We start from the raw sequence: 57,671 nt of genomic DNA, 5'->3' as shown, positions 1-57,671 counted from the left end.
GAGCCCGGCTGCAAAAGCGCCCGCGCCAAGCCGAGCCCACGGACCTGATCACCCTGGTGGAGGGCCTGCAACCCCTGCTCGGTCAGATGCTGGCCCCCCTCGGCGTCACCTTCACCCTGCGCTGGCAGGGGCAGCCGCGCCTGCTCCCCCTGGATGGCATAGGGGTGGAACAGTTGCTGATGAACCTCATCAAGAATGGCGCCGAGAGCGCGGCCCGAACGAACGGCCCAGCGGCGCAAAGGGCTGAGCCGGGCCGGGTCGAGCTGCTTGTCTGCTTCGAGGCGGCGCTATTGATCCTGGAGATCCGCGACAACGGCCCCGGCCTGAGGATGCCAGAGGCGCTGCTGCAACAGGCGTTTCACAGCGACAAGGAGGGCGGCATGGGGCTGGGGCTCGCCATCTGCCGGGACGTGGTCGAGTGTCATCGCGGCCAGCTCGCCTTGAGCAACCTGAGCCCCCATGGCTGCCTGGCCCGGGTGACCCTGCCCGCCCCTCAGCAGCGGCTTGAGGTCGCTTCCCATCCCAATCCAAGGAGCTGATATGCAGCCCGTTGACCGCCCTCCCCTCTACCTGGTCGATGACGATCAGGCCGTGCTCGACTCCCTGCGCTTCATGCTGGAGATCTGCGACGAACGCCAGTTGCGCTGCTTTGCCGACGGCGAGCGCTTCCTGGCAGAGGTCGATCTGCACCTGCCCGCCTGCCTCGTCCTGGATTGCCGCATGCCGGGGCTGTCGGGCCCCGAGGTGCAGCAGCGGCTGAAGGCGGCCCAGAGCCCCATCGCCATACTGTTTCTCACCGGCCACGGGGAGGTGCCTCTGGCGGTGGAGTCCCTCAAGCAGGGGGCTGTGGATTTCTTGCAAAAGCCGGTGCAGCTGGCGCCCCTGCTCGCCGCCATCGCGCGGGCCGAACAGGCGACCCTGGCCGCGGCGGCGCGCCTTGCCCATCGACACGCTTTCGAGCGGCTCACCTCCCGCGAGCACCAGCTGTTGCAGCTCATCGCCCAAGGCCACAAGAACCAGCAGATAGCGCAGGATCTCTGCATCTCGGTGCGCACCGTCGAGGTGTGCCGCGCCAGCCTGATGAGGCGGCTCGAGGTGGGCTCACTGGCCGAGCTGATGCTGCGCTATGCGGCGGTCAATGGGCAGCCCTGAATCGCTCACGCCATGGGCAAACCCCAGCCCCGGGAGATAAAACGTGGCGAGATCACACACTTGGCGCCGCCTTGGGGGTAGAGTAGCCCCTTCCCTTTATCAGGGCCGACCTAGGTCCTGCGCATTATTTCGAGGAGACATCATGGAACTGCTGTTACTGAGCAACGGAAAAACCACCGAACACCCGGGCCTGCTCGGCTGGGCCCGCGACCGGGTGCAGACCCTGCTCGCCCGCAAACAGGTCAAGCGCATCCTGCTCATCCCCTATGCGGTGATCCGCAGCGACTGGGATGCCCGCGCCCAGGATCTCAGCGAGAGCCTGGGAGTGGAGACCATCAGCATCCACCAGTTCGACGATCCCGTGGCGGCCATCAACCAGGCAGACGCCATCTTTATCAGCGGCGGCAACACCTGGCGCCTGAACCAGCTGCTGCACGAATACGGTCTGGTGGTGCCCATCCAGCGCGCCGTGCGCGAACGGGGCGTGCCCTATGTGGGCTGGAGCGCAGGTTGCAACGTGGCGACCCCGAGCATCCGCACCACCAACGACATGCCGGTGTGCAGCGCCGCCGTACTGCCGGCCCTGGGCCTGTTCCCGCTGCAGATCAACCCCCACTATCTGGACGCCAGCATCAGCGGCCACATGGGGGAGACCCGGGACGAGCGGCTCGCCGAGTTCTGCGCCATCAACCCGAGCGAATCCGTGGTGGCCCTGCGCGAAGCCAGCCTGTTGCAGATCAGCGGCGAGACCGTCGAGTACTGGAGCGTGCGCGGCGAAGGCTTCAAGATCTTCAAGCACGGCGAGACGATCCAGGAGTATGAGGATGCCGCTCCCCTGGCCGCCCTCACCCCCTTCATCCCCAAGCTCTGAGTCAGGGGCACTGCAATGAAAAGAGGGATGGCCTGGGCCATCCCTCTTTCGTTTGCCCCCTCGCGCCGGGGCGAGATCCTGCAAGGGCACTCACTCCAGGATCGCCATCTCCTCCTTGCCGCCGCCCCGCTGGGGGGCTTTTAGCAGCAACACCAGCGGAATGGCGCACAGGCTCACCCACATCATCAGCCGGAAGTCCTGCAGATAGGCGAGCAGACTGGCCTGGCGGGTCACCTCACCATTTATCGCGCTGAGCCCTTTGGGCGTCATCAGCTCCGCCATGCCTCCCCCATGATGCAGCGCCTGGTTGAAGGGGGTTATGTAGGAGGCAAACACCTCATGATTCATCTGAGTGCGCTGGGCCAGATAGGTGATCACCACAGAGATGCCAATGCTGCTGCCGATGTTGCGCATCAGGCTGAACAAGGCCGTGCCCTCGGTGCGAAAACGGGGCGCCAGGGTCGCGAAGGTGATGGTGGAGAGCGGCACGAAGATGAAACCCAGACCCAGGCCCTGAACGACCCCGGTACGGATGATGTCCCAGTTGCTGATGTCGGTGTTGAACAGTGTCATCTCCCACATGGAGAAGCTGGTGAGCAGCAGCCCCAGCAGGATCAGGATGCGCACATCCACCCGACCCGACAGCCTGCCCACCAGCATCATGGCGAACATGGTACCGACTCCCCGTGGCGCCAGCAGGTAGCCGACATCGATCACCGGGTAGCCCATCAGCCCCTGCATGAAGGGGGGCAGCAGTGTCATGGTCGCCAGCAAGATGATGCCGACGATGAAGATGAACACCAGGCCGACGCTGAAGTTGCGATCCTTGAACAGCGCCGGCTCTATGTAGGGGTGCGAGTGGGTGAAAATGTGCACCACGAACAGGTAGAAGCAGAGCACCACCAGGCCCGTCTCTATGACGATCTCGGCGCTGGCGAACCAGTTCTGGGATTGGCCCCTGTCCAGCGCCATCTGCAACGCGCCTATGCCAATACTGAGCAGGGCAAAGCCGAGCAGATCGAAGCGCCGACTGCTATTGATCTTGGTCTCCTCGATGAAGGCGGCGAGGCCGAACCAGGCCAGCAGGCCGAATGGCAGGTTGATGTAAAACACCCAGCGCCAGTTGTAGTACTCGGTGAGCCAACCCCCGAGCGAGGGGCCCAGGATGGGGCCCACCATGACACCTATGCCCCACATCGCCATGGCAGAACCATGCTTTTCAGGGGGATAGCTATCGAGCAGTACCGCCTGGGAGAGGGGGACCAGGCTGGCGCCGAAGATCCCCTGCAGCAGCCGGAACAGCACTATCTGCTCCAGACTCTGGGCCGCGCCACACAGCATGGAGGCGATGGTGAAACCCGCCACCGACCACATGAACAACCGCTTGCGGCCAATTCGGTCAGAGATGAAGCCGGTCAGCGGCATGAAGATGGCGGCCGCCACTATGTAGGAGGTGAGCACCCAGGAGATCTGATCCTGGGTCGCCCCCATGGCACCCTGCATATGGGGCAGGGCCACATTGGCTATGGTGGTGTCCAGCGCCTGCATGATGGTGGCCAGCATGACCGACAGGGTGATGAAGCCAAGATGTGCCTTGCTGGGTCCTTCCTGAGTCGCTGTTGTCATAGGGTTCACCTCACAACGACCAGCCAAACAGGCTGCGGTGATGGCCGGTATCTATCTCGGCCACGGCACTGAGTCCAGCCCTGAGCGCAGGCGCTGCACTGGCATCGTCCAACCGGATCCTGACCGCGACCCTTTGGGTGATCTTGACCCAGTTGCCGGTCGCATTCTGGGCCGGTATCACCGAGAACTCTGAACCTGTCGCCGGGCTAAGACTCTCGACCACCCCTGTCCAGTGAGCATCCGGATAGGTATCCACACTGATGTTCACCTGCTGGCCAGGCTGGACATGAGTCAGATCCGTCTCGGTGAAGTTTGCCTCTATCCAGGGCTGATCGGTCTCTACCAGCATCATGGCGGTCATGCCCACAATGCTGTACTGGCCAGACTTGGGCAGTTGGCTGACGATGCCATTGACCGGGGCATAGATCTTGGTACGGGCCAAATCCAGTTTTGCCTTGGCCAATTCGGCGGCCGCTTCCATATAGGCGGGTTGCTGTTCGACCGGCAGATTGACGTCACCGTTCAGGGAAGCCTCTATCTTCTTGAGCCCCTCTTCCAGCGCCACCTGTTGCTGCGCCGTCTGTATGGTGAGCTGACGGGCATCATCATAGTTGGCGGTGGAGGTGAAGTGCCTGGCAACCAGATCTGCCTGGCGATGCTCTTCCTTCTGGGCATAAGCGTTGCGGGTATGAGCCACGGCTATCTCGGCCTGCTGACCGCGATAGCTGGTCTGCAATGCCACCAGATCGGTGCGTACCTTGGCAAGCTCAGCCTCGGCCTTGCCCACGGCGAGCTCGAAGGAGGCGGGATCCAATTCGAACATCAGATCCCCGGCCTTGACCTGGGCATTCTCCTTGACCATCACCTTGTCTACCCGGCCCAGCACCTCGGTACTGATCGGCACCTTGTCGGCCTTCACATAGGCGTTGTCGGTCTCCACATAGCGCCCGCCCAGCATATAGATGACGCCACATCCAAACAGGGCAATGAGAGGGACCGCCACCAGCAGTAACAGTCGGGTACGGCGTCGGTCGGAAACCGCCACAGGGGCGGAAGTCGGATCAGTAGTCATGAGAAACACTCCGAAAAATCGAGAAGATCAGCTCTGGGAAAGGTTGTCGTGCATTGTCTTTAGCGCCTGATAGAGGGCGTTCGCCGCCTTCTCATCCAGATCGCCCATGGCACTGCGATGTACGGCGTCGCCAGCCCGCTTGATGCATTGCAGGTGAGGGACGGCCGCTTCGGTCAAAAACAGCTGATGAGCACGCCTGTCATCGGGATCCGGGCGTCGCTCGACCAGACCACTCTGGGCCAGCTGATCGAGCTGGCGAGCCAGGGTGATAGGCTGGATATCCAGCCGCTCGGCCAGCTCAACCTGACGCATCCCTTCATGCCGGGCGATATGGACCAGGGCACGGGCCTGGGCCAGGGTCAGACAACTCCCTTCCAACTGTTGCTGGAAGTGACGACGCATCAGGCGATGCACGTCGCCGATCAGGAAGCCCAGGGTGTCAGGTTGTTTCATCATAGCGAGACCAATAAATTAGTAAGCATTACTTATTATATACGATGTATGTTTAAATTCAATGCTGGCCTCCCTCTCTTGTTGCCAGCATGCTAAGGCTCTACAGCCAACAAAAGGAGAACGACGATGAAGACAAGGATGGAGCGGGACAGCCTGGGAGAGATCGCGGTACCGGCCAACCGGCTGTGGGGGGCTCAGACCCAGCGATCTCTGCACCACTTCGCCATCTCGGTGGAGCGGCAGAGTCCCGAGCTCATTCGTGCCCTGGTGCAAATCAAGAGCGCCAGCGCCCGGGTCAACCAGCGGCTGGGGCTGCTCAAGGATCGCCATGCCGAGGCGATCATTGCCGCCGCCGCTGAGGTGCTGGCGGGTCAGCATGACAATGAGTTCCCCCTGGTGGTCTGGCAGACCGGCTCTGGCACCCAGACCAACATGAACGTCAATGAGGTGCTCGCCAACCGGGCCAGCGAGCTGCTCGGTGGCATGCGCGGCGAGGAGCGTCTGGTGCATCCCAATGACGAGGTCAATCGCAGTCAATCCAGCAATGATGTCTTCCCCACAGCCATGCATCTCGCCGCCGTGACCGCCATAGTGGCGCATCTGCTGCCCGCCCTCGCCAGCTTGCGCCAGACCCTGGAGCACAAGGCCAAGGCATTTGACCATATCGTCAAGATAGGCCGCACCCACCTGCAAGATGCCACCCCCCTTACCCTGGGTCAGGAGATCTCCGGCTGGGCCGCTCAGCTCGCCCATGGAGAACGCCATCTTCGAGCCGCCCTGCCCCATCTGTGCGAACTGGCGCTGGGCGGCACCGCGGTCGGCACTGGCCTCAATGCGCCAGCCGGTTATGCCGAGGCGGTTGCCGGGGAGCTCGCCAGCCAGACCGGCTTGCCCCTGGTCACAGCGCCGAACAAGTTCGAGGCTCTGGCGAGCTGCGATGCCCTGGTCCACGGCCATGGCGCCCTCAAGACCCTGGCCGCCAGCCTGATGAAGATCGCCAACGATGTGCGCTGGCTCGCCAGCGGCCCGCGCAGTGGCATAGGGGAGATCAACATTCCGGAGAACGAGCCAGGCTCCTCCATCATGCCGGGCAAGGTCAATCCGACCCAGTGCGAGGCGCTGACCATGGTGGCGGCGCAGGTGATGGGCAACGACGTGGCCATCAACATCGGCGGGGCCAGCGGCAACTTCGAGCTCAATGTGTTCAGGCCCATGATTGCCCACAATTTCTTGCAGAGTGTGCGCCTGCTCAGCGACGCCATGACCAGCTTCGAACATCACTGTGCCCGCGGCATAACCCCGAACCAGGCCCGCATCGACGAGCTGGTGACCAACTCCCTGATGCTGGTCACGGCGCTGAACCCCCACATCGGTTACGACAAATCCGCCGAGATAGCGAAGAAGGCACACCATCAGGGGATCAGTCTGCGGGAAGCGGCCATCGCCTCCGGCCACCTGAGTGCCGAGCAATTCGATCTCTGGGTGGTGCCTGCCGAGATGGTGGGCCGAAACAAATAGCCACGAGTAAAAACCGAAAGGGCGCCATGGCGCCCTTTTCATTAGCAAAGCCGTCTCAGCTCTTGCTCTGACAGTTGAACATCCAGTGGGTACCGAACTTGTCCACCAGGCTGCCGAAATAGTCACCCCAGAACATCTCCTGTAACTCCATCTCTACGCTGCCGCCTTCGGCAAGGGCAGCAAACAGGCAGTCGGTCTCGGCCCGGCTGTCCGGCTCCAGATTGAGGTAACTGTTGTTGCCCTGCACCAGGGTGAACCCCATGCTGGCCGGCGCATCCGTGCCCATCAACACATGGCCGCCGAGAATGGCCAGCTCCACATGCATCACCAAGTTCCCATCTTCCGGGGAGACGGGATCCTGACCCGGACAGCCCGGTGAATCGCTGAACCTGTGGATGGGGCCATTGAATTCGCCACCAAACACCTCCCGGTAGAAGAGGAACGCCGCCTCCGTCTCCCGGGCAAAGTTGAGATAGGTACTGACACGCGCCATGGTGAACTCCTTGTCATTGATTACGGGTTACGAGACCAGCTATCAGCATAGAAGAGCGCGGCTCCATCGCCTCAATGGCCTCCTCTCACCGAGCGGACAGCGCCAGCCCATTGCACTGTGTCAGCCATACCAACCTAGGCAGCATGCCCATTGGCGCAGGACTTCCCCTGGGCTGGCATCGCCAATCAACGGATATGCCGTCTGCGGCGCCCTGTGACAGATCCTGACCCCTGGCACAAGGCCGACAAACCTCCATTTGCACCCACACCATGGGTTGCACCCACACCACGGCGCGACTGAAAAAAGGTGCAACCCTCCGTTTATGCGTCCGTAGCGAGTGCACATTTTTGAGACATATTTTTAACTTCATTATCTTGTCGCAACACACTGACACTGCATCGTTTTTCACCGCCAGCCCCCGCCAGCGCGCTTATCCAAACGCAACCATGTAACGGAGACATTAAAATTTCTAACTTGAAGGTTGCACCTGGTTGCGCCATCCTCATCGGAATTTAACCATACGGCAATATTCTCGCCGGCACAGATACAGGAAGTCCCATGGCTACTACCACCCTTGGCGTTAAACTCGATGAAGCGACCCGCGACCGGCTCAAGCAGGCAGCGCAGACCATCGACCGCACCCCGCACTGGTTGATCAAGCAGGCGATCTTCACCTATCTGGAGCAGCTGGAGCGTGGCCTGACCCCCACGGAACTCTCTGGTCTGGCCGCCGCCGCGGGAGAAGAGTCGGTGGAAACCCTGACCGAACAGGGTCTGCAACTGTTCCTCGAATTTGCCGAGAGCATCTTGCCGCAGTCCGTGCTGCGCGCCGCCATCACCTCCGCCTATCGCCGCCCCGAGACCGAGGCGGTGCCCATGCTGCTGGAGCAGGCCCGCCTGCCCAAAGAGAAGGCAGAGGCCACCCAGAAGCTGGCCACCAGCATCGCCGAGAAGCTGCGCAACCAGAAGGGTGCCAGCGGTCGTCAAGGGCTGGTGCAGGGTCTGCTGCAGGAGTTCTCCCTCTCCTCTCAGGAAGGGGTCGCGCTGATGTGCCTGGCCGAGGCGCTGCTGCGCATCCCCGACAAGGCGACCCGCGATGCCCTCATTCGCGACAAGATCAGCGGCGGCAACTGGAGCCAGCATCTGGGCAACAGCACCTCCTTGTTCGTCAACGCCGCCTCCTGGGGCCTGCTCATCACCGGTAAACTGGTCTCGACCCATAACGAGGCTGGCCTCAACAGCTCCCTCAAAGGCTTGATCGGCAGGGGCGGCGAGCCGCTGATCCGCAAGGGTGTCGACATGGCAATGCGGCTGATGGGGGAGCAGTTCGTCACCGGCGAGACCATAGCCGAGGCGCTGGCCAACGCGGGCACCACCGAGAGCAAGGGCTTCCGCTACTCCTACGACATGCTGGGGGAAGCGGCCCTCACCGAGGAGGACGCCAAGCGCTATCTGGCCTCCTACGAGCAGGCCATCCACGCCATCGGCAAGGCCTCCCACGGCCGTGGCATCTACGAGGGCCCGGGCATCTCCATCAAGCTCTCCGCCCTGCACCCGCGCTACAGCCGCGCCCAGTACGATCGGGTGATGGAAGAGCTCTATCCCACATTGCTCTCTCTGACCCAGCTCGCCAAACAGTACGACATCGGCATCAACATCGACGCCGAGGAGGCCGATCGGCTGGAGATCTCCCTCGATCTATTGGAAAGGCTCTGCTTCGACCCGAGCCTCGCCGACTGGAACGGCATCGGCTTCGTCATCCAGGCCTACCAGAAGCGTTGCCCCTATGTGATCGACTATGTGATCGATCTCGCCAAGCGCAGCCGTCACCGCCTGATGATCCGGCTGGTGAAGGGCGCCTACTGGGACAGCGAAATCAAGCTGGCCCAGGTCAACGGCCTGGAGGGCTATCCGGTCTATACCCGCAAGCCCTATACCGATGTCTCCTACCTCGCCTGTGCCCGCAAGCTGCTGGCGGTGCCGGAAGCCATCTACCCGCAGTTCGCCACCCACAACGCCCACTCACTCGCCGCGATTTACCAGCTGGCGGGGCAGAACTACTACCCCGGTCAGTACGAGTTCCAGTGCCTGCACGGCATGGGTGAGCCGCTCTATGAGCAGGTAGTCGGCAAGGTTGCCGATGGCAAGCTGGGCCGCCCCTGCCGCATCTATGCGCCGGTCGGCAGCCACGAGACCCTGCTCGCCTATCTGGTGCGCCGCCTGCTGGAGAACGGGGCCAACACCTCCTTCGTCAACCGCATCGCGGACAACAACATCTCCCTCTCGGATCTGGTACAGGATCCGGTGCAGCAGATCGAACAGATGGCCGCCCGTGAAGGGGCGCTGGGTCTGCCTCATCCACGCATTCCGCTGCCGCGGGAGTTGTACGGCGAGGCCCGTCCCAACTCGGAAGGGCTGGACTTGGCCAACGAACACCGCCTGGGGTCGCTCTCCGCCGCCCTGCTCGCCAGCACCAACAACCGCTATCAGGCGCTGCCCATGTTGGGTAATGAACAGCCGGGCTGTGACACTGAGGCACCGACCGAGTTCCTGAATGTGCTCAACCCGGCGGATCACCGCGATGTTGTCGGTCAGGTGAGCGAAGCCACCCCCGAGCTGGTCGATTCTGCCCTCGGCTGCGCCCTGGCCAGCGGCCAGATCTGGCAGTCGACCCCGCCCGCCGAGCGCGCCGCCGTGCTGGACAGAGCCGCCAGCCTGATGGAGTCCGAACTGCAACCCCTGATGGGCCTGCTGGTGCGCGAGTCCGGCAAGACCTTCAGCAACGCCATCGCCGAGGTACGCGAGGCGGTGGACTTCCTGCGCTACTACGCCGCCCAGGCCCGCAACCACTTCGCCAACGACAGCCATAGACCGCTCGGCCCCGTGGTCTGCATCAGCCCCTGGAACTTCCCGCTGGCCATCTTCGCAGGCCAGGTCTGCGCGGCGCTCGCCGCCGGCAATACGGTGCTCGCCAAACCGGCGGAGCAGACCCCGCTCATCGCCGCCCAGGCGGTGCGCATCCTGCTGGAAGCCGGGGTGCCCGCCGGCGCGGTGCAACTGCTGCCGGGCCGCGGTGAGACCGTGGGTGCCGCCCTTATCGCCGACGAGCGGGTGCGTGGCGTCATGTTCACCGGCTCCACCGAAGTGGCGGGTATCATCTCCCGCAACCTGGCCGGTCGCCTAGACGCCCAGGGTCGCACCATACCGCTCATCGCCGAGACCGGCGGTCAGAACGCCATGATCGTCGACTCCTCCGCCCTGACCGAACAGGTGGTGATGGACGTCATCTCCTCGGCGTTCGACAGCGCTGGCCAGCGCTGCTCCGCCCTGCGGGTGCTCTGCGTACAGGAAGATGTGGCGGATCGGGTGATCCGCATGCTCAAGGGCGCCATGGCCGAGTACAAGGTCGGCAACCCGGAGCACCTCTCCACCGACATAGGCCCGGTCATCGACGCCGAGGCCAAGGCCAATATCGAGCAGCACATCAAGGCCATGACCGACAAGGGTCGCAAGGTACATCAAATTGCCCGTGTCCCTCTGTGTGCAGACAAGGGCGCCGATTACAGCCGCGGCACCTTCGTGCTGCCGACCCTGATCGAGCTCGACAGCCTGGACGAACTCGGCCGCGAGGTGTTCGGCCCCGTGCTGCACCTGGTGCGTTACCCCCGCGCCAAGCTCGGCGAGCTGCTCAGCCAGATCAATGACAGCGGCTACGGCCTGACCCTGGGGGTCCATACCCGGATTGACGAGACCATCGCCCAGGTGGTCAACACCGCCAAGGTGGGCAACCTCTATGTGAACCGCAACATAGTGGGCGCCGTGGTCGGGGTGCAGCCATTCGGCGGCGAGGGCCTCTCCGGCACAGGTCCCAAGGCGGGCGGTCCGCTCTACATGTACCGCCTGCTGGCCACCCGTCCGCAGGATGCGGTGGCCAGTCAGCTGCGCCAGGAGTCCGGTGCATCTCAACAGACCGAGGCGACCAAACCGGCCCTGCAGGCCCTGCGCAACTGGGCAACCAAACAGGCTCCGGCCCTCGTCACCCTCTGCGACCAGTATGCCAAGCTGGCCCAGAGCGGCCTGACCCAGGTGCTGGTCGGCCCCACCGGTGAGCGCAACACATACAGCCTGCTGCCCCGGGAACGGGTGCTCTGTCTGGCTGCCGACGATAACGAGGCCAAGGCGGATCTGCTGGCCCAGCTGGCGGCCTGTCTGGCGGTCGGAACCGAGGTGCTGTGGCAGGACAATGCCGAGCGTCGCACCCTGCTCGCCAGCCTGCCAACGGAGGTGCAACAGCGCATCCAGCTGGTCGGGGACTGGGCAAACAGCGACATCGGCTTCGATGCCCTGCTGCACCATGGTGACTCGGATCAGTTGATCGAGGTGAGCAAGCTCGCCGCCGCCCGTCCCGGCGCCATCGTCGGCGTGCACGGCCTGCACCGTGGCGAGACCGACATCCCGCTGGAGCGGCTGCTGATCGAGCACGCCCTCTCGGTCAACACCGCCGCCGCCGGTGGCAACGCCAGTCTGATGACCATCGGCTAAGCGCCCCAGACAGAGACTCAAGCCCCGCTTATGCGGGGCTTTTTATGATCATTCACCGATCAAAAAGGCCGCTCGCGATATCACGCGAGCGGCCATTTCATTGATTAATCCCTCTCCCAGCAGAGAGAGAACGGTGGTCGTCACTCCCTTCTCCCCTCGCGGGAGAAGGGTCGGGGATGAGGGGGGTTAAACGTACTCCATAAAGACTCTGGAGGTGAGCTTGGTGATCAACTCATAAGGAATGGTGCCTATCTCCTCGGCGACTCGCTCCACCGGCAAGCCCTCGCCCCAGAGTACGGCCTCGTCGCCGGCCTGGTCGGTGGCGCCGGGGCCGAGATCCACCGTGGTCATGTCCATGGAGACGCGGCCCACCAGGGGCACTATGCGGCCATTGACCAGCACCGAGGTGCCGTTGGGCGCCATGCGCGGATAGCCATCACCGTAGCCGATGGCGATGACCCCGAGCCGGGTATCGCGGTCCGACACCCAGTTGGCGCCATAGCCCACCGGCTCGCCGGCCTTGTGATCCCGCACCGCGATAAGCTGGGTCTTGAGGGTCATCACCGGCTTGAGGTCATAATCCGCCGCCACCGTGTCCGGGAAGGGGGAGACGCCGTAGAGGATGACGCCGGGGCGCACCCAGTCGCAATGGGAATCGGGCCAGGCCAGGATCCCCGCCGAGTTCGCCATGGCGCGCTCGCCCTTGAGCGGCGCAGTCAGGCGGCTGAACAGATCGATCTGCTCGCGGGTGGTCGATTGTTCGAGCTCATCGGAGCGGCTGAAGTGGGTCATGATGTTGAACGGCTGCACCACGTTCTTGCACTTGGCGAGGCGCGCGATAAAGGCGGGCATCTCCTCGGCCCGCACCCCGAGCCGGTGCATGCCGGTGTCGAGCTTGAGCCAGGTCACCACCGGGGCGGGCAGCTCGGCCTGCTCCAGGGCCTCGAGTTGCTCCCAGGTGTGCACCGCCGTCTGCAGGTTGTTGGCCGCCAGCACCGGCAAGTCTGCCCGGGAGAAGAACCCCTCCAGCAGCACTATGGGTTTGACCACGGCGCAGGAGCGCAGCATCAGCGCCTCTTCGATGCGGGCCACCGCATAGGCGTCCGCGTCCACCAGGGTACGGGCGACCGGCAGCAGGCCATGGCCATAGGCGTTGGCCTTGACCACGGCGATGATCTTGCAGGAAGGGGCGTGGCGCTTGACCACGGCGAGGTTGTGGCGCAGGGCCGAGGTATCAATTTGGGCAATAGCCGCTTTCATCTATTTTCCCTATGCGAGGGCGTGATGGCGCGTGAATGCGCCAGGCACCTTGTGGTGTCAACCCTGAGTCATCATCGTCGAAGGCCGGACCGGCATAATTGTCGAACCGGGAAAACTGGCTCTGACGGGAGCGACGAGCACCGACTCGGCCATCCCCTGTCAGGGCGAACATGGTGATACCTAAACCAATATCACCTTAGTAATCATCGTCAAACGCCGGGCCGGCATAGTTGTCGAACCGGGAGAACTGACCCTGGAAGGTGAGTCGTATACGCCCTATCGGGCCGTTACGCTGCTTGCCGATGATGATCTCGGCCACCCCCTTGTCGGGGCTGTCATCGTGATAGACCTCGTCGCGATAGATGAACATGATCAAATCCGCATCCTGCTCGATGGAGCCCGATTCCCGCAGATCCGAGTTGACCGGCCGCTTGTCGGCGCGCTGCTCCAGGCTTCGGTTGAGCTGGGAGAGCGCCACCACCGGCACTTGCAGCTCTTTTGCCAGCGCCTTGAGGGAGCGGGAGATTTCACCGATCTCCAGGGTTCGGTTGTCAGACAGCGCCGGAACCCGCATCAGCTGCAGGTAGTCGATCATGATCATGGAGAGGCCGCCGTGCTCACGGGCGATGCGCCGGGCACGGGAGCGCACGTCGGTCGGGGTCAGGCCGGAGGCGTCATCTATGTACATCTTGCCCTTCTCGAGCAGCAGCCCCATGGTGGAGGAGAGCCGCGCCCAATCCTCGTCGTCGAGCTGGCCGGTTCGCACCTTGGTCTGATCGATGCGCCCGACCGAGGCGAGCATACGCATGATGATCTGCTCGGAGGGCATCTCCAGGGAGAAAATGAGCACCGGCTTGTCGGCGGTGAGGGCCGCGTGCTCACACAGGTTCATGGCGAAGGTGGTCTTGCCCATGGAGGGACGGGCCGCCACGATCACCAGATCCGAGCGCTGCAGACCGGCGGTCATCTTGTCCAGATCCCCATAACCGCTGGAGACCCCGGTCACCCCGTTGTGAGGGGTCTTGAACAGCTCCTCAATCTTGTCGACCGTCTGCTCCAGAATGAGCTTGAGCGGCTGTGGCCCCTCATTGGCGCTGGTGCGCTGCTCGGCAATCTTGAATACCTTGCTCTCGGCCAGATCGAGCAGATCGCCGGAGGTGCGGCCCTGGGGCTCGTAACCCGCTTCGACTATCTCGTTGGCAACCGAGATCATCTCCCGCACCACGGCGCGCTCGCGCACTATTTCGGCGTAGGCGCTGATGTTGGCGGCGCTCGGGGTATTCTTGGCAATCTCCACCAGATAGGCAAAACCTCCCGACTCTTCCAGCTGCTCGGAGCGCTCCAGCTCCTCCTGCAGGGTGATGAGATCGATGGGGTTGCCGGTATTGGAGAGGCGCGCCATGGCCTGGAAGATCAGCCGATGGGGACGGCTGTAGAAATCCTTGTCGATCACCCGCTCGGCGACCCTGTCCCAGGCCTCGTTATCCAGCATCAGGCCGCCCAGTACGGACTGCTCTGCCTCAAAAGAGTGGGGGGGGACTTTCAGCTGTTGTGTCTTGGCGTCTTTTTTCGCCGTCACTTGCTCTGCCATACACCTAAAAAACCGCAGCGGGAAGGGGACGAGAATTTTACAAAAGAAAGCCCGCCACCGCGAGCGCTAATCTGGCCGCGGGCCGGATAAGCGACCAGGGCCGCCGCGATTTGCCAAGAGATCGCCGTTCGGGCAGGCTGGCACCTTGATAAATTCGTTCATGAATAATTCATGCCGGGGGTGTTACTCCTAGTGACAAGCTGCGACACATAGCGGGACTGGCAGCTTGCCATGCGCCTTGCCACTAACGGGGCATGCCCCATCCATTGCTGAGAGTGAAAGCGTCAAAATGAAAAAAATGCTGACCTTGTTTGCCTTGATCCTGGCCGTTGGCCTGGGGGCACCCATCGCCGAAGCCAAGAAATTTGGCGGCGGTAAATCTTTTGGCAAGAGCTACAAGACGGCACCGGCCCAGCCTGCCGCCAAGCCCGTTGACAGCAAGAACCCGACAGTGGGCGCCCAAGGGGCTCCCAAGAAGAGCGGCATGATGGGCGGCCTGCTCGGCGGCCTGCTAGCCGGTGGCCTGTTTGCAGCCCTGCTCGGTGGCGGTGCCTTCGAAGGCCTGCAAGGCATGGACATGTTGCTGATAGCGGCTCTGGCCCTCGGTGCCTTCTTCCTGATCCGTGCCCTGCGCCGTAGCAAGGCGGCCCAGATGCCACAGCAGCAGCGAACGGCCTATGCCGGAGCAGGTTATCAGCCCCAGGCACCACAGCAGTTCGAGCAGAGCAGCAGCGCCCCCCAGGCGACCGGCTTTGCCGACAGCGATGTGCCTTTCCGTCTGCCGCCGGGCTTTGACATGAACGGTTTCCTGTCCGGTGCCCGCGATCACTACCGCACCCTGCAAGAGGCCTGGAACCAGAACGATCTGGAGAAGATGCGCGAGTATCTGAGCCCGGAGTTGTTCGAACAGCTCATCACAGAGCGTGCCGAACTGACCGGTGAGCAGCATACCGAAGTGATGTATGTGGACACCCAACTGGTCCGCGCCGACCACGGCAGTGACTGGGCTCAGGTCAGCGTGCGCTTCAGCGGCCGCTACATGGACCGCCAGGAGCAGGTTGAGGAAGATATCAAAGAGGTATGGCACCTGGAGCGCAACCTGGCCAAGGCCGGTGCCCCCTGGCATATCACTGGTATCGAACAGCTCTGATTCCTGCCTTGTTTGTTGAAAAAGCGACCTTATGGTCGCTTTTATCATTTGTAGAATGTGAAATGCACTAGTCTATCCCTCTCCCCCTCAGTAAACTCAGCGGCCATTTTCCACCAAGGTCAGGCTATGCCCCTCTCTTTCATGCGCAGCAACAAGCCTCGCCTGCTGAACAGCCTGTTGTCTCTCCTGTTGGTCGCACTCACCGCACTCACCGCGCTTTATTGGCAAACCCGATCCGACCTGCGTCAACAGGCTCACAACGCAGCTCTTGATGCCGTGGAACAGATCGATCAGGTATTGGAAGACAGTAAAGAAATAACCATGCAGGCCACACCCCTGGCGGGCAGCGCCTGCACGACGGCCGCGCGAGAACTGCGCATGCTGGCCGCCTCCTCTCCCTATATTCGCGCCATCAATCTCACTCGCAATGGCCACCTTTATTGCTCTTCTATTTTCGAAGAGGTCGATGTGCCTGAACACAGGGACAGCTACATAGGGGGTCAGTTGCGCCTACTCCCCAGCTCGCCCCTGGGCCGCCATTCTCAACTCTTTCTCTATCATCTGGACCTCGGCGGTACAGGTGTCCAGGTCGCTATCGACCCTTATAACCTGTTCCGCAATCTAGACTGGACTCTTACTGGTCCCCAGACCTTGATCAAGGTCGGCGATCGCTGGATTGGCACCCATGGCGTCATACATCTGGAGCCGCCGCCGCCGCTGATGGGGGATAACGTCCAGCTCGACTCCACTCTTTATCCCTATAGCGTGCGCTTTGGTTTCAGCCAGGCGCAGTTCCATCAATATCTGCTCGAACAGCAAAGGCCCGCCCTGCTGCTCTGCCTGGTGCTGGCACTCATGACGGGGCTCAGCGTCTACCGCTGGTGGTGGCACATATCCACCCCGACCCAGGAGCTCAGACGCGCCCTAGGCAACGGGGAGTTCATCCCCTATCTGCAACCCATCATAGATAGCCAGAGCAAGGCCATCCGTGGCTGCGAGGTACTGATGCGCTGGCAGCACAGGCATCAGGGGCTGATCCGCCCGGATCTCTTCATTCCCCTGGCCGAGGAGAGCGGCCTTATCGTCCCCATGACCCGCAGCCTGATGCAGCAGGTGAGCCAGGCACTTGCCCCTAAGGTTCACCTCCTTCCCCCTGACTTTTACTTCGGCTTCAACATCTGCGCCCGCCACTGCCAGGATCTCAGCCTGCTCGATGATTGCAGGGCCTTCCTGGCCGCCTTCAAGCGCCGAGACTTGGTACTGGTACTGGAGTTGACCGAGCGTGAGCTCATCACCCCCACCCTCATCACCGAGCAGCTGTTTGGCGCCCTCCATGAGTTAGGGGTCAAGATAGCGCTGGATGACTTTGGCACAGGCAATTCAAGCCTGAGTTATCTGCAAAAATTCCAGATAGACCTGCTCAAGATCGACAAGAGCTTCGTCGACATGATCGGTACAGACGCGCTCTCTCACCACATACTCGACAACACCATCAATCTGGCGACCCGCCTCGGTCTGGATACGGTTGCCGAAGGGGTCGAGACCCAGGAGCAGGCCGACTTTCTGCGCCAGCGTCAGGTGCACTTCCAGCAGGGTTACCTCTACGCCAAACCCCAGCCCCAGCAGCAGTTCCTGCTGCAGCTGAGCAAGCCGTCTCCATCGGCTGTCGCCCCGGACGAAACGGAGTTGCTGACCCCCTCCTTCGACTAAGGCCCGACGCCATCTCATTTCGTGGTGGGGACCCAGCACTGCACCGGCTTGCAGAGCGGCTGACGCCCAGATAAGAAAAGAGCCCGAATGGGCTCTTTTTCATGGCACTGGCGACAGGGGTCAGCTCACTGGACCAACCCTGCCTCGCTACAGGATAAAGGTCGACACCTGTTTGCTCAGATCCGTGGCCCGACCCTTGAGGCCATGGGCCTGATCCAGGTCGCGCATGGCGGAGGCGGTGATCTCGTCACTCACATCCTTGATGGCCGTGGTGTTCTGGGTGATTTCGCCAGTCACCTGAGTCTGCTCCTCGGCGGCGGTGGCGATCTGGCCCGCCATGTCGGAGATGAGGGAGACCGCCTGGGTGATCTCCTCCAGGGCGGCGGCGGCGGCATCGGCATCCTGCACGCTGTTGTCCGCCAGCCCCTGGCTGGTCTGCATCAGGCTCACCGCACGGGCCGTGGTCTTTTGCAGGGTCTCGATGGTGGACTGGATCTCCTGGGTGGAGTCCTGGGTGCGGCGGGACAACACCCGCACCTCGTCCGCCACCACGGCGAAACCACGACCCTGTTCACCGGCACGGGCCGCTTCGATGGCGGCATTGAGCGCCAGCAGGTTGGTCTGCTCGGCAATGCCCTGGATGGTGGAGAGAATGCCGGAGATGGCCTGAGCGTGGCGGCTCAGCTCGCCAATCACTTCGGTCGCCTGCCCCACTTCACTGGCCAGGCTGTTGATGGATTGACGGGTCTGGTTCACGAGCTGCTTGCCCTGTTCACTGCTCTGGGCCGACTGCTGGGCCGCAGAGGCGGTGTTCTCGGCGTTGCCGGCGATCTCCATGGTGGCGCTCGCCATCTCGGTGACGGCGGTGGCGACCATGGTCACCTCCTGCTGTTGACGCTGCAGCTCTTCCACCGCGGCCTGGCTGGTCACCAGACTGCGCTCGGCGTCGGCATTCAGCTCATGGGCCAGATTGCGGATATGGCCGATCAGCTGATGCTGGCTGCCGACGAAGCGGTTGAAGCTGTTGGCCAGCTGACCCACCTCATCATTGGCATCTATCTTGATGCGCTGGGTCAGATCGCCATTACCGTCGGCGATGCGGGCCAGGGCCTGGGAGACCTTGGCCAGGGGGCCAAGCAGCAGACTGACCAGCCAGGAGATGGCGAGGATGCTGCCCACCAGCACCACCAGCGCCATGGCGAGCTGGGTCATCAGCAAGGAGGAGAGCGGCGCCTCCAGGGTGGCCTTGTCCAGCACCAGCACCAGCTCCCAATCGGTATCGGGCACGTCCACCGCCAGCAGCAACTTGTCGCGCCCCTCGTTATCGAAGTAGGCAGGCACCAGGCTCTGGCTCGACTTGCTCTGATCGATCAGGGCATTGGTCAAGTCGTTGTCGATCTCGGTGGCCGGCTTCATCGCCTTGGCGGCATCCTTGTAGGCGATGACGGTGCCGTCCTTGTGCATCATGATGGCAAAACCGTCTGCCGGCAGGGTCATCTTGGTGACGTCATCGACCAGCGCGGCGATGGAGAGATCGCCGCCGACCACCCCGCCCAGGGCGGGTTGTGCCAGGGTGACCACCAGAATGTTGTAAGCCACGTCCAGATAAGGCTTGGTGACGATGAGGCCGCCCTTGCTCATGGCCTCCTGATACCAGCCACGGGAGCGAGGGTCATAGCCGTCGCGGTTGATGGAGGGATCCGAGTCATTCATCTTGCCACTGCCCTCACCAAAATAGGTGAGCTGGAAACGGCCGGAGACCTGGGCCTGCTGCAGGGCATTGAGGGGCTCGCTGCTTGCCTTGTTGCCCAGTGCCTGGATCACGTCGCGGCGGGCACTCAGCCAGTCGCTGACACTCTGTGCTTGCTGGTTACCCAAGCGCTGCACCTGTTCCTGACTGCCTTGCAGCAACAGGGACTTCTGGCTGGTATAGCTCTGCCAGGAGAGCAGCAGGATCACCAGGGAGAGAGCGATCACCACAGATAACAGTATCTTCTGCTTGAGTGAGAGGTTTTTCATCATGTGTGCTTCTTATGTCAGGAAGAGAGAGTGCCCATTAATGCCGTCGACATCTTTGTCTTGCAGACGTTAATAGCGGCGCGCTGGGGAAAATCTGAACCTTTATCTGCCTGTACCGCTAAATTTTTCACCCCCATGGGCAAAAATGCACCACTAATTGCCCCATCAAGTCCCACGAGGGGCGGGCAACCCTGTTTATTCCTTCCACAATTGGCTAGAATATCCCGTTTTTAAATCACATCGACCCCGAGAGTTTTCACGATGTTTGAAGTCAATCCTGTATTAAACAAGCTTAAGGAGCTGTCTGAGAGGACCGAGCTTCTTAGGGGGTACCTTTGACTATGACGCCAAGAAAGAGCGTCTAGAAGAGGTCAACGCCGAGCTGGAACAGCCCGACGTCTGGAATGAACCAGAGCGCGCACAGGCGCTGGGCAAGGAGCGCGTGTCGCTCGAAAACGTGGTCACTACCATAGACGTCTTGACACAAGGTGCTGAGGACGTCGAGATGCTGGTCAGCCTGGCCGTCGAAGGGGAAGATGAAGAGACCTTCAACGAAGCCGTGGCCGAAGCGGATGTGCTGGAAGCCAAGCTGGTGGATCTCGAGTTCCGCCGCATGTTCTCCGGTCAGCACGACGGCTCCGACTGCTACATCGACATCCAGTCCGGCTCGGGCGGTACCGAGGCCCAGGACTGGGCCAACATGGTGCTGCGCATGTACCTGCGCTGGGGCGACGCCCACGGCTACAAGCCGGAGCTGATCGAGCTCTCTGACGGCGACGTGGCCGGCATCAAGTCCGCCACCGTCAAGTTCACCGGCGAGTACGCCTTCGGCTGGCTGCGCACCGAGACCGGCGTGCACCGTCTGGTCCGTAAATCGCCGTTCGACTCCGGTGGCCGCCGCCACACCTCCTTCTGTTCGGTGTTCGTCTACCCGGAGATCGATGACGACATCGAGATCGACATCAACCCGGCCGACCTGCGCATCGACGTCTATCGCGCCTCGGGCGCCGGTGGTCAGCACGTCAACCGGACCGAGTCTGCGGTGCGGATCACCCACATCCCGACCGGGGTGGTGGTGCAGTGCCAGAACGACCGTTCCCAGCACAAGAACAAAGATCAGTGTATGAAGCAGCTGAAGGCCAAGCTCTACGAGCTGGAAATTCAGAAGCAGAATGCCGAGAAACAAGCCCTGGAAGAGACCAAGTCCGACATCGGCTGGGGCAGCCAGATCCGCTCTTACGTGCTCGATGATGCTCGTATCAAGGATCTGCGCACCGGCGTCGAGACCCGTAACACCCAAGCGGTGCTCGACGGCGACCTGGACAAGTTTATCGAAGCCAGCCTGAAATCAGGTCTGTAACACGCAGCAGGAATCACCATGTCTGAACAAAGCACCACTCCGGCAGTCGAGAACCAGCTCGAACTGAACAACGAGATGACCGAGCGTCGCTCCAAGCTGGCCGCCCTGCGCGCCCAGGGCAACCCCTTCCCCAACGATTTTCGTCGTGACAGCCTCTCCGGTGATCTGCACGCCGAATTCGACGACAAGAGCAGCGATGAGCTGACTGCCCTGGGTAAACGGGTATCGATCGCCGGTCGCATCATGACCCGCCGCATCATGGGCAAGGCCTCCTTCGCCACCCTGCAAGATATGGCGGGCAAGATCCAGATCTACGTGACCCGTGACGATCTGCCGGAAGGCTTCTACAACGAACAGTTCAAGAAGTGGGATCTGGGCGACATCGTCGGCGTGGAAGGCACCCTGTTCAAGACCCAGACTGGCGAGTTGTCGGTGCATGTCTCCACCATCCGTCTGCTGACCAAGGCACTGCGTCCGCTGCCAGAGAAGCACAAGGGCCTGACCGATCAGGAGGCGCGCTGCCGCCAGCGTTATCTGGATCTGATCGCCAACGAAGAGTCCCGCAAGACCTTCATGATCCGCACCCAGGTGGTCTCCGGCATCCGCAAGTTCTTCAATGAGAAGCGCTTCATGGAAGTGGAAACCCCCATGATGCAGGTCATCCCGGGTGGTGCCTCCGCGCGTCCGTTCGTCACCCACCACAACGCGCTGGACATCGACATGTACCTGCGTATCGCCCCCGAGCTCTATCTGAAGCGGCTGGTGGTCGGTGGTTTCGAGCGCGTCTACGAGATCAACCGCAACTTCCGTAACGAAGGGATCTCGGTGCGTCACAACCCCGAGTTCACCATGATCGAGTTCTACATGGCCTATGCCGACTACATCGATCTGATGGACCTGACCGAGGAGCTGCTGCGCACCCTGGCCCAGGACATCCTGGGTGACACCCAGATCCGTTACGCCAAAGAGGGTGAAGAGGGCCTGACCATCGATTTCGGTCAGCCGTTCCAGCGCCTCACCATGGTGGACTCCATCCTGAAGTACGCCGAGGGCGTCACCCTGGAAGATCTCGCCACCCTGGAGAGCGCCAAGGCCGTCGCCAAGCGTCTGCACATCGAGCTGATGAAGGGCTGGGAGCTGGGCCACGTGATCACCGCCATCTTCGAAGAGACGGTGGAACACATGCTGCTGCAACCGACCTTCATCACCGAATACCCGGCGGCTGTCTCCCCGCTGGCCCGTCGCAACGACGCCAACCCGGACGTGACCGACCGCTTCGAGTTCTTCATCGGTGGCCGCGAGCTGGCCAACGGCTTCTCCGAGCTCAACGATGCGGAAGATCAAGCCAAGCGCTTCCAGGATCAGGTGAACCAGAAAGAAGCGGGTGATGACGAAGCCATGTTCTACGACGCCGACTTCGTGACCGCGCTGGAACACGGCCTGCCGCCCACCGCCGGTCAGGGCATAGGTATCGACCGCCTGGTAATGCTGTTCACCAACAGCCACACCATCCGCGACGTCATCCTGTTCCCGGCCCTGCGCCCGCAACAGAAATAAGCACTCTGGCAGGCTTGACCTGCCCCTTGAGCGCAACGAAACGCCCCGCAACTGCGGGGCGTTTTTTATGGGTTGGATCAGCCTATCTCTTGCTCAGCCTATCTCTTGCTCAGCCACTGAGGCTTGTCACACTGGCAGCAACCACTCACCCCGGCTCAGGATCAGCGCCCGCCCCGTCATCTGCACCCTGTCACCTGCCAGCCGCAGTAACAACTCACCACCCCGCCCTGAAGCCTGATAGGCCCTGAGCTCCGTTTTGCCCAGACGCTTGCCCCAGAAGGGCGCCAGGGCGCAGTGGTTGGAGCCGGTGACCGGATCTTCCTCCACCCCGACCCAGGGGGCAAAGTAGCGAGACACGAAATCTATCGCCGGATCCTCCCCGGGGGCGGTGACGATGAGTCCCCGTCCCGGCAGGGCGCGCAGGGCCTGAAAATCGGCTTTGATGGCACGCACCTCGGCCTCACTATCCAACTCCAGTACAAATTTGGCCCCTGCGGCCAGGCAGTGACGAGGGTTGACCCCGAGCGCCTGACCGTAAGCGGCGTCCAGCGTCAGCGGCGCCATCGCGATGGCAGGGAAATCGAGCCGGATCCCCCCCTCCGCCTGCACCGCCGTCAGCAAGCCACTGCGGGTATCGAAGCGCAGTGACTGGGCAGGGAGAGCCAAACCCAGCGCCCAGATCACATGAGCCGCCGCCAGGGTGCCGTGGCCGCACAAATCCACTTCAAGCTGCGGCGTGAACCAGCGCAGTCGATAGTGATCCCCTGTGATGGCCTCCAGGAAGGCGGTCTCGGAGAGGCAGAACTCGGCGGCCATGCGCTGCATGGTGGCTTCATCGAGTCCCTGACTCAGCACCACCATGGCGGGGTTGCCGGTGAAAGGGGCATGGGCGAAAGCATTGACGTGAAACAGACGGATCATCGGGGCTCCAGGCAGACAGATGGAAGGCACTGACTCTAACAAAGATCGCCCTCCCCCAGACATGCCTTCCTGTGGGCAGGGATCTGCAAGGGAGATTTCACACTTTTTAATGCCTCAATCGAATAAAAAAGACATTTTTATTCTTTGTTGTTATTCATGCCAACCCTTAATCTGACCAAAATTCAGACCATGGAAGACCTGTGTGATGCAATTGACGGACTCTTTGACCAACATAACTCCCCTCTCCGATGAGCAGCAGCGCCAGCTAACCCAGGCCCTGGGCACGCTCAACAGCCAGCAGCTGACCTGGGTCAGCGGTTATCTCTATGGTCTGGTCCAGGCCGGTGGCGCTGTCAGTGCGGCGCCTGTCCTGCCCGCCAGCGCCGGTGGCAGCCTGACTATCTTGTACGGCTCCCAGACCGGCAATGCCAAAGGGGTGGCCAGTGCCATCGAGAAACAGGCCCAGGCACAGGGATTACCCACCACGCTGATCTCCATGGCCGACTACAAGCCCAAGCAGCTCAAGAAAGAGAGCCACCTGCTGATCGTCGTCAGCACCTATGGCGAGGGCGAGCCGCCCGAGCCCGCGGTCGATCTCCACGAGCAGCTCAAGAAGGGCAAGCTCGGCAAGCTCGATGGCGTCAAGTTTGCCGTACTGGGGCTGGGAGACAGCTCCTATGAGTTCTTCTGCAAGACCGGCCAGGATTTCGATGGCTGGCTGGCTCAAGCCGGGGCTGAACGTATCGCGCCCCTGGCCGGTCTGGATGTGGACTACGAAGCGGGTGCCAAGGCCTGGACAGAACAGGCGCTGGCGGCCGTCGCCGCGACCCTGAATGCGGGGCCGGTCGGCTCGGTGGCCGGTGCCGTCAAGAGCGCAGTCGGTCACAGTCAATATGATAAAGCCAACCCCTTCCCGGCCCGGCTGTCTGTGAATCAGAAGGTCACCGGCCGTGATTCGACCAAGGATATCCGCCACATCGAGATAAGCCTCGAAGAGTCCGGCATCACTTATCAACCCGGTGATGCCCTCGGCGTCTGGTTCGATAACGAGGCCGCGCTGGTGGACGAACTGCTGGCCCTGGCCAGCCTGTCCGGCGAGGAGTCGACCGAGCAGGGCAGCCTGCGTGCGGCCCTCACTCGCCACTTCGAGCTGACCCGCTTGCATGGCGGCTTTATCACGGGTCTGGCCGCCATCTCCAACGATGCGGCACTGCACGACATCGCCGGTGACAAGACTCAGCTCAACGCCCTGGTCGCCAGCGCCCAGGTCGTCGATGTGCTCAAGCGCTTCCCGACGCCCTTGAGCGTGGAACAGCTGGTCGGCCTGCTGCGTCCGCTGACCCCTCGCCTCTACTCCATCGCCTCCGCCATGAGCGAAGTCGAGGAGGAGGTGCACCTCACCGTCGCCGTGGTCCGTTATCCCCAGCAAGATGGCACCCTGCGCAGTGGCGCCGCCTCCTCCTATCTGGCCGATCGGCTGGATGAGGATGCCGAGGTGCGGGTCTTCGTTGAGCACAACGACAACTTCCGCCTGCCAGCCAACCCCGCCACCCCCGTCATCATGGTGGGCCCGGGCACCGGCATAGCGCCGTTCCGCGCCTTCTTGCAAGAGCGTGATGCCATCGGAGCCTCGGGTAAAAACTGGCTCTTCTTCGGCAACCCCCACTTCACCCAGGATTTCCTCTATCAGCTGGAGTGGCAGCGTTATGTGAAGAGCGGCCTGCTGTCGAACATCTCCCTGGCTTTCAGCCGGGATCAGGCCAGCAAGATTTATGTGCAAGACAGATTGCGTGAACAGGGTGCAGAGTTGTTCTCCTGGCTTGAGGCGGGTGCCCACTTCTATGTGTGTGGCGACGCCAACCACATGGCCAAGGATGTGCAGGAAGCCCTGCTGGATGTGATTGCCCAACATGGCCACAAGAGCCGTGAAGAAGCAGAAGAGTATTTGAGCGAATTGCGTCGTGCCAAACGTTACCAAAGGGATGTCTACTGATGAGCAAGCAAACAATCTCAACACAAGAAGCGGGGCCGGTTGCAGGGCCGCTGTCCGACAACGAGCGGCTCAAGCGCGAGAGCAACTTCCTGCGCGGCACCATAGAGCAGGATTTGCAGGATCCCCTGACCGGCGGCTTCAACGGCGACAACTTCCAGCTGATCCGCTTCCATGGCATGTACCAGCAAGATGACCGCGACATTCGTCCGGAACGCACCGCCCAGAAGCTTGAGCCCCTGCACAACGTCATGCTGCGCGCCCGTCTGCCCGGTGGCATCATCACCCCGGCCCAGTGGCAGGTGATCGACAAGTTCGCCGAAGATCACAGCCTGTATGGCAGCATTCGCCTCACCACCCGTCAGACCTTCCAGTTCCACGGGGTGCTCAAGCGCGACATCAAGCTGATGCACCAGACCCTCAACAGCACCGGCATCGACTCCATCGCCACCGCCGGGGATGTGAACCGCAACGTGCTCTGCACCAGCAACCCGGTCGAATCCGAGCTGCACCAGGAGGCCTACGAGTGGGCCAAGCAGATCTCCGAGCACCTGCTGCCCAAGACCCGCGCCTATGTGGAGATCTGGCTCGATGGCGAGAAGCTCGGCGACGATGAGGAACCCATCCTCGGCTCCAACTATCTGCCGCGCAAGTTCAAGACCACAGTGGTGATCCCGCCCCACAACGACATCGATGTGCACGCCAACGATCTCAACTTCGTGGCCATTGCCGAAGGCGGCAAGCTGGTGGGCTTCAACGTGCTGGTCGGTGGCGGACTGGCCATGACCCACGGCGACACCAGCACCTATCCACGCAAGGCGAGCGACTTCGGCTTTATCCCGCTCTCCCACGTGCTGGAGGTGGCGGCCGCCGTGGTCAGCACCCAGCGCGACTGGGGCAACAGAGTCAACCGCAAGAACGCCAAGACCAAATACACCCTCGAACGAGTGGGCGTGGCGGCGTTCAAGGCCGAGGTGGAGCGCCGCGCCGGCATCACCTTCGCCGACAGTCGCCCCTATGAGTTCACCAGCCGTGGGGATCGCTTCGGTTGGGTTGAGGGCATAGACGGCAAGCACCACCTGACCCTCTTTATCGAGAATGGCCGCCTGCTGGACTTCCCAGGCAAGCCGCTCAAGACCGGGATGCTGGAGATTTCCCGCGTGCATCAGGGGGATTTCCGCCTGACCGCCAACCAGAACCTGATCATCGCCGGCGTACCTGCCAGCGAGAAGTCACGGATCGAAGCCCTGGCTCGCCAATACGGCCTGCTGGACGATGGGGTGAGCGAGCAGCGCAAGCAATCCATGGCCTGTGTGGCCCTGCCCACCTGCCCGCTGGCGATGGCGGAAGCCGAACGCATGCTGCCCGCCTTCGTCACCGACATCGAAGCCTTGCTCGGCAAGCACGGCCTGGCCGATGACGCCATCATCTTCCGGGTCACCGGCTGCCCGAATGGTTGCGGGCGCGCCATGCTGGCGGAGGTGGGACTGGTGGGCAAGGCCCCCGGTCGCTACAACCTCTACCTGGGCGGCAATCTGGAAGGGACCCGGATCCCGCGCATGTATCAGGAGAACATCACTGAGCCGCAGATCCTGGCCGAACTGGATGCCCTGATCGGCCGCTGGGCCAAGGAGCGCAACCCGGGTGAATGCTTCGGTGACTTCGTGATCCGCGCCGCCATCGTCGCCCCCGTGGTCAACTCGGCCGTGGACTTCTACGCAGCCTGACCCCAAGGGCGCCCCGCATTGCCGCGGCGCCCGCTTTTCTTCACAGAGCGAGACACTGAGATGACACTGGATCTGACCCTATTGCTCAACCTCTCCAAAGAGGAGCAGGTCGCCGCCCTCGCCCCCCACAACCGTGAGCTGGAGGCCATGAGCGCCCCCGAGCGGGTGCGCTGGGCCCTGGCCAATCTGCCAGGACAGCACATCCTCTCTTCCAGCTTCGGCATTCAGGCCGCATTGATGCTGCACCTGGTGAGTCGCGAGCAAGGTGACGTGCCCGTGGTGCTGACCGATACCGGCTACCTCTTCCCCGAGACCTATCGCTTCATCGACGAACTGAGCGAACGGCTCAAGCTCAATCTCAAGATCTACCGCTCCGAGCTGTCCCCTGCCTGGCAGGAGGCCCGTTTCGGCCTGCTGTGGGAGCAAGGGGTCGAGGGGATCACCCGCTACAACCAGCTCAACAAGGTCGAGCCCATGGACAGGGCGCTGCGGGATCTCGGCGCGCAAACCTGGTTCTCCGGTCTGCGCCGGGAGCAGTCCGACAGCCGTGGCAACTTGCCGGTGCTGGCCATCCAGCGCGGCCGTTTCAAGTTCCTGCCGGTGATCGACTGGAGCAACAAGGACGTCTTCTATTACTTCAAGGAGTTCGACCTGCCCTACCACCCCCTGTGGGAGCAGGGCTATCTCTCGGTGGGCGATGTCCACACCACCGCCAAGTGGGAGCCGGGCATGAGCGAGGAGCAGACCCGCTTCTTCGGACTCAAGCGAGAATGCGGCCTGCACGAAGAGAGCGGCGAGAACGACGGCTCCGGGATCTGAGCACCGGTTTACCCCATGAAAAAAGGCCCGGATCATACCGGGCCTCTTCATATTCGGCTCACAACTTGCGGCCGAGTCGCTTCTCTATCTGGCGCCGCTCCCAGTCGGGGCCGAGCCACTTGGGCAGCTTGAACAGATTGAAGGCGTGAGCCGTCAGACCTATGCCCCAGCCCAGCATGGGCCACCAGGCCCAGATATGCCCCGGGCTGGTCACCAGATTGATGACCCACAGCAGGCTGATCACCAGCCCATAGCTGATGAGGTGGCCGTAGAATCCCTTGAGATCCTCGACAAACTTCATCGCCTCGCGCTCTTCCAGCGACACCCCGGATCCCGTCTCCATGCTTGTTTCCCTCATCTCGCTCTCCTGCAGTTGACTGATATCGAGTTCGAAGACGGCGGCCAGGGCCTTGAGGGATTCGAGGCCGGGGGCCTGCCCCCGCTCTATCCGTTGCACTGTGCGGACACTCAGCCCCGACATGGTAGCCAATTGATCCTGTGACCAGCCGCGCTGCAATCTCAACTTCCTGACAATCATCGATGAACTCCTTGTGGTATTGACGAGAGCAAGCGTACCCGGCCTGGCAGTAATCCTTGACGACAGCGACCCGACATCTGCGCGACAGCCTTTTTAGATCAACATCTTATAGAATAAGCTGCACAAATAAAAACGCCCGGCTCAAGAGCCGGGCGTGATCGGATGACAGACTGCTGACACCTATTTGGCGGCGCGAGCCTCCGTCAGCCACTGCTTGACCAGGCTATCATGCCCCTTGATCCAGGCATCGGCGTGCCGCTCTATGTCGGCGGGCTTGTTCTGACCCTGCTTCATCAGGCTGTTCTGGACGTTGATGTCGTTGATGGGCAACTTCATCTCGTCAAACAGTTTGGCTGCCGACGGATTGGCCTCGGCGAAGACGCGGTTGGCCACTATGTGCATGGTGTTCATCTCGAAACCATAGTTCTTGCCATTGGCCAGCTTGGTGTCGCCATCGCGGCCATCCGGCAGCGCGGTGAAGGGCACTTCCAGCCAGACCACATCCTTGCCCGGGATCAGATCGCCACTGACCCAGTATGGGGTCCAGGTGTAATAGAACACCGGCTTGTGCTCCTTGTAGCGGGTAATGGTGTCGGCAATGATGGCCGCATAGTTGCCCTGCTGGTGAGTCACCGTCTTGTCCAGGTCAAACGCCTTGAGTTGATGATTGATCACCCCCTCACAGCCCCAACCCGGATTGCAACCGGCCAAGTCGGCCTTGCCATCGCCGTCACTGTCAAACAGGGCCGCCAGCTTGGGATCCTTCAGTTGCGCGATATTGGTGATGCCGTACTTGTCGGCGGTCAACTTGTCGATGAGGTAGCCCTGGGCCGCCCCCGTCACATAGGTGCCTTCACGATAGAACTTGGTGTCACCGCCCGCTTTTTCGTATTTGTCCTTGTGCAGCGGATCCCAGTTGAACGCGAGGAAGGTCGCATCGCCGCTGGCGACCGAGGCATAGCCCACGTTGTAATCCGCCTCTTTGGCGGGTTTGACGTCATAGCCAAGCTCGCCGAGCAGCTTGCTCACCAGCAGGGTCTGAAATGCCTCCTCCGGTACGCTGCTCTGAATGGGTTGCACCGGGACGCTGGCCATGGCGGTGGTGCTCAGTAACAGGCTTGCCAGGGTCAATCCCTTGGTGATGGCTCTCATAGTATTTCTCCTTTGGTGTGATTCTGATGATGGCGCCCGAACGGGGCGAGCAGCAGGCCGACGGGGCCTCGCTGATACCAGCGACCGGTACGCTCGGCGCTGGATTGGCCCATGGCCTGGGTGAGACGGTCGAGCACTATGGCCAGCAGCACTATGCCGAGCCCGCCGACCGAGGCCATGCCCATGTCGAGACGGCCTATGCCGCGCAGGACCATCTGGCCCAGCCCGCCCACCGCAATCATGGAGGCGATCACCACCATGGAGAGGGAGAGCATCAGCGACTGGTTGACCCCGGCCATGATGGTCGGCATGGCCAGCGGCAGTTGTACCTTGAACAGCAGTTGCCGTGGGCTGGCACCAAATGAGTGACCCGCCTCGATGAGATCCGCCGGTACCTGGCGAATGCCGAGTATGGTCAGCCGGATCATGGGTGGCAGGGCGAAAATGATGGTCACCACCACCCCTGGCACGTTGCCTATGCCAAACAGCATGACGATGGGGATCAGGTAGACGAAGGCTGGCGTGGTCTGCATGGCATCGAGCAGGGGCCGGGTCCAGGCGGTGGCCCGCTCGCTACGGGCCAGCAAGATGCCGGCAGGCAGACCGATCAACATGCAAAACAGCAGGGAGGTCATCACCAGGGCCAGGGTGACCATGGCATCGGACCAGGCCCCGATGAGGCCAATCCCGATGAGGGAACCCAGGGTGCCAAGTGCCATGCGCCCACTGACCAGCTGCCAGGCGATCAGGGTCAAGAGGCCCACCATCAGGGCGGAAGGCACGCTCTGCAGCGCCTGGGTCAAGGCGTTGAGGGTCACCTCGACCGGTGCACGAATCACCTGGAACAGGGGTCTGAAGTGGGTCACCAGGACACCGATCCCCTCTTCAACCCAGACATCGAGGGGCAACCAGGCCTGCTGGAAAGGATCCAGCAGATCCAGCGCCGGTTTTTCATCCGCCACGGTTATCTGGTTCTGCCAGTCGTTGCTGGCGACCGCGGTCTGGGTAGTGCTGCCCCAGGGATCCGCCTCGGCTTGCGTCGTCGGGGTTTCGGCCCAGGGGTCCGGAGCAGCGCCAGGGGCTTCGTCGGCCCAGGCTGGGTGTGCGGCCAGCAACAGGGTCGCCAGGCAGAGGGATAACAGATGCTTCATGCCGGGGTACTCCTGTCCAGGGTATTGAGCAGATTGGCCTTGGAGATAAGCCCCAGATAAGTACCATCCTCTTCGATCACCGGCACCTGACAGGGTGCGGCTGCCACCTGACTGATCAGTTCATGCAAGGGGGTATCCGCCAGCAAGGGGCTCACCTCCTCGAGCAGGGCCTGATCCAGGCTACCCTTGCTCGCCACGGCACAGGCCAGAGAATCGAGAGAGACGACACCGACGAAGTGTCGGCTGCGATCGATCACATAACCAAATTCCCGCTCCTGCTCCTTGAGCTGACGCAGGGCGTTGGCCGGGCCATCCGTGATGTGTTTCTTGATGAGCGGGGTCTGTTTGCGGCTGGCGATGTCACGGGCGCTGAACACATTGGCGAGATCCACGCCGCGAAAGAAGGCACGCACATAATCGTTGGCTGGCTGACTCAGGATCTCATCCGGGGTGCCGACCTGGATCACCTGGCCATCCTGCATGATGGCGATGCGATCGCCGATGCGCATCGCCTCGTCCAGATCGTGGGAGATGAAGACGATGGTGCGCTGGTGATTGGCTTGCAGCTTGAGCAACTCGTCCTGCATCTCGGTGCGAATGAGGGGGTCTAGCGCGGAAAACGCCTCATCCATCAACAGGATATCGGGGTCATTGGCCAGGGCGCGGGCCAGGCCGACCCGCTGCTTCATGCCACCGGACAGAGCGTCAGGATAGGCGTCCGCCCACTTGTCCAAACCTACCTGAGCCAGCGCCTGACGGGCACTGCGATGACGATCGTCCTGGGATACCCCAGCCAGCTCCAGACCAAAAGCGGCGTTGTCCAATACCGTCAGGTGCGGCATCAAGGCGAAGGATTGGAACACCATGCTGATCTTCTTTCGGCGCACCTGACGCAACGCCTCATCCGAGATGACGGCGATGTCTTCACCATCGATCAACACCTGTCCTCGGGTCGGCTCTATCAGCCGGTTGAGCAGGCGTACCAGGGTGGATTTGCCAGATCCCGACAACCCCATCACCACGAAGATCTCTCCTTCATGGATCTGCAGATTCACATCATGCACACCGAGGGTCTGCCCAGTCTTTTGCAAGATACCGGCACGATCATCACCCTCTTCCAATAACTTGAACGCCTTGTCAGGTTGCTCTCCAAAGATTTTATACAGGGTCTTTACTTCCAGTTTGACTGTCATGTTGCCCTTTTCTAATTGATTAAAACTCCATCGCCATGGCATGGCCATGGTGAAATTCACTTTATACACTAAACAATTTTTGAGTGAATTTAAAGGCTAAATAACACCCACAAACCCACAACAACCAACTAAACCACTGACTTTAAACTACAAAATACGATAACAACAATTTCCATTGTCAGGTTGATGCACCAAACCAGAAGCTTTTGACCATAAAATTATTTAATGTTCTAAACGAAATTTAATGCTTGAGCCTCAGAGCATCAAATTCCTGGAACAGATGCCTCTTTTCCACCACTGCAACAGGAGGGCCTGATCAGCCGCCCCGAAGCAGGCAGAGCCAGCAATGGGCAGAAAAAATCAGGAGGAAAAAGGGATGAAAATCAGGATAAATTGATAAAAATCGGCAAAGTTGCCGCTAAATGCCAGAAACGTCGAACATATGAATGATTGCCGAAACCAATGGGATGACGTGCCGTGGATGGCAAGAATGAGACCTAAGGTCAGAAGGTCAGAAGGTCAGAAGGTCAGAAGGGAATAAAAAGGGTGGGGAGGTCTGTCAATCGCGAGTGAAAACCCGGTGTATATACACCGGGTTTGCGGGCCATCAGAGCGAGCGCATTACCTCGGCACCCAGGGCGAAGGAGTGCAAGCGGGCCTGATGATCGAAAATGGGGCCATTGAACATGAGTTCATCGGCCCGAGTTTCGGCCAGCAATGCCTGAATACCATGACGAATGGCCGCTTTATCACCCACCAGGGAGCGAGACAGCGTCTTCTCCATGGCCACCAGCTCATGGGGTGCCCAACCGGTCAGCTCCTCGACCGGCGCCGGCAATTCCCCGGCATCTCCCCGATAGAGCCGCAAAAACTGCTGCTGTACTGTGCTCAGCAGAAAGCGGGCCTCGGCCGTGCTCTCGGCGGCAATCAGATTGACGCAGACCACGGCATAGGGCTTGGGCCAACGCACCGAGGGGCGGTACTGGCTGCGATAGATCTCCAGCGCTTGCGACAACAGCGCCGGGGCAAAATGGGAAGCAAAGCCGAACGGCAACCCCATGGCCGCCGCCAACTGGGCGCTGTAAAGGCTGGATCCGAGCAGCCAGACCGGCAGTTTGAGCCCCAGCCCCGGCACGGCACGTACCGGGCCCGGCTCATCACCGAAATAGGCCATCAACTCTGCCACATCGGCGGGGAAATCATCCACCTCACCGATCCGCTGACGGCGCAGGGCCTGCATGGTGCGCTGATCCGAACCTGGTGCCCGGCCAAGACCCAGATCGATCCTGCCCGGATAGAGGGATTCCAGGGTGCCAAACTGCTCGGCGATCACCAGAGGAGAGTGATTGGACAACATGATGCCACCGGCGCCCAGGCGCAGGGTATGGGTACCCGCAGCCAGATGACCAATCAGCACCGAGGTGGCCGCACTGGCGATCCCCGGCATGTTGTGATGTTCGGCCAGCCAATAGCGGTGATAACCCCAAGCCTCGGCCTGCTGGGCCAACTCAAGGGAGCGACGGAAAGAATCGGCGGGGCGGGAACCGACGGGGACAGGCACCAGATCCAGTACCGAATAGGGAACACCCATGACTCACTCCTGTGGATGAGAAAACCCCCACTCTATCACTAGCTCTGAATGAGACACAATCATCCATCACTGGCGATCTCGATGCCATGAGCCACACTCATTGCTGGCCAACCATGGATGAGTGGCCATCACAAGGATCTGGACCATGAGGCAATCCGGCTCACAACGCCGCCCTTTCTATGTGCATATAGCCACTCTGTTTATCGGCCTGTTCTGTCTGTTCGGTGCCCTCTTGATACTGCAGCAATTCGCACAGCATCGTGCTCAGGGCATGGCACACGAATATCAAAATTTTCAGCAATATAGGGAGCGGTTGGCCCTCGCATTGCAGCTCAACGAACGTCCCGCCCGAACCAGTCTCAAGCTACTCAGGGCCGGTTCACTGATGCAGGCAGACGATCTGGAGGCCCGACTGACATTTTTGCCCCAGCTCATCGAAGTACTGGCCAGCAACCACGGTTATGGCGCCATCTATGTCGGCTATGACAACGGTGACTTCTTTCTGGTGCGAACCCTGACCGAGCGAGTCAAGGCGCAGCTGGGTTCACTGCCAGAAGGCAGCAACATTCTGGTGCAGAGCCTCGCCAGAGGCCAAGGCGACTACCTCTACTATGATGCCCGCCAGCAGTTGATTGCCCGCCAGCCCATCCCCGACTACCAGTTCGATCCCCGCGCCAGGCTCTGGTATCAGCAGGCGCTTCACCACAATGGCATCACCAGCACAGCCCCCTATCTCTTTTTCACCACCAAGGAGCCAGGCATCACACTGGCGATGGCCAGCCAGGATCGCAAAGCGGTGATCGGCATCGATGCCAGTGTCGAGCGCATCTCGGCACTCATCGGCAAGATGCAGCAGGAGGGAACCCAACTGGTACTGTTCGATCGTCATGCCACCCTGCTGGCCACGGATCCGGCCCAACTACCCGGCTACGACAGACTGCGAGTTCTCCCCAAGATCTCGACCCTGAGCGATCCCGTCTTTACCCTGTTGCAGCGCCGGCTGAGCGCCGAACCCGAACTGCTCAAGGGCCGCCACGCCCTGACCCTCGACGATCCAGAACGGGGGGAGTGGCAGGTCAACCTCTCTCCAGTTGGAGAGGGATCGTCCTACTACCTCGGGCTGCTCATCAGTAGCGAACGCCTGTTTGCGGATGCCAAGCGTCAGGCCTTGCACAATCTCGGCAATGCCCTGCTGGCCTTGTTGCTCATGCTGCCTATCATCTGGTTTGCGGCCAGACGCACGGCCACCCCTCTGCTCGCCCTGACCCGAGAGGCCGAACGTATTCAGCATTTCGACTTTAGCGAAGGGGAACATACCCACTCCTCCATTCAGGAGATAGAGGATCTCTCCCGCACCATGTCAGGCATGCGCCTGACCCTGGGCAATTTCATGAACATGGGCAGAGCCCTTGGCGCCGAGCACGACATGGATACACTGTTCAAATTGGTGCTCAGTGAGACCATATCCGCAGCGGGTGCCATCGGGGGAGCCCTCTATCTGGTCGAGTCCGGGCAGTTGCGGCCCGTCAGGGCCTTCTGGCAGGGTCAACTTCTGCAGCGGTTCGATGGTGCTCCCCTGCTGCGCCCCGTCTTGCAGGGCGAGCGGGTGAGTCTGGCCCTGGAGAGCGGGATATGGCATCGCCATCTGAGTGGCTGGGGGGATTATCCGGGCCCAGGACAGCTGGTAGCCGAACCCTTGCTCAGTCACAACCAGGAAGTGACCGGGTGTCTGCAGATCTTGTTACCCCCCTGCTCCCCTGATGAACTGGCGGCTCGCATCAGTCTGATCGAGGCACTGGCCGGCACCTCGGCCTCGGCCATCGAAAATCAGCGCCTGCTCGCGGAGCAAAAGCAGTTATTGGAGTCCTTCATCGAGCTCATCGCCGGCGCCATCGATGCCAAGAGCCCTTACACGGGCGGCCACTGCCAGCGCGTCCCCGAGCTGACCCGGCTGCTGGCCGAAGCCGCGAGCGCAGAGCGCCATGGCCCCTTTGCCGATTTCCGTCCCAATGCCCAGGAGTGGGAAGCCATCCACATCGCCAGCTGGCTGCACGACTGTGGCAAGGTGACCACCCCCGAGTTCGTGGTCGACAAGGCAACCAAGCTGGAGACCCTCTACGACCGCATCCACGAGATCCGCACCCGCTTCGAGGTGCTCAAGCGCGATGCCCACATCGCAGCCCTGAGTGAACAGCTGTCAGAGCAGCAGTGCAACCTCGCCCGCACGGCCGTGGCCCCGGCCTGGGCAGAGCTCGATGCCGAGTTTGCCTTCGTGGCCGAGTGCAATCAGGGCGGTGAGTGGATGGCACCCGAGCGGCTCGAGCAGTTGCAACGGATTGCCAGTCGCAGCTGGCTACGCACTCTGGATGACCGGCTTGGCATTGGCGTCGAGGAGTTCAAACGCCATGGCAGGGCCCCACTTCCCCTGCCCTGCCGCGAATCCTTGCTGGCCGACAAGCCCGAGCACAGGATCCCCCGCCCCGACCACGATAGACTGGAGGCTGACAATCCCTGGGGCTTCAAGGTGAAGGTACCCGAGTGCCTCTATGATCGCGGCGAGCTCCACAATCTCGGCATTCGACGGGGCACCCTGAGCGAGGAGGAGCGCTACAAGATAAATGAACACATCATCCAGACCATCAGGATGCTGGAGCGGTTGCCCTTCCCCCGCCACCTGAAACAGGTGCCAGAGATAGCGGGTGGCCATCACGAAAAGATCGATGGCAGCGGCTATCCGAGGGGGCTGAACCGGGCGCAGATGAGCATACCGGCCCGCATCATGGCCATCGCCGACATCTTCGAGGCGCTGACCGCGAGCGATCGTCCCTACAAGTCAGGCAAGAGTCTCAGCCAGTCCCTCGCCATCATGAGCCAGATGGCCAATGAGGGTCACATTGACCCGGATCTCTTCTCCCTCTTTCTGCGCAGCCGTATCTGGCAACAATATGGCCAGCGCTTCCTGGACGAGGCGCAATGCGATCAGGTCAATCTGGCCGCCTTCTCCAATCCGGGGCCGAGTGAGCCGGCCTCGCTCCTCAGGTCCCGGGATCTCAAGCCTTCCCGGCAGACCAGCAAGCGCCCTCCCCCTGGCTGACACAACAGGTCGCCGGGCTATCCGCCCTGGGACGGCCCCCCGTGACTAATGAGGGGCAAGTTCGACACTCATCAACTCCTTCATGCGAAACTTCTGCAGTTTGCCGGTGACCGTCATGGGATACTCATCCACGAAACGGATATAACGTGGCACCTTGAAGTAGGCGATGCGGGCCGACAGGAAGTGTTTAATCTCCTCTTCATCGGCATCACAACCGGGCCTGAGCTTGATCCAGGCACAGACCTCCTCGCCATAGCGATCGCTGTCGATGCCAAACACGGCGGCATCCTGTACCGCAGGGTGATCGTAGAGCCGCTCCTCGACTTCCCGGGGATAGATGTTCTCGCCACCCCGAATGATCAGCTCCTTGCTGCGCCCCACGATCTGCACATAGCCTTCGCTATCCATGACCCCTATGTCGCCGGAGTGCAGCCAGCCCTCACCATCTATCGTGGCGGCCGTCTTGGCCGGATCCTGCCAATAACCGCTCATGACGTTGTAGCCACGGCAGCAGATCTCCCCCTTCTCCCCTATGGGCACCGTCTCACCGCTGGGGTCGACCAACTTTATCTCGGTATGGCCGATAGCCCGTCCGACCGTGGTGACTCGCTTGTCGAGGGGACAATCCACCGCCGTCATGTGATTGATGGGGCTGCACTCTGTCTGACCATAGGCGATGGTCACCTCGGTCATGTGCATCAGGGTCTGCACCCGTAACATCAATGGCTCCGGGCAGATGGCCCCGGCCATGATGCCGGTACGCAGGGAGCCGAGATCGAACTCGGCGAAGTTCGCAAGCTCCAGCTCGGCGATGAACATGGTTGGCACCCCATGCAAGGCGGTACAACGCTCCTCACTGACCATCTGCAAGGTGATGGCGGGGTCGAACGCCTCACTGGGGAAGAGGGCGCAGGCCCCCACACTCAGACAGACCAGGTTGCCGAGCACCATGCCGAAGCAGTGATAGAGGGGCACAGGGATGCAGAGCCTGTCGTGCTCGGTCAGTCCCATGCCGGCGGCAACCAGCAGACCATTGTTGAGTATGTTGTTGTGACTCAGGGTCGCGCCTTTCGGGCTGCCCGTGGTGCCCGAGGTGAACTGGATATTGATGGGATCCGAGGCCTTGAGCCCGGCAGATACCCTTTGCAGGGCGCAAGCATCCTGTTCATCGCCCAGGGTGAGCAGGGTGTCGAAGTTGAGCATGCCCGGGCTCTTATCCTCCCCCAGGCGCACCACCCAGGCCAGACTCGGCAAGGCGGCCGCCTTGAGAGAGCCGGGCGCTGAACTGTCCAACTCAGGGGCCAGCTCGGCCAGGATGGCAAGATAGTCGCTGCCCTTGAATCGGCTGGCGCAGATCAATGCCTTGCAGCCCACATTGTTGATGGCAAAGGCCAGCTCCTCACGGCGATAGGCTGGATTGATACAGACCATGATGGCGCCGATGCGCGCGGTAGCAAACTGCACCAGGCACCACTCGATGTTATTGGGAGACCAGATACCGACCCTGTCACCGGGCTGTATGCCGATGGCCAGCAACCCCTTGGCCAGGCGATCTATCTGCTGCGCGTATTCACGCCAGTTCCAGCGGATCTGTTGATGGCGCACCACCACGGCGGGCCGGTCCGGGAAGCGTTCGACTATCCCTAGCAGGTAGTCACCTATGGTCTGATCAAGCAGGGGGGCATCGGTCGGGCCGACGCGATAGCTGAGCGGTGCGGGCATGGGGGGCTCCTTGCCATAAGGGGAACGACTGGCCTACGGCTCGGCTGGCAACATCGCGATGACGAATGTTACGTTAATGTAAAGTCATGGGATTGCAAAGCCCACTTTGGTCGAACAGCTGCCTGAGCGGCCGCTGCGGTTGCAAAAGACCAGTTCGATCACAGATCGGCAGAAAATATATATAAAAAACGGACAGCCAAGGGACTGTCCGTTTTTTTAGCCGTTTTTACCAACACGCTGGTTCAGAACAACAGATGAGCCATGGCGGCAATGACCGGCAGGGTCACCAGGGTACGCAGCAGGAAGACCACAAACAGCTCCCACAGCTTGACCGGGATCTTGCTGCCAAGCAGCAGAGCACCCACTTCCGACATATAGATAAGCTGAGTCACCGACATGGCGGCGATGACGAAGCGGGTCATCTCGCTCTCTATGCTGGACGCCAGGATCGCCGGGATGAACATGTCCGCGAAACCGACCACTATGGTCTTGGAAGCGGCTTCGGCCTCCGGCAGTTGCAACAGCTCAAGCAGCGGTATGAAGGGAGCACCCAGCCAGTTAAACACGGGCGTATGCTCGGCCAGCAACAGGGCACAGGTACCGATCGCCATCACCACCGGCAGCACGCCAAACACCATGTCCAGGGCGTTCTTAACTCCTTCCCGCGCCACGGCACCAAGGTCAGTCACGCTATCGGCTTTCTTGAGGGCACGCTCGAAGCCATAGCTCACCAGACTGTGGTCGTGGGGCACCGCCTCCTGCTTGCGGCACAGCGGAGTGCCATCGGCATAGACATCCTTCTTCCAGGAGAGCGGCGGCAGACGCGGCACTATGATGGCAGCCACCACACCCGCCAGACAGACGGTCAGATAGAAGGGCACGAACATATGCTCGAGCCTGACTTGCGAGATGACCACCAGGCAGAAGGTAATGGAAACGGCCGAGAAGGTGGTGCCGATGACGGCGGCTTCTCGCTGGGTGTAGAACTTGCCTTCATACTGCTTGCTGGTCAGCAGGATGCCCACGCTGCCATCGCCGAGCCAGGAGGCGAAGCAGTCGACTGCGGAGCGCCCCGGCAGACGGAATACCGGACGCATGATGCGGGTCATCAGGGTGCCGACAAATTCCAGCAGACCAAAATCCAGCAGCAGCGGCAACAGCAGGCCGGCGAAGATAAACACCGAGAACAGCACGGGCAACAGGTCATGCAGCACCAGACCACCGGTCGCATCGGAACGCAGTGCCTCTGGGCCCACTCCGAAGAAGGTCAGCAACGCGAAGAGGCCGCCCAGTACTCGCACCATGGCCCAGAAAGGGGACACGTTAAACAGGGCATTGAGAAAGGGGCGACGTACCAGGATCGCAGGCTTGAACAGCCAGGCAACCAGGGTCAATAGCATGGTCGTGGTGATCAAGGCGCACACCACGGCCACCAGGGAGTCGGCGAACACCGCTTGTACCGTCTTGGCCAGCACAGCCACGGGGATGGTGATATTGCCGTCATAGAGCACAGGCGTCATGAACAGCAGGATCCCGATAAGTGACGGGATCAAGAACATCAGCAAGTTACGGCGCGTATTTACCGCAGGAGCTTCGAGGGTCTTTTCCAACATGAGATTACAGCCTTAATGTTACTTTTCCTTAGCCAGGTCGCCTGCATACTCATGCCCCGCCCAGCAAAACGGGCGAAAGAATACTCTAAAAAAATGCACAAACAAGCTTTTAATGCATAATTTTAAGCATAAGTATTTTTCAGACGAAGCTTCCATAAGAACATCCCCAAACAGATATGCATATCAATTCATGACACAGTGTTAGCATATTGTTTCAAGCAGGTTACGTTCAGGTGCGCAGTATAACCAGCTGGCGAGGACAGGCAAGAACAGGCATCACAAATACATCTACTGGTACGCTTCGGATCCATGAAAACCACAGTAGCGCCCATAAAAAAACCGGAGTCCGTTGCCGGACTCCGGTATTCATCTCAACCATCTGAAGAGTGATCAGTCACGCACGTAGATGACTTCTACGCCGTCATCATCGTCTTCATCCCAGTCATCATCACCGAGGGATTCATCGAAGGCGCGGGAAGCCGCTGCGGCCTCTGCTTCGGCCTGGGCCAGCTGGTTCTTGTGGTAGTCATCCCACTTGAACTCCACCTTCTCGATGGCGTCCTTGGCATCCTGTTCCAGCTGACGAGGCATGGTATCGAGCAGATCCAGAATGTCGTAGCAGACCTTCTTGGTACCTTGCTTGCTGATAGCGGAGATCTCGTAGACGGGGCCTTCGTAGGCCAACGCACTCTTGACGCGCTCCATCACCTCGGCCGCTTCTTCTTCCAGGATCAAGTCCATCTTGTTGAACACCAACCAACGCGGCTTGCTCGCCAGCTCAGGGCTGTACTTCTCCAGCTCCTTGACGATAGTGACCGCGTTTTCGGCAGGATCGGACTCATCAACCGGACAGATATCAACCAGGTGGATCAACACGCGGCAGCGCTCAAGGTGCTTGAGGAAGCGAATACCCAGACCGGCGCCCTCGGCGGCACCTTCGATCAGGCCCGGAATATCGGCGATCACGAAGGAGCGGGAGTTTTCACCACGTACCACACCCAGATTCGGCACCAGGGTGGTGAAGGGGTAATCGGCAACCTTGGGTTTGGCGGCAGAGACGGCACGAATGAAGGTAGATTTACCGGCATTGGGCAAGCCCAGCATACCGACGTCAGCCAGCAGCAGCAGTTCCAGCTTCAGGGTACGCACTTCACCCTCGGTGCCGTTGCTCTTCTGATAGGGGGCACGGTTGACCGAGCTCTTGAAGCGCGTGTTGCCCAGACCATGGAAACCGCCCTTGGCGACCAGCAGCTTTTGGCCATGCTGGGTCAGGTCACCGAGCCGCTCGCCGGTATCTTCATCGCTGGCACGGGTACCGACCGGCACCTTCAGGGTCAGATCCTTGCCACGGCGACCGGTACAGTTGGCGCTCTGGCCATTCTCACCACGCTCGGCGGCGTGGAAACGCTCGAAACGGTAGTCGATCAGGGTATTCAGGTTTTCATCGGCAAGCAGATAAACGTCGCCGCCATCACCACCGTCGCCACCATCAGGGCCACCGTTGGGGATGAATTTCTCACGGCGAAAGCTCACACAACCGTTACCACCGTCACCGGCATCGACTCGAATTTGGACTTCATCAACAAACTTCATAGGTAACCGTCACCTTAATTCGAAAAACCGATACGCAATTATAGTGGTACAGACCCCTGCGGGCGAGACGCATCTTGGCGATGAGGCCTGTCAGCGCCAGCTCATCCGCGTGCCGTTTTTTCGTCAAACTTTTCAGAAAAACAAAAGCCCCGCCAGGTTGGCGGGGCTTCGGATCCTTGCGGTCCGTAATTACTCAGCAACGATGCTGACGTACTTACGATTCTGCGGACCTTTAACTTCGAACAACACTTTACCAGTCGCAGTAGCGAACAAAGTGTGGTCGGTACCCAGACCAACGTTGGTGCCAGGGTGGAACTTGGTGCCACGCTGACGAACGATGATGCTACCAGCCAGTACAGTTTCGCCGCCGAAGCGCTTGACGCCGAGACGTTTGGCTTCTGAGTCGCGACCGTTACGGGATGAACCGCCAGCTTTTTTATGTGCCATTTTTCAGATTCCTCTCGAATTAAGCGCTGATGCCAGTGATTTTGACTTCAGTGAACCACTGACGGTGGCCCGCTTGCTTACGATGGTGCTTACGACGACGGAACTTGACGATAGTCACTTTCTCGCCACGGCCGTGAGCCACAACTTCAGCTACAACCTTGCCACCTTCAACGAAAGGAGCACCTACTTTAAAAGTGTCGCCTGCAGCAACCATCAGAACTTCATTGAAGTCGATAGTAGCGCCAGTCTCAACGTTCAGCTTTTCAAGACGAACGATTTGACCTTCGGCCACACGGTGTTGTTTTCCGCCGCTTTGGAATACCGCGTACATTTGATTAACTCCGTAAAGGCGAGTCTTTTGCTCAAGGCCAGACCCGCACAAAAACCTATAACAATGGGCCGGCATTCTACGCACATCGATCTGTTCAGGCAAGACCAATTTAGCAAAAAGTTTATTTTGTGCGCACGTGCCGAGCCGTGAATAAACGCTTCACTGTAACCCATTGTGAAATCGTGTAGAATCCCCGCCATTACTAAAACTGCAGACATTGCTGCCCGTCACGTTACGAGATCTATGGACCAACAGACTATTCGAGCGCTCTGTGCCGCCGACATGACGGCGGTCAATGAGCTGATCCTGGCCCGACTTCAGTCCGAGGTCAGTCTGATCAATCAGCTGGGCTTCTATATCGTCAGTGCAGGCGGCAAACGGATGCGTCCCATGCTGACCGTCATGGCTGCAAGAGCACTGGGTTATGAGGGAGAAGATCACCTCAAGCTGGCTGCCATCATAGAGTTCATCCATACCTCGACCCTGCTGCACGACGACGTGGTCGATGAATCCGACCTGCGCCGTGGCCGGGAGACCGCCAATGCCATGTTCGGCAATGCGGCCAGCGTGTTGGTCGGTGACTATCTCTACAGCCGCTCCTTCCAGATGATGGCCGAACTCGCCGACCTGCGCGTGATGGAGATCCTGTCCGACGCCACCAACACCATCGCCGAGGGCGAGGTGCTGCAGTTGATGAACTGCAACGATCCCGACACCACAGAACAGAGCTATATGACGGTCATCTATTGCAAGACCGCCAAGCTGTTTGAGGCCGCGACCCGACTCGCTGCCGTGCTGACCCAGCAAGATGCCCGCATAGAGGCGGCCATGACCGATTACGGCAAGTATCTGGGTACCGCCTTCCAGATCATCGATGACGTCATGGACTACTGCTCTCAGAGTGATGAGATGGGCAAGAATGTCGGCGACGATCTCGCTGAAGGCAAACCGACCCTGCCGCTGCTGCGTGCCATGGAAGTGGGGACGCCGGCCCAGCGTCAGCGCATCCGTGATGCGATAGAACACCGTAACGGCATGGAGCATCTGGACGAGATCCTCACCATTCTGGATGGCACAGGGGCGCTCGACTACTCCCGCCAACGCGCCCGCGAGGAGGCCGACAAGGCCATAGCGGCACTCATGGTGCTGCCGGACTCACAACATCGTCAGGCCCTGATCCAGCTGGCCCAGATGGCAGTACAGCGCAGCGCCTGAATGCTGGCGCCGTGACCAATAAAAGAGAGGCCTGATGGCCTCTTTTTTATTGGTTGATATGCACCAGGGTGGAGAAGAGACAGACCCTGTCTTCATCGCTCAGCCCACCCTCTGCTCAAGAGCGTCCTTGGCCTTTGTTCTACCGCAGCTGCTGCCCAAGCACGTCATCCCCTGGCCCTACTTGTCCCCTCCATTTACCAGCGCCTTTACGAACACGTCATAGGTCAGTGGCAGTGGCCTCCCCCAGCTGAGCATCATCACATCTGTCGGCCTAAACCGGCGTTAAATCCCAGCCATAGAAAAGGGCCCTCACGGGCCCTTTTACATAACGACATGGGACTAACAAGCTTACTGCTTGTTGCCTTCCGGCGACTTGAGGTAGCGGAAGAACTCGCTGTCCGGCTTCAGGACCATCAGGTCGTTGCCACCGGCGAAGCTCTTGCGATAGGCCTCCATGCTACGCACGAAGCTGAAAAACTCGGGGTCTTTCTTGTAGCTGTCGGCATAGATCTTGGCGGCTTCCGCATCCCCTTCACCACGCAGCTGACGCGCATTACTGTCGGCGTCGGCGATCATGACGGTCACCTTGCGGTCGATGTCAGCACGCAGGATTTCAGCCTGCTCGCGACCCTGGGAGCGATGCTCACGGGCCACGGCAGTCCGCTCGGCACGCATCCGCTGATAGATGGAGTTGGAGACTTCCACCGGCAGGTTGATCTGCTTGATGCGCACATCCACCACCTTGATACCGAGCTCGGAAGAGCGCGCCATCTTCATCAGGGCATCTTCCATCACGGTGCTGCGTTCACCGGAGACGATGTCCTTGATGGTGCGATTACCTATCTCGGAACGCAGGCCGTTGTTGATCTTGCGCTTGAGCAGGTCTTCGGCCTGGATCTTGTTGCCACCACCCGTTGCCAGGTAGTACTTGGAGAAGTCCTCGATCTTCCACTTCACGTAGGAGTCGATGATGAGATCTTTCTTCTCCGAGGTGACGAAGCGATCCGCCTGGCCTTCCAGAGTCTGGATGCGAGCATCCATCTTGCGAACCTGGTCGATCACCGGCACCTTGAAGTGCAAGCCTGGCTCGAAGAGACGAGGCTCACCGGAGTCAACTCGCTTCACCTTGCCAAACTGCACCACTATCCCTTTCTGCCCTTCATCGACGATGAAGACGGAAGAGAAGCAGACCATGGCAGCCACAGCGATGACACCAATAGCTATCTTATTCATCTATCAGTTTCTCCCTGTGCTGAAACGGTCACCGCTACGCAGCGGCGTCGGAGTGGAGTTGGCCCCTTCGTTGGACGGCTGAGCCGGTTCCACCGCAGGAGTGCCAGCCGGACGGGCCGGTTGCACCGCATTCGCCTTGCCAGACAGCTTGTCGAGGGGCAGATAGATCATGCTGTTGTTGCCAGCAGGCATGTCGACCAGCACCTTGTTGGTCTGCTGATAGAGCTCTTCCATGGTTTCCAGGTAGATACGCTCACGAGTCAACTCGGGGGCGGCCTGATACTGGGGCAGCAGCTCATTGAAGCGGGCAACTTCACCCTTGGCCTTCAGCACAATCTGGGACTTGTAGCCTTCGGCTTCCTGTTCCAGACGTTTGACCGAGCCGCGAGCCTTTGGCTCCACTTCACGGGCATAGGCTTCGGCTTCACGGATGAAGCGCTGCTCATCTTCCTGAGCGGAGATGGCATCATCGAAGGCATCTTTCACTTCTTCTGGCGGACGCGCCGGCAGGAAGTTGACGTCGACGATTTGCAGACCCATCTGGTAGGGCTCGATGATACCATCGATCACCTGCCAGGTTTCCTGACGAACCTTTTCCCGACCCGTGGTCAGGACATCATCCATCCGGGTGTGGCCAACGACGTAGCGCAGGGCACTGTCGGTGGCCTGACTCAGACTCTCGTCGGCATTGGTCACGCTAAACAGATAGGCTTGGGGATCGACGATGCGATACTGCACGTCCATCTCGACCCGGACCACGTTCTCGTCCTGAGTCAGCATGAAACCAGAGGCTGGCAGGGAGCGTACCGATTCCACATCCACCGGGATGACCCTGTCGATGAAGGTCGGTTTCCAGCGCAGACCCGGATCCACGTTATGGGAGTACTCCCCAAAACGCAGCACCACGCCACGCTCGGCCTCGCGAATGGTATAGAAGCCGCTGACGACCCACACCACCACGGCGACCAGCAGGGCGATGGAGAGGCCGAACTTGCCTATCTCTCCACCGGATTTACCACCGCCGCCAAACAGACCGCCGAAGCGACGGCTGACCTTGCGCAGCATCTCGTCCAGATCAGGGGGTCCCTGAGTCTTGCCGTTATTCCCCCAAGGGTCACGGTCTTTGCCGTTGTTACCAGGCTCATTCCAAGCCATCAGCATCTCCATTTAAATACTTGCGAATGGATGTCATCTCTATCGGCAATCAGTCCACCAGGCTCAGTAGCCCATGTGATGGATCAATGCATGATAAAGCGTTGTAAAACTTCACCTTCTTGCTTCACGAGGCGGTTCCAGTCGGCCACTTGCAAGCGGACTTCCAGCACGAAATCCCCCTCCTCGCTAAAACCTTCCTGCTCTATCCCTTTGAGGCGATAGAGGGTACTGCGCAACCGGGCGGCCGAGGGTGGCAACTGCAACCTGTGGTGCACCATGGTGCCAGCCAACAACTCGGTCAGGGCCTGGAACAAGAGTTCGCGGCCTTCACCCGTCTGGGCGGAGAGCCAAACCCGTACCGGTCGGCCCTCATCGTCACGCTCCAGCATGGCGGGGCGATCGCTCAGCTTGTCAATCTTGTTACAGATCATCAGCTGGGGGCGATCATCGGACTCGATCTCGACCAAGACCCGCTGCACGGCGTCAATATTCTCCTGCATCTGCTCGTCGGCGCAATCCACCACATGCAGTAGCAGGTCAGCCTCCCGGGTCTCTTGCAGGGTCGCCTTGAAGGCCGCGACCAGATCATGAGGAAGGTGTCGAATAAAGCCTACCGTGTCCGCCAGTATCACATCTCCTACGTCCCGGATCTCCACTTTACGCAGCGTCGGGTCCAGAGTTGCGAACAACTGATCGGCAGCATACACGCTGGCATCTGTAAGTTGGTTGAACAAAGTGGATTTTCCGGCGTTGGTATAACCCACCAGAGAAACGGTTGGTACTTCATTGCGATTGCGGGCACGACGGCCCTGTTCCCGCTGCTTGGCGACCTTGTCGAGCCGACGCAAGATGGCCTTGATGCGTTCACGCAACAGACGACGATCGGTTTCAAGCTGGGTTTCACCCGGGCCACGCAGGCCGATACCGCCCTTCTGGCGCTCAAGGTGAGTCCAGCCACGGATCAGTCGGGTAGAGAGGTGGCGCAACTGGGCCAGTTCGACTTGCAGCTTGCCTTCATGGGTACGGGCGCGCTGGGCGAAGATATCGAGAATGAGGCCGGTTCTGTCGACGACCCGGCACTGGAACAAGCGCTCCAGGTTGCGCTCCTGGGCAGGGGTCAGGGCATGGTTGAAGATCACCACATCCGCCCCCAGGGCTTGCACCTCGGAGGCGATCTCTTCCGCCTTGCCGCTGCCGACAAAGAACTTGGCGCTGGGCGCACTGCGACTGGTGGTGACGACGCCCAACATGTTGACCCCGGCAGAGCTCACCAACAGCTTGAGCTCTTCGAGATCCTCACGTTCCCCTTCATCACTGAAGTTGACATGCACCAGCACAGCCTGTTCGCCTGCTTCATAACGGTCAAACAAGCGCTTGCTCCTTAACTGGACTCATGAGGCATGGCGAGCTGGCTCGCCGCTTGGACTCACTCCTCACTGTCACCTGACGGCTCATCACCCTGACCAGTGACGGTATGCTGATGATGGTTGACGGCGCGAGCCGGCACCACGGTGGAGATGGCATGCTTGTAGACCATCTGGCTGACGGTGTTCTTGAGCAAAATGACGAATTGGTCGAAAGATTCGATTTGACCCTGCAGTTTGATGCCGTTCACCAAATAGATAGAAACAGGAATCCGCTCACGGCGCAGCGCATTCAAAAACGGGTCTTGGAGTGATTGCCCCTTAGCCATCTTCTTTTTTCCTTATAGTTTGTTGTTTTTAAACACCGGATATCACTATAACAACCTGATTATACAGGGAGTGTCAAGCCGCACCAGCGCAGGCAATGACCCTGGCGAGGTTGTCAGACTCACCAGATCCCAACCAGGTGACCTCAGGCCATCCCCTCAACCAGGTCATTTGCCGTTTAGCAAGCTGACGAGTGGCAACGATGCCACGATAACGCATCTCATCATACCCCAGTTCCCCGGCCAGGTAGTCCCACATTTGGCGGTAGCCAACGCAGCGAATTGAGGGTAGGTCCGGCGTCAGATCCCCCCGTGCGCGCAGGGCCCTGACCTCGTTCTCGAACCCTCGGGCCAGCATGAGATCGAAACGCTGTTCGATCCGCTCATGCAGCTGAGCCCTCTCGGTCGGGGCAATGGCAAATTGATGCACCCGATAGGGCAACCCCTCCCCCTGCACCTGAGTCAGCTCGGTGAGGGTCTTGCCGCTGATGCGATAGACCTCGAGGGCCCGGCTCAGCCGCTGGGGATCATTGGGATGAATACGCGCCCCGGCCACAGGATCGATGCGCACCAGCTCGTCGTGCAGGGCCTGCCAGCCCAGCCGGGCCGCATCGGCCTCAATGCTGGCGCGAATGACGGGCTCGGCCGAGGGCAGCGGAGAGAGCCCCTCCAGCAGTGCCTTGAAATAGAGCATGGTGCCGCCGACCAGCAAGGGAATGCGGCCGCGACTGGCAATCTCGTCCATTTCGCGCAAGGCATCACGGCAAAAATCCGCCGCCGAGTAACTCAGCGCCGGATCCAGAATATCGATCAATCGATGGGGGGCGAGCCTGAGCTCGTCGACACTCGGTTTGGCGGTGCCGATGTCCATGCCGCGATAGATGAGCGCGGAATCCACGCTGATGATGTCGCAGGGCAGGGTCTGGCACAGTTCGATGGCGAGATCCGTCTTGCCGGAGGCGGTAGGCCCCATCAGAAAAATGGCAGTCGGCAAGTCAGTCACGGTCAATTCCTTTCACAAAACGCTAAAAATGGGGGGCTGCCCCATGCAAGTCAGCTGCGAGTGGCTTCACTCTTCCTCAAACTCGGCCAGGGCCGCGGCCAGGGAGAGGGGGCGCAGCAGCCCCTTGTCACCACGCGGATCACCCAGTTGGCTCACCAGCTCACCAAGCAGGCGAGTGGCCGTGGCAAAGTCATATTGTTTGTCACTGGCCAAGCCTTGTTCGACCAGCCACTGACAGAGCACCTGAGCCTGCTCCTCGTTGCTGGCAGCACTCAACCCTTCGAGGAGTTGCAGCAGCTCGGGCAGCAAACGGGCCAGATCAGTCTGGCGCAGCAGCGCCGGCACCCGAGTCAGGATCATGGTGTCGCGACCACCGCTTTTCAACTCGAGTCCCATGCGTTTGAGCAGCTTTTCCTGTTCGGCGGCCACCCCATGGAGGGATTTGGGCAATTTAAAGGCGACGGGCAGCAGCAGCGGCTGGGCGGCCAGCCCCTGCCCCCAACCTTCGAGCAGCCAGTGGCGCAGCAGGCGCCGTTCGGCCACAACCAACCGTAGCAGAGCGAGCCCGCCTCCCTGCTCGAGCAGCAGATAACGTCCCTCCACCAACGTCAGGGCCCGAGCGGTGCCCTCGATGTGCGCTTCATCCCGGGACGCCGTGCTGGTCGGAGGTGGCGCCTGGAGAGCGGGCAAGGTCGTCAACAGGGCCTCCATGCCACGCAGCGCCTCCCGAGTGGGGGCCTGCGGCAGATCCCCACCATGAGAGCTCTGCCCCCTGGCCAAGGTCGTGCGCGGCTGACTAGCGGGACGGTCGCTGCCCATGATGCCATCAGATCCGCCCTGACGGGCCCCCTCCCGCACCTCGGTGGGGGCACGATAGCCGTGTTCTGCCCCATACCAGTCGGTGCGCGCCGCTTGCCCCGGATAGTCGGGAGCCGTGGTCGGCAGGCTCACCTCACTCATCGCCAGAGGCTCCTGACGGTCGGCCTGGTGCAGGGCGCTAAACAGCGCCTGATAAATGAAGTCGTGGATGAGCCGCGCCTGATGAAAACGCACCTCGTGCTTGGCGGGGTGCACATTGACGTCCACCTGACGGGGATCCAGCTCGATATAGAGCACGTAGGCGGCAAAGCGATCCGGTCCCAGCAGCTCGTCATAGGCCTGGCGGATGGCATGATTGATCAGCTTGTCGCGCATCATGCGGCCGTTGACATAGGTGTATTGCAGATCATTCTGCGGCCTGGCCCCGGCCGGGGTCGCCAACCAGCCGCGCAGTCGCACGTCGCTGTGCTCGCTCTCGATGGCGAGGGCATGGTGCATGAAGGGGGTGCCGCACACGGCGGCGAGGCGGCGCTCCTGCTCTTGCACCGAACTGGCGGCGCGATACTGGCGCACCAGCTTGTCATTGTGGCGCAGCAGCAGGGTGATATCGAAGCGCGACAGGGCGATGCGGCGCACCAGCTCATCGATGTGGGCAAACTCGGTCTTTTCGCTGCGCATGAACTTGCGCCGCGCCGGGGTATTGAAGAAGAGATCCACCACCTCGACCGTGGTGCCGACGGGATGGGCGGCGGGTCTAATGGTGACATTCATCTCCCGTCCCTCTGCCTCGGCCTGCCAGGCTTCGGACTGTTCCTGAGTACGCGACGTGAAACTGAGCCGGGAGACAGAACTGATGGAGGCGAGCGCCTCTCCCCGAAATCCGAGGCTGTTGATCCCTTCCAGATCATCCAGGGTCGCCACCTTGGAGGTCGCGTGCCGTGACAAGGCCAGCACCAGCTCATCCTTGGGCACGCCGCAGCCGTTGTCACGGATGCGGATCAGCTTGGTACCCCCTTTGTCTATGTCGATCTCTATCCGGTTCGCCCCCGCATCCAGGCTGTTCTCGACCAGCTCCTTGACGACGGAGGAGGGGCGTTCCACTACCTCACCCGCTGCTATCTGGTTGGCGAGAATAGGAGGCAAAATACGGATCTGCATCGCTTACTCCTGATTGTTGAACCTGGGGAATACAGGTACCTGCACCACGACGGAGGGACGCTCAACCACCTCGCCAGCGGCTACCTGGTTGGCGAGAATAGGAGGCAAAACACGGATCTGCATCGCTTATCCTTTGGGTATGTAGAGCACCTGCCCAATCTGGATCTCGTTGGATTTCAGATTGTTGTATTTAGCAAGCCGGGACATGGAGATGCCGTGGCGCTCGGCAAGCCGTGACAGGCTCTCGCCGCGGGTTACCACGTGTCTGATGCTGCGCTGCTTGTCGATGGTATTCGCGCCGCTGAGGCTGGTCATCGGCTTGATAACACCCGCCCCGGATGCGCTGACCACGGGGGCGCCGCTGCGAGCAGACTGGCTAACAGGCGCCACCTGACTGACGGCTGGCTGGGTGCTGCGCGTCGACGCGCTGCTCACCTTGCCCGACATGATGTGGCCCTTGACGGGATGCGCCTTGTAGTAGTTGCGGATCCCGTGGAAGATCGCCTGGGCCAGCTTGTTCTGATAAGCATTGCTGGCCAGCAGCTTCTCCTCTTCGTGGTTGGAGATAAAACCCGTCTCCACCAGCACGGAAGGGATATCCGGCGCCTTGAGCACTGCCAGACTGGCATGCTCTGGGGCGGACTTGTGCAGGCGGGCGACTCGCCCCATCTCTTTCAAGATCATGCGGCTGACGTCATAGCCCTCGGCGCGGGACTTGTCCATGGAGAGATCCAGGAAGGTGCGCGCCAAGTAGGGGTTGGGGTCAGACTCGGCAATCACCTTGCCCACACCACCCAGCAGCTCGCCCTGCTTCTCCTGCTTCTCCAGCCAGCTGCCCATCTCGCGATTGGCCCTGTTGGTCGAGAGTACCCAGACCGAGGCACCGCGCGGACGCGGGTTGGTGAAGCTGTCCGCATGCACCGAGACCAGCAGATCCGCCTTGGACTTGCGCGCAATCTCGGAACGTTTATTGAGATCGACGAAGTAGTCCCCGCGGCGGGTCATCACCGCCTGCATGCCGGGTTCACGATTGATGAGCGCGGCCAGCTTCTGGGAAACCGCCAGGGTGACTCGCTTCTCGTAGGTGCGACGCGGACCTATGGAGCCAGGATCCTCACCGCCGTGACCGGGATCGATGGCGATGATCACCTTGCTGCCCGGGGTCGCGGGGGCCGGCGTGGCATGACGGGCCGAACTCTCCTCATAGGGGAGATCGATCACCAGCCGGTGGCCATAGGGACCGGCTGGCGCCAATGGAAATACCACCGGCTTGATGGTCGACTTGAGATCCAGCACCAGACGCAGGCCTCCCTTGTCCACCGGCGTGCTCTCGCGGATCTTGCGTACCAGCTCGCTCTTGTTCTCGACCCGGGCCAGATTGGCGCCATTGCTGGCCCCCTTGAGGTCGATGACCAGCCGATCCGGCCCGGTCAGGGTGAAATAGTTGAATTGGGGCGAACTGGAGAGATCCAGCACCACCCGAGTGTTGTCGGGCGAGGGCCAGATCCGCACACTCTTGAGCTGATTGGCCCAGGTCGGTGAGGCAAGCAGAATAAAACACAGGGAAATTATCAGACGCACTTGGGTTGCAACCGTTCCAGAATAGCTTCGCCGATCGCAGTACGGGCCACCAGCAGGGCCTCGCGCTGCATGTCTACATATGTCAGGGTAATCTCGAGATCCGGGGCGGCTAGCCAACCTTCTCCCTTCTCAGGCCACTCAACCAGACAGAGGGTGTTGGGGCCGAAATAGTCACGGATCCCCATGAACTCCAGCTCCTCGGGATCTGCCAATCGATACAAATCAAAGTGATAGACCTGCCAGGCTCCGAGCTCATAGGGCTCGACCAGTGTATAAGTCGGACTCTTTACCTTGCCTGAATGGCCGAGTCCCTGGATCCAGCCACGGGTGAGCGTCGTCTTGCCCGCCCCCAGGGTGCCGTGCATAAAGACGGTGGTCGCTACTTGGCTGGCGCGCGCCAACTGACCACCCAGATTTACGGTCGCTGCCTCATCCGGCAACGCTATCATCAACTGTTTTGCCATCGTCTTCTTAACTTGTCAGGAGTGTCGGGATTGGCCAGAAAGCGGATCCATGGCAACAGGTCAGATGCCAGCATGCCTCTCTCCCCTTCTGACGCCGCCAGATCGGCAGCCTCCCCATGGAGCACTGCGCCCAGGCAGGTTGCATCACGCGCCCCTAGCCCCTGGGCCAAAAGGGCGGCGATTATACCAGATAACAGGTCACCCATGCCGCCGCTGGCCATGCCGGGATTCCCCTCATGGCAGAGCCAGACCTGTTTACCATCCGCGATGAGTGTACCTGCCCCCTTGAGCAGCACGACGCCGCCATAGGTGCCCTGCAGGGTCTGTACGGCGGCGAAGCGATCGGCCTCCACCTCGGCGGTGCTGCAACCCAACAGGCGGGCTGCCTCGGCGGGATGGGGCGTGAGCACCCAATTATCCTGATGGCGGGGCTGTAGCGCCAGCCAATTCAATCCATCTGCATCCAATACCAGTGGCAGCTCCCGGCACAAAGCCTGCTTGAACAGGGCCCCGCCCCAGGCATCGAGGCCCAGTCCTGGCCCCAGCACCCGTACTGATCCCCAGGGATTGACTCCGCCCGCCCGGAGCCTCTCTCCAGGCAGGGTCTCTGCCGCCGATAAAGAGCCGACCAGCGCGTCGCGCGCTAATGTCATGATCTCGGGCTGGGCCTGGCTGGCGGGAGCATTCATCGGATGCTGGCACACCTTGACCAGCCCGGCCCCGGTACGCAAGCAGGCCATGGCTGCCAGCAAGATGGCCCCCGCCATGCCCTGATTGCCGCCAATCAGCAGCACACGGCCTTGCTCTCCCTTGTGGGCGCAGCGTGCACGGGGGACTAACAGATGAGCCAGGGCGGGATAATCGATACGTCGGGCGGCGGGCGCTTGCCAATGACTCAGATCCAGACCGAGAGGGTCCAGATCCAGCTCCCCACACCAGCTCGGTCCCTGGCCGGTGAGCAGCCCCTGCTTGAGCCCGACCAGGCAGAGAGTACGAGTCGCCCGCACCGGGCTGGCCATGATGTGGCCGGTATCGGCATCCAGCCCTGAGGGGAGATCCACGGCCAGCAGCGGCACGGGCAAACGATTGATGGTTGCGACAATCTTTGTCATCGCCGGCGTGAGTGGCAGGCGGACGCCGCTGCCAAGCAGCGCATCTATCAGCAGATCCGGAAGGGAAACCGGCTCGGCAAGGGTCAGATGGACATCCTCGAAGCGTTCAACCTGACCCCCCGCCGCCAGGAAAGCGGCCGCGGCCCGATGAGCATCCCCCTTGAGCTGCGCCGGGGCTCGCGCGGCGATGACTCTCACTCTGAAGCCAGCAGCCTGCGCCAACCGGGCCAATACATAGCCATCGCCGCCATTATTGCCGGGGCCGGTAAAGATCCACCAGTGATGGGCAGCTGGCCAATGCCCCTTGGCATAATCAAACAGCGCGGTGCCGGCGCGCTCCATCAACTCATAGAGCGACACCCCCGCAGCGGCGGCCAGTTCCGCCTCGGCACGGCGAATTTGTTCGCTACGCCATAGCGCGCTGGGGAGCCGTGGGCCATGACTGCGCGGTTCGTTGAGGAGCTGTGGTAAACTGCCCCCTCCTTCCCTGTTGATCTGCATCATGACGGCTCCCGATTTCGACAAACTGGCCCAAGATATCAAGCTCTGGGCACGCGAGCTAGGATTTGACCAGGCTGGCATCACGGACACTGACCTGCACCAGGAAGAGCCCAGGTTGCAGGCCTGGCTCGATGCCGGCTATCACGGCACCATGGACTACATGGCCCGTCACGGCATGATGCGCGCCCGCCCCCATGAGCTGCTGCCGGGCACCCTGCGGGTGCTGTCGGTACGGATGAATTATCTCCCCTTCGAGGCGGGTTTCGCCGCGACCCTGCGCGATCCCAGCCTCGGCTATATCAGCCGTTATGCCCTGGGCCGCGACTACCACAAGCTGCTGCGCGCCAGGCTCAAACAGCTCGGTGAGCGGATTGAGGCGCGCTGCGAGACCCTGGGCTGGCGTCCCTTCGTCGACTCGGCCCCCGTGCTGGAGCGGCCACTCGCCGCCAAGGCTGGGCTCGGCTGGGTTGGCAAACACTCACTTTTGCTCAATGAGTCCGCCGGTTCCTTCTTCTTCCTCGGCGAACTCCTGCTGAGCCTGCCGCTGCCCATCGACCAGCCGGTGGAGAAAGAGCAGTGCGGCAAGTGCGTGGCCTGCATCAACATCTGTCCCACCGGTGCCATCATCGCGCCCTATGTGGTGGATGGGCGGCGCTGCATCTCCTACCTCACCATAGAGAGTGACGAGCCTATTCCTGTCGAGCTCAGGCCCCTGCTCGGTAACCGTATCTATGGCTGTGATGACTGCCAGCTCATCTGCCCCTGGAACCGTTACGCCGATGCCAGCCCCGAGCCTGACTTCAGTCCGCGCGCCAATCTGCACAGCCCCAAGCTGCTGGATCTCTGGGCCTGGTCCGAGGCTCTCTTCCTGAAAAATACCGAGGGGAGCCCGATCCGCCGCATCGGTTATCAACGCTGGCGCCGCAACCTGGCAGTGGCGCTCGGCAACGGCCCGGCCGATGAAGCCGTCTTCACCGCCCTGCACGCAGCCCTGCCAAGCGCCGATCCCATGGTGGCCGAGCACATCAGCTGGGCAGTGGCGAGCCTGACCGCCCGTCAGCAGGGTGAGAACCGCAAGACCAAGCTGCTCATCCGCTGCATCGAAAAGGGTCTGCCGGATCACGCTTAATCTCACTGTCACCTCTGCTAACTCGCGATCAGAGCCAGTAGCCATGCCCTTGATCGACAAGAGATCAGCGACAGATCACGCTTGAGGATCGGCCTCCTTGCTGTTTCCTCGCACATTTCCCATGCTTTAGCGCACCAGTGTGGCGTCATCATCATAAGGATCGGAGCAGATGCAGATATTGGGTGTGGACATAGGAGGCTCGGGCATCAAGGGGGCCCTGGTCGATACAAAGCGCGGCGAACTCATCGGCGAACGCCATCGCATCCCGACCCCGCAGCCCGCCACCCCGGCCGCCATCGCCCATGCCCTCAAGCAACTGGTCGAACACTTCCAGTGGCAGGGCCCCATCGGCTGCGGTTTCCCGGCCACCATACACCACGGGGTCGCGAAGAATGCCTCCAATATCGACAAGAGCTGGATCGAGACGGACGCGGCCAGGCTGTTTGGCGAAGTGACAGGTCAGCCCTGCTTCGTGCTCAATGACGCCGATGCCGCAGGCCTGGCCGAGATGCGGTTTGGCGCAGGCCAGGGCCATGATGGGGTCGTCATCCTGATCACCGTCGGTACCGGCATAGGCACGGCCCTGTTTGTGGGTGGCCATCTGCTGCCCAATACCGAACTGGGTCACCTGATGCTGGAGGGCATGATAGCCGAACACTACTGCTCGGATGCGGCGCGCAAGCGGGAGGAGATCTCCTGGAGCAAGTGGGGCAAGCGTTTCAACCAATATCTGGCCCGGCTCGAGTTCCTCTTCTCGCCGGATCTCTTCATCCTGGGCGGGGGCACTGCCGCCAAACTCGACAAGTTTGTCGACAAGATAGCCACCCGGGCGCCGCTTATCGCCGCCGCCAGCCTCAACCAGGCAGGGATCATCGGGGCCGCGCTCTATGCCGCCGAACAGGCAGCCACTCGTTCGAAACCGACAAAAAAGGCCCCGTAAGGGGCCTTGGATTTACCGGGACCAAGCACTTCCTATCGGGGCAGGCTTGCGATGTAGCGCTCTACCACACCCTTCACGAAAAGCTGACAGGCCTCCCCCGTTTTCGGATCATAGTGGCCGCCATTGGTCAGGTTGTTGGAGAGGATACGGATCGAGAGGAAAGGGATCTGGAAGGCATCGGCTATCTGCGCCGCTGCCGCCCCTTCCATCTCTTCCACGCTGGTGCCGAACTCCCGGTGGAACCAGTTGATGCGATCTACCTCGCTGTTCCAGAAGTTGGCAGACCCCACCGTCCCTTCGACGACCTTCCCCCTGGCATAGGCTACCTGCCGGGCGATGTCGATGAGCGGCTGGCTTCCCTCGTAGTAACGGATCTTGTTGGCATCGTCGCCACCCGCACTGCCGGCAGATGCCATGATATCCATCGGCAGCCACGCCAGCGCATCGACCCCCTGCCCTTCTGCTCGCTGGGGTGTCTTCAGATTGCCAATGTTGACGGTCCGCTTGCCCAGCACAATGTCACCCACCTTGAGCTGCTTGTCATGGCCCCCGGCCGTGCCCTGGTTGATGATGGCCAGGGGGTGATAGCGACCAATGGCGATGGCCGTCGCCGCGGCCGTGTTCTCCAGCCCCTTGCCGGTCTGGCTGACGATCACCGGGTAACCGTTCAGAGTCCCCCGGTAGAAGAGGTAGGGACCAACCTGCTCCATCACCACCCCTTGCAACAAGGAGGCAAAGTGCTCGGCTTCGATGGGCATGGGTCCCTGGATCAGGATGGGAGACGAAGGAGGATGATCGTGGCCGGCCACAGTGACACTGCTGAGTGACTGGGCCTGGGTCGTCATGCTCATGGCCATCATCAAGGCCATGAACCACTGTGTGAGATTACGCATTGCCAAACTACTCCTCTGCTCGTGTACTCGGGTCATGGGCAGCAGGCCCATCAACCATATAGGGCGCGGATTATCGCACAAAACAGCAAACGTTTTCATGGCAAAGCGAAGTGATAAATAGCTGAAAAATGTGGGTAATAATACTCAAGGTAACTGAATGTCGGAGATGAAAGAGGGTACTTCGAGGAGAGATTGGAGCGGGAAACGAGACTCGAACTCGCGACCCCGACCTTGGCAAGGTCGTGCTCTACCAACTGAGCTATTCCCGCAACAGGTACTGCTGGTATGACGGTGTTTATGGATGCTTGGAGCGGGAAACGAGACTCGAACTCGCGACCCCGACCTTGGCAAGGTCGTGCTCTACCAACTGAGCTATTCCCGCATCGATTCGACTGGCGTCGATGCATCTGCAAACACGGCTTTCTTCGATTGGAGCGGGAAACGAGACTCGAACTCGCGACCCCGACCTTGGCAAGGTCGTGCTCTACCAACTGAGCTATTCCCGCAACAGGTACTGCTGGT

At 60.8% G+C, this 57,671-nt stretch carries 44 protein-coding genes and 3 tRNA genes (1 of these 47 running past the window's edge); 16 read left to right on the top strand and 31 right to left on the bottom strand.

Annotated elements, in window-relative coordinates:
• The 3 genes from M2367_RS00235 to pepE form a co-directional block, all read left to right on the top strand.
• Positions 1–539, top strand: the 3' portion of a protein-coding gene (locus tag M2367_RS00235; RefSeq protein WP_404972843.1) for a PhnD/SsuA/transferrin family substrate-binding protein. 1,288 nt of this gene lie to the left of the window's left edge; the window shows 539 of its 1,827 coding nt (coding positions 1,289–1,827); the start codon falls outside the window, past its left edge; the stop codon is at positions 537–539.
• Position 540: 1 nt separating this feature from the next.
• Positions 541–1,152 (top strand): response regulator transcription factor, encoded by a 612-nt coding sequence (locus M2367_RS00230; protein WP_224431155.1) that lies wholly within the window; start codon positions 541–543, stop codon positions 1,150–1,152.
• A gap of 142 nt (positions 1,153–1,294) precedes the next feature.
• Positions 1,295–2,023, top strand: a complete 729-nt coding sequence (pepE, locus tag M2367_RS00225) for a dipeptidase PepE (RefSeq protein ID WP_259235452.1) — start codon at positions 1,295–1,297, stop codon at positions 2,021–2,023.
• 90 nt (positions 2,024–2,113) lie between these two features.
• On the opposite strand, the gene M2367_RS00220 is transcribed toward pepE, so the two are convergent.
• The 3 genes from M2367_RS00220 to M2367_RS00210 are packed head-to-tail and all read right to left on the bottom strand — an operon-like array spanning position 2,114 to position 5,177.
• Entirely contained in the window at positions 2,114–3,649 is a 1,536-nt protein-coding gene (locus M2367_RS00220; RefSeq protein WP_259235451.1) for a DHA2 family efflux MFS transporter permease subunit, read from the bottom strand.
• A gap of 10 nt (positions 3,650–3,659) precedes the next feature.
• Positions 3,660–4,721 (bottom strand): HlyD family secretion protein, encoded by a 1,062-nt coding sequence (locus tag M2367_RS00215; protein WP_042040937.1) that lies wholly within the window; start codon positions 4,719–4,721, stop codon positions 3,660–3,662.
• 27 nt (positions 4,722–4,748) lie between these two features.
• Positions 4,749–5,177, bottom strand: a complete 429-nt coding sequence (locus tag M2367_RS00210) for a MarR family winged helix-turn-helix transcriptional regulator (RefSeq protein ID WP_042040938.1) — start codon at positions 5,175–5,177, stop codon at positions 4,749–4,751.
• Positions 5,178–5,300: 123 nt separating this feature from the next.
• On the opposite strand from M2367_RS00210, the gene fumC reads away from it, so the two are divergent.
• Positions 5,301–6,692: a class II fumarate hydratase gene (gene fumC / locus M2367_RS00205; RefSeq protein WP_259235450.1), complete on the top strand. Its 1,392-nt coding sequence runs from the start codon at positions 5,301–5,303 to the stop codon at positions 6,690–6,692.
• Between the two features lie 55 nt (positions 6,693–6,747).
• On the opposite strand, the gene M2367_RS00200 is transcribed toward fumC, so the two are convergent.
• Positions 6,748–7,185, bottom strand: a complete 438-nt coding sequence (locus M2367_RS00200; RefSeq protein WP_042040940.1) for a VOC family protein — start codon at positions 7,183–7,185, stop codon at positions 6,748–6,750.
• Between the two features lie 558 nt (positions 7,186–7,743).
• On the opposite strand from M2367_RS00200, the gene putA reads away from it, so the two are divergent.
• Entirely contained in the window at positions 7,744–11,727 is a 3,984-nt protein-coding gene (gene putA / locus M2367_RS00195) for a trifunctional transcriptional regulator/proline dehydrogenase/L-glutamate gamma-semialdehyde dehydrogenase (RefSeq protein ID WP_259235449.1), read from the top strand.
• Between the two features lie 186 nt (positions 11,728–11,913).
• Here putA and alr read toward each other — a convergent pair whose 3' ends face one another.
• The gene (gene alr / locus M2367_RS00190; RefSeq protein WP_224431161.1) at positions 11,914–12,987 is read right to left on the bottom strand and encodes an alanine racemase; all 1,074 of its coding nucleotides are present in this window, start codon (positions 12,985–12,987) and stop codon (positions 11,914–11,916) included.
• Between the two features lie 196 nt (positions 12,988–13,183).
• A complete protein-coding gene (gene dnaB, locus M2367_RS00185; protein WP_042040943.1) occupies positions 13,184–14,578 on the bottom strand; it encodes a replicative DNA helicase in 1,395 nt (464 codons plus the stop codon).
• Positions 14,579–14,867: 289 nt separating this feature from the next.
• Here dnaB and M2367_RS00180 point away from each other — a divergent pair, with 289 nt between their 5' ends.
• On the top strand, positions 14,868–15,728 hold the full coding sequence (locus tag M2367_RS00180; RefSeq protein WP_042040944.1) for a Tim44 domain-containing protein: 861 nt from the start codon (positions 14,868–14,870) through the stop codon (positions 15,726–15,728).
• A gap of 126 nt (positions 15,729–15,854) precedes the next feature.
• Positions 15,855–17,438 carry a cyclic diguanylate phosphodiesterase gene (locus M2367_RS00175; protein ID WP_259235448.1) on the top strand — a complete coding sequence of 528 codons (1,584 nt, stop codon included), beginning with the start codon at positions 15,855–15,857 and terminating at the stop codon, positions 17,436–17,438.
• Between the two features lie 147 nt (positions 17,439–17,585).
• Here the strand turns inward: M2367_RS00175 and M2367_RS00170 are convergent, their stop codons facing one another.
• Positions 17,586–19,457 carry a methyl-accepting chemotaxis protein gene (locus tag M2367_RS00170; protein ID WP_259235824.1) on the bottom strand — a complete coding sequence of 624 codons (1,872 nt, stop codon included), beginning with the start codon at positions 19,455–19,457 and terminating at the stop codon, positions 17,586–17,588.
• A 261-nt stretch (positions 19,458–19,718) separates the two neighbouring features.
• Between M2367_RS00170 and prfB the strand changes: the two genes are divergently transcribed.
• Both prfB and lysS read left to right on the top strand, forming a co-directional pair.
• Positions 19,719–20,817, top strand: a protein-coding gene (gene prfB, locus M2367_RS00165) for a peptide chain release factor 2 (protein WP_157013917.1) whose coding sequence is annotated in 2 segments (ribosomal slippage) — positions 19,719–19,793 and positions 19,795–20,817 — 1,098 coding nt in all. Because the reading frame shifts where the segments join, the coding sequence is not laid out codon by codon here.
• 18 nt (positions 20,818–20,835) lie between these two features.
• Positions 20,836–22,374 carry a lysine--tRNA ligase gene (gene lysS, locus M2367_RS00160; RefSeq protein WP_042040946.1) on the top strand — a complete coding sequence of 513 codons (1,539 nt, stop codon included), beginning with the start codon at positions 20,836–20,838 and terminating at the stop codon, positions 22,372–22,374.
• A gap of 126 nt (positions 22,375–22,500) precedes the next feature.
• On the opposite strand, the gene M2367_RS00155 is transcribed toward lysS, so the two are convergent.
• A complete protein-coding gene (locus M2367_RS00155) occupies positions 22,501–23,295 on the bottom strand; it encodes a PhzF family phenazine biosynthesis protein (protein ID WP_259235447.1) in 795 nt (264 codons plus the stop codon).
• Between the two features lie 205 nt (positions 23,296–23,500).
• Here M2367_RS00155 and M2367_RS00150 point away from each other — a divergent pair, with 205 nt between their 5' ends.
• Genes M2367_RS00150 through M2367_RS00140 form a run of 3 tightly spaced genes read left to right on the top strand, consistent with a single transcriptional unit; the run spans position 23,501 to position 27,831 of the window.
• The gene (locus M2367_RS00150) at positions 23,501–25,288 is read left to right on the top strand and encodes an assimilatory sulfite reductase (NADPH) flavoprotein subunit (protein ID WP_259235823.1); all 1,788 of its coding nucleotides are present in this window, start codon (positions 23,501–23,503) and stop codon (positions 25,286–25,288) included.
• Positions 25,288–27,012 (top strand): assimilatory sulfite reductase (NADPH) hemoprotein subunit, encoded by a 1,725-nt coding sequence (cysI, locus tag M2367_RS00145; protein ID WP_224431164.1) that lies wholly within the window; start codon positions 25,288–25,290, stop codon positions 27,010–27,012. Before M2367_RS00150 ends, cysI begins: the two co-directional genes overlap by 1 nt.
• A gap of 60 nt (positions 27,013–27,072) precedes the next feature.
• Positions 27,073–27,831 carry a phosphoadenylyl-sulfate reductase gene (locus M2367_RS00140; protein WP_224431165.1) on the top strand — a complete coding sequence of 253 codons (759 nt, stop codon included), beginning with the start codon at positions 27,073–27,075 and terminating at the stop codon, positions 27,829–27,831.
• Positions 27,832–27,889: 58 nt separating this feature from the next.
• On the opposite strand, the gene M2367_RS00135 is transcribed toward M2367_RS00140, so the two are convergent.
• The 5 genes from M2367_RS00135 to M2367_RS00115 all read right to left on the bottom strand — a co-directional run bounded on the left by M2367_RS00135 (position 27,890) and on the right by M2367_RS00115 (position 33,456).
• Positions 27,890–28,369: a 2TM domain-containing protein gene (locus M2367_RS00135; RefSeq protein WP_042040951.1), complete on the bottom strand. Its 480-nt coding sequence runs from the start codon at positions 28,367–28,369 to the stop codon at positions 27,890–27,892.
• Between the two features lie 180 nt (positions 28,370–28,549).
• Positions 28,550–29,521, bottom strand: a complete 972-nt coding sequence (proX, locus tag M2367_RS00130; RefSeq protein WP_224431166.1) for a glycine betaine/L-proline ABC transporter substrate-binding protein ProX — start codon at positions 29,519–29,521, stop codon at positions 28,550–28,552.
• Positions 29,518–30,672: a glycine betaine/L-proline ABC transporter permease ProW gene (gene proW / locus M2367_RS00125; protein ID WP_259235446.1), complete on the bottom strand. Its 1,155-nt coding sequence runs from the start codon at positions 30,670–30,672 to the stop codon at positions 29,518–29,520. The genes proX and proW overlap by 4 nt, the downstream gene beginning before the upstream one ends.
• The gene (gene proV, locus M2367_RS00120; protein ID WP_042040954.1) at positions 30,669–31,865 is read right to left on the bottom strand and encodes a glycine betaine/L-proline ABC transporter ATP-binding protein ProV; all 1,197 of its coding nucleotides are present in this window, start codon (positions 31,863–31,865) and stop codon (positions 30,669–30,671) included. Before proV ends, proW begins: the two co-directional genes overlap by 4 nt.
• 607 nt (positions 31,866–32,472) lie before the next feature.
• Positions 32,473–33,456, bottom strand: coding sequence for an MsnO8 family LLM class oxidoreductase (locus tag M2367_RS00115; protein ID WP_259235445.1), 984 nt, complete (start codon positions 33,454–33,456; stop codon positions 32,473–32,475).
• Between the two features lie 145 nt (positions 33,457–33,601).
• Here M2367_RS00115 and M2367_RS00110 point away from each other — a divergent pair, with 145 nt between their 5' ends.
• Positions 33,602–36,550, top strand: a complete 2,949-nt coding sequence (locus M2367_RS00110; RefSeq protein WP_259235444.1) for an HD domain-containing phosphohydrolase — start codon at positions 33,602–33,604, stop codon at positions 36,548–36,550.
• Positions 36,551–36,595: 45 nt separating this feature from the next.
• Here M2367_RS00110 and M2367_RS00105 read toward each other — a convergent pair whose 3' ends face one another.
• The 5 genes from M2367_RS00105 to rplU form a co-directional block, all read right to left on the bottom strand.
• Positions 36,596–38,272: an AMP-binding protein gene (locus M2367_RS00105; protein ID WP_259235443.1), complete on the bottom strand. Its 1,677-nt coding sequence runs from the start codon at positions 38,270–38,272 to the stop codon at positions 36,596–36,598.
• A 242-nt stretch (positions 38,273–38,514) separates the two neighbouring features.
• A complete protein-coding gene (locus tag M2367_RS00100) occupies positions 38,515–39,885 on the bottom strand; it encodes a YjiH family protein (protein ID WP_042040957.1) in 1,371 nt (456 codons plus the stop codon).
• Positions 39,886–40,275: 390 nt separating this feature from the next.
• A complete protein-coding gene (cgtA, locus tag M2367_RS00095; protein WP_042040958.1) occupies positions 40,276–41,478 on the bottom strand; it encodes an Obg family GTPase CgtA in 1,203 nt (400 codons plus the stop codon).
• Positions 41,479–41,667: 189 nt separating this feature from the next.
• Positions 41,668–41,925 (bottom strand): 50S ribosomal protein L27, encoded by a 258-nt coding sequence (rpmA, locus tag M2367_RS00090; RefSeq protein ID WP_005911261.1) that lies wholly within the window; start codon positions 41,923–41,925, stop codon positions 41,668–41,670.
• Positions 41,926–41,944: 19 nt separating this feature from the next.
• Positions 41,945–42,256: a 50S ribosomal protein L21 gene (rplU, locus tag M2367_RS00085; RefSeq protein WP_005304210.1), complete on the bottom strand. Its 312-nt coding sequence runs from the start codon at positions 42,254–42,256 to the stop codon at positions 41,945–41,947.
• 243 nt (positions 42,257–42,499) lie between these two features.
• On the opposite strand from rplU, the gene ispB reads away from it, so the two are divergent.
• Positions 42,500–43,471: an octaprenyl diphosphate synthase gene (ispB, locus tag M2367_RS00080; protein WP_042040959.1), complete on the top strand. Its 972-nt coding sequence runs from the start codon at positions 42,500–42,502 to the stop codon at positions 43,469–43,471.
• A gap of 348 nt (positions 43,472–43,819) precedes the next feature.
• Here the strand turns inward: ispB and hflC are convergent, their stop codons facing one another.
• The 9 genes from hflC to M2367_RS00035 form a co-directional block, all read right to left on the bottom strand.
• The gene (gene hflC / locus M2367_RS00075) at positions 43,820–44,704 is read right to left on the bottom strand and encodes a protease modulator HflC (protein ID WP_042040960.1); all 885 of its coding nucleotides are present in this window, start codon (positions 44,702–44,704) and stop codon (positions 43,820–43,822) included.
• Positions 44,705–44,707: 3 nt separating this feature from the next.
• Positions 44,708–45,859, bottom strand: a complete 1,152-nt coding sequence (gene hflK, locus M2367_RS00070; RefSeq protein WP_042041021.1) for an FtsH protease activity modulator HflK — start codon at positions 45,857–45,859, stop codon at positions 44,708–44,710.
• Between the two features lie 83 nt (positions 45,860–45,942).
• Positions 45,943–47,229, bottom strand: a complete 1,287-nt coding sequence (hflX, locus tag M2367_RS00065) for a ribosome rescue GTPase HflX (RefSeq protein WP_042040961.1) — start codon at positions 47,227–47,229, stop codon at positions 45,943–45,945.
• A 56-nt stretch (positions 47,230–47,285) separates the two neighbouring features.
• Entirely contained in the window at positions 47,286–47,552 is a 267-nt protein-coding gene (hfq, locus tag M2367_RS00060; RefSeq protein ID WP_259235442.1) for an RNA chaperone Hfq, read from the bottom strand.
• A gap of 73 nt (positions 47,553–47,625) precedes the next feature.
• Positions 47,626–48,522 carry a tRNA (adenosine(37)-N6)-dimethylallyltransferase MiaA gene (gene miaA, locus M2367_RS00055; protein WP_259235822.1) on the bottom strand — a complete coding sequence of 299 codons (897 nt, stop codon included), beginning with the start codon at positions 48,520–48,522 and terminating at the stop codon, positions 47,626–47,628.
• A gap of 96 nt (positions 48,523–48,618) precedes the next feature.
• The gene (gene mutL / locus M2367_RS00050) at positions 48,619–50,529 is read right to left on the bottom strand and encodes a DNA mismatch repair endonuclease MutL (RefSeq protein WP_259235441.1); all 1,911 of its coding nucleotides are present in this window, start codon (positions 50,527–50,529) and stop codon (positions 48,619–48,621) included.
• 126 nt (positions 50,530–50,655) lie between these two features.
• Positions 50,656–52,110, bottom strand: coding sequence for an N-acetylmuramoyl-L-alanine amidase (locus tag M2367_RS00045; RefSeq protein ID WP_042040964.1), 1,455 nt, complete (start codon positions 52,108–52,110; stop codon positions 50,656–50,658).
• Positions 52,101–52,574 (bottom strand): tRNA (adenosine(37)-N6)-threonylcarbamoyltransferase complex ATPase subunit type 1 TsaE, encoded by a 474-nt coding sequence (gene tsaE, locus M2367_RS00040; RefSeq protein WP_224431174.1) that lies wholly within the window; start codon positions 52,572–52,574, stop codon positions 52,101–52,103. The genes M2367_RS00045 and tsaE overlap by 10 nt, the downstream gene beginning before the upstream one ends.
• Positions 52,559–54,190, bottom strand: coding sequence for an NAD(P)H-hydrate dehydratase (locus tag M2367_RS00035; protein WP_259235440.1), 1,632 nt, complete (start codon positions 54,188–54,190; stop codon positions 52,559–52,561). Before M2367_RS00035 ends, tsaE begins: the two co-directional genes overlap by 16 nt.
• Between M2367_RS00035 and queG the strand changes: the two genes are divergently transcribed.
• A complete protein-coding gene (queG, locus tag M2367_RS00030) occupies positions 54,189–55,316 on the top strand; it encodes a tRNA epoxyqueuosine(34) reductase QueG (protein WP_259235439.1) in 1,128 nt (375 codons plus the stop codon). The two genes, M2367_RS00035 and queG, sit on opposite strands and share 2 nt — an antisense overlap.
• Before the next feature lie 169 nt (positions 55,317–55,485).
• Entirely contained in the window at positions 55,486–56,256 is a 771-nt protein-coding gene (gene ppgK / locus M2367_RS00025) for a polyphosphate--glucose phosphotransferase (RefSeq protein ID WP_224431176.1), read from the top strand.
• 32 nt (positions 56,257–56,288) lie between these two features.
• Here ppgK and M2367_RS00020 read toward each other — a convergent pair whose 3' ends face one another.
• From M2367_RS00020 to M2367_RS00005, 4 genes are all read right to left on the bottom strand, one after another.
• Positions 56,289–57,149 carry a 5'-methylthioadenosine/S-adenosylhomocysteine nucleosidase gene (locus tag M2367_RS00020; RefSeq protein WP_224431177.1) on the bottom strand — a complete coding sequence of 287 codons (861 nt, stop codon included), beginning with the start codon at positions 57,147–57,149 and terminating at the stop codon, positions 56,289–56,291.
• A 193-nt stretch (positions 57,150–57,342) separates the two neighbouring features.
• A tRNA-Gly gene (locus M2367_RS00015) sits at positions 57,343–57,418 on the bottom strand.
• Positions 57,419–57,455: 37 nt separating this feature from the next.
• Positions 57,456–57,531 (bottom strand) — tRNA-Gly (locus M2367_RS00010).
• A gap of 48 nt (positions 57,532–57,579) precedes the next feature.
• Positions 57,580–57,655: transfer RNA gene (locus M2367_RS00005), tRNA-Gly, on the bottom strand.
• Between the last annotated feature and the right edge of the window lie 16 nt (positions 57,656–57,671).

The organism is Aeromonas sp. BIGb0445 (assembly GCF_024809075.1).
GTDB lineage: Bacteria > Pseudomonadota > Gammaproteobacteria > Enterobacterales > Aeromonadaceae > Aeromonas > Aeromonas rivuli.
Note: the sequence above shows the minus strand (reverse complement) of the source record. Positions and strands in the feature narration are given on the sequence as shown.

Excerpts from the sequence above, each read along its gene's own strand:
- proV (WP_042040954.1), bottom strand. The coding sequence starts at position 31,865 with ATGACAGTCAAACTGGAAGTAAAGACCCTGTATAAAATCTTTGGAGAG.
- M2367_RS00035 (WP_259235440.1), bottom strand. The coding sequence starts at position 54,190 with ATGATGCAGATCAACAGGGAAGGAGGGGGCAGTTTACCACAGCTCCTC.
- M2367_RS00110 (WP_259235444.1), top strand. The coding sequence starts at position 33,602 with ATGAGGCAATCCGGCTCACAACGCCGCCCTTTCTATGTGCATATAGCC.
- rpmA (WP_005911261.1), bottom strand. The coding sequence starts at position 41,925 with ATGGCACATAAAAAAGCTGGCGGTTCATCCCGTAACGGTCGCGACTCA.
- lysS (WP_042040946.1), top strand. The coding sequence starts at position 20,836 with ATGTCTGAACAAAGCACCACTCCGGCAGTCGAGAACCAGCTCGAACTG.
- miaA (WP_259235822.1), bottom strand. The coding sequence starts at position 48,522 with ATGGGGCCTACCGCCTCCGGCAAGACGGATCTCGCCATCGAACTGTGC.
- M2367_RS00135 (WP_042040951.1), bottom strand. The coding sequence starts at position 28,369 with ATGATTGTCAGGAAGTTGAGATTGCAGCGCGGCTGGTCACAGGATCAA.
- M2367_RS00230 (WP_224431155.1), top strand. The coding sequence starts at position 541 with ATGCAGCCCGTTGACCGCCCTCCCCTCTACCTGGTCGATGACGATCAG.
- M2367_RS00020 (WP_224431177.1), bottom strand. The coding sequence starts at position 57,149 with ATGCGTAATCTCACACAGTGGTTCATGGCCTTGATGATGGCCATGAGC.
- M2367_RS00140 (WP_224431165.1), top strand. The coding sequence starts at position 27,073 with ATGACACTGGATCTGACCCTATTGCTCAACCTCTCCAAAGAGGAGCAG.
- hflK (WP_042041021.1), bottom strand. The coding sequence starts at position 45,859 with ATGGCTTGGAATGAGCCTGGTAACAACGGCAAAGACCGTGACCCTTGG.
- ppgK (WP_224431176.1), top strand. The coding sequence starts at position 55,486 with ATGCAGATATTGGGTGTGGACATAGGAGGCTCGGGCATCAAGGGGGCC.
- M2367_RS00115 (WP_259235445.1), bottom strand. The coding sequence starts at position 33,456 with ATGGGTGTTCCCTATTCGGTACTGGATCTGGTGCCTGTCCCCGTCGGT.
- M2367_RS00215 (WP_042040937.1), bottom strand. The coding sequence starts at position 4,721 with ATGACTACTGATCCGACTTCCGCCCCTGTGGCGGTTTCCGACCGACGC.
- M2367_RS00210 (WP_042040938.1), bottom strand. The coding sequence starts at position 5,177 with ATGATGAAACAACCTGACACCCTGGGCTTCCTGATCGGCGACGTGCAT.
- M2367_RS00150 (WP_259235823.1), top strand. The coding sequence starts at position 23,501 with ATGCAATTGACGGACTCTTTGACCAACATAACTCCCCTCTCCGATGAG.
- M2367_RS00180 (WP_042040944.1), top strand. The coding sequence starts at position 14,868 with ATGAAAAAAATGCTGACCTTGTTTGCCTTGATCCTGGCCGTTGGCCTG.
- hfq (WP_259235442.1), bottom strand. The coding sequence starts at position 47,552 with ATGGCTAAGGGGCAATCACTCCAAGACCCGTTTTTGAATGCGCTGCGC.
- pepE (WP_259235452.1), top strand. The coding sequence starts at position 1,295 with ATGGAACTGCTGTTACTGAGCAACGGAAAAACCACCGAACACCCGGGC.
- queG (WP_259235439.1), top strand. The coding sequence starts at position 54,189 with ATGACGGCTCCCGATTTCGACAAACTGGCCCAAGATATCAAGCTCTGG.
- M2367_RS00105 (WP_259235443.1), bottom strand. The coding sequence starts at position 38,272 with ATGCCCGCACCGCTCAGCTATCGCGTCGGCCCGACCGATGCCCCCCTG.
- M2367_RS00200 (WP_042040940.1), bottom strand. The coding sequence starts at position 7,185 with ATGGCGCGTGTCAGTACCTATCTCAACTTTGCCCGGGAGACGGAGGCG.
- proW (WP_259235446.1), bottom strand. The coding sequence starts at position 30,672 with ATGAAGCATCTGTTATCCCTCTGCCTGGCGACCCTGTTGCTGGCCGCA.
- M2367_RS00175 (WP_259235448.1), top strand. The coding sequence starts at position 15,855 with ATGCCCCTCTCTTTCATGCGCAGCAACAAGCCTCGCCTGCTGAACAGC.
- hflC (WP_042040960.1), bottom strand. The coding sequence starts at position 44,704 with ATGAATAAGATAGCTATTGGTGTCATCGCTGTGGCTGCCATGGTCTGC.
- putA (WP_259235449.1), top strand. The coding sequence starts at position 7,744 with ATGGCTACTACCACCCTTGGCGTTAAACTCGATGAAGCGACCCGCGAC.
- alr (WP_224431161.1), bottom strand. The coding sequence starts at position 12,987 with ATGAAAGCGGCTATTGCCCAAATTGATACCTCGGCCCTGCGCCACAAC.
- ispB (WP_042040959.1), top strand. The coding sequence starts at position 42,500 with ATGGACCAACAGACTATTCGAGCGCTCTGTGCCGCCGACATGACGGCG.
- rplU (WP_005304210.1), bottom strand. The coding sequence starts at position 42,256 with ATGTACGCGGTATTCCAAAGCGGCGGAAAACAACACCGTGTGGCCGAA.
- cysI (WP_224431164.1), top strand. The coding sequence starts at position 25,288 with ATGAGCAAGCAAACAATCTCAACACAAGAAGCGGGGCCGGTTGCAGGG.
- fumC (WP_259235450.1), top strand. The coding sequence starts at position 5,301 with ATGAAGACAAGGATGGAGCGGGACAGCCTGGGAGAGATCGCGGTACCG.
- proX (WP_224431166.1), bottom strand. The coding sequence starts at position 29,521 with ATGAGAGCCATCACCAAGGGATTGACCCTGGCAAGCCTGTTACTGAGC.
- tsaE (WP_224431174.1), bottom strand. The coding sequence starts at position 52,574 with ATGGCAAAACAGTTGATGATAGCGTTGCCGGATGAGGCAGCGACCGTA.
- mutL (WP_259235441.1), bottom strand. The coding sequence starts at position 50,529 with ATGCAGATCCGTATTTTGCCTCCTATTCTCGCCAACCAGATAGCAGCG.
- M2367_RS00220 (WP_259235451.1), bottom strand. The coding sequence starts at position 3,649 with ATGACAACAGCGACTCAGGAAGGACCCAGCAAGGCACATCTTGGCTTC.
- M2367_RS00100 (WP_042040957.1), bottom strand. The coding sequence starts at position 39,885 with ATGTTGGAAAAGACCCTCGAAGCTCCTGCGGTAAATACGCGCCGTAAC.
- M2367_RS00170 (WP_259235824.1), bottom strand. The coding sequence starts at position 19,457 with ATGAAAAACCTCTCACTCAAGCAGAAGATACTGTTATCTGTGGTGATC.
- dnaB (WP_042040943.1), bottom strand. The coding sequence starts at position 14,578 with ATGGCAGAGCAAGTGACGGCGAAAAAAGACGCCAAGACACAACAGCTG.
- cgtA (WP_042040958.1), bottom strand. The coding sequence starts at position 41,478 with ATGAAGTTTGTTGATGAAGTCCAAATTCGAGTCGATGCCGGTGACGGT.
- M2367_RS00155 (WP_259235447.1), bottom strand. The coding sequence starts at position 23,295 with ATGATCCGTCTGTTTCACGTCAATGCTTTCGCCCATGCCCCTTTCACC.